General features: G+C 46.1%; 38 protein-coding genes. 9 read left to right on the top strand and 29 right to left on the bottom strand.

Annotated elements, in window-relative coordinates; translation table 11 throughout:
- From coaE to BIZ39_RS11375, 4 genes are all read left to right on the top strand, one after another.
- Positions 1 to 562 (top strand): dephospho-CoA kinase (gene coaE, locus BIZ39_RS11390; protein WP_187447011.1); only part of this gene is annotated, 562 nt, incomplete at its 5' end.
- 243 nt (positions 563 to 805) lie between these two features.
- Positions 806 to 1558, top strand: a complete 753-nt coding sequence (zapD, locus tag BIZ39_RS11385) for a cell division protein ZapD (RefSeq protein ID WP_061095702.1) — start codon at positions 806 to 808, stop codon at positions 1556 to 1558.
- A gap of 133 nt (positions 1559 to 1691) precedes the next feature.
- On the top strand, positions 1692 to 1919 hold the full coding sequence (yacG, locus tag BIZ39_RS11380) for a DNA gyrase inhibitor YacG (RefSeq protein WP_014950407.1): 228 nt from the start codon (positions 1692 to 1694) through the stop codon (positions 1917 to 1919).
- A 220-nt stretch (positions 1920 to 2139) separates the two neighbouring features.
- Entirely contained in the window at positions 2140 to 3012 is an 873-nt protein-coding gene (locus BIZ39_RS11375; RefSeq protein ID WP_187447010.1) for an aspartoacylase, read from the top strand.
- Positions 3013 to 3134: 122 nt separating this feature from the next.
- Here BIZ39_RS11375 and mutT read toward each other — a convergent pair whose 3' ends face one another.
- From mutT to BIZ39_RS11270, 21 genes are all read right to left on the bottom strand, one after another.
- Positions 3135 to 3518: an 8-oxo-dGTP diphosphatase MutT gene (gene mutT, locus BIZ39_RS11370; RefSeq protein WP_187447009.1), complete on the bottom strand. Its 384-nt coding sequence runs from the start codon at positions 3516 to 3518 to the stop codon at positions 3135 to 3137.
- Entirely contained in the window at positions 3518 to 6226 is a 2709-nt protein-coding gene (secA, locus tag BIZ39_RS11365; protein ID WP_187447008.1) for a preprotein translocase subunit SecA, read from the bottom strand. The genes mutT and secA overlap by 1 nt, the downstream gene beginning before the upstream one ends.
- A 181-nt stretch (positions 6227 to 6407) precedes the next feature.
- The gene (locus BIZ39_RS11360) at positions 6408 to 7286 is read right to left on the bottom strand and encodes a M23 family metallopeptidase (protein WP_187447007.1); all 879 of its coding nucleotides are present in this window, start codon (positions 7284 to 7286) and stop codon (positions 6408 to 6410) included.
- A gap of 207 nt (positions 7287 to 7493) precedes the next feature.
- Positions 7494 to 8405, bottom strand: coding sequence for a UDP-3-O-acyl-N-acetylglucosamine deacetylase (lpxC, locus tag BIZ39_RS11355; protein ID WP_049586065.1), 912 nt, complete (start codon positions 8403 to 8405; stop codon positions 7494 to 7496).
- A gap of 215 nt (positions 8406 to 8620) precedes the next feature.
- Entirely contained in the window at positions 8621 to 9787 is a 1167-nt protein-coding gene (ftsZ, locus tag BIZ39_RS11350) for a cell division protein FtsZ (RefSeq protein ID WP_014980042.1), read from the bottom strand.
- 108 nt (positions 9788 to 9895) lie between these two features.
- Positions 9896 to 11125, bottom strand: a complete 1230-nt coding sequence (gene ftsA / locus BIZ39_RS11345; RefSeq protein WP_014980043.1) for a cell division protein FtsA — start codon at positions 11123 to 11125, stop codon at positions 9896 to 9898.
- A gap of 7 nt (positions 11126 to 11132) precedes the next feature.
- Complete coding sequence (locus BIZ39_RS11340; RefSeq protein ID WP_061095707.1) at positions 11133 to 11903, bottom strand: cell division protein FtsQ/DivIB; 771 nt, start codon at positions 11901 to 11903, stop codon at positions 11133 to 11135.
- A 2-nt stretch (positions 11904 to 11905) separates the two neighbouring features.
- Positions 11906 to 12889 carry a D-alanine--D-alanine ligase gene (locus BIZ39_RS11335; protein ID WP_187447006.1) on the bottom strand — a complete coding sequence of 328 codons (984 nt, stop codon included), beginning with the start codon at positions 12887 to 12889 and terminating at the stop codon, positions 11906 to 11908.
- Between the two features lies 1 nt (position 12890).
- Entirely contained in the window at positions 12891 to 14336 is a 1446-nt protein-coding gene (murC, locus tag BIZ39_RS11330) for a UDP-N-acetylmuramate--L-alanine ligase (RefSeq protein ID WP_187447005.1), read from the bottom strand.
- Entirely contained in the window at positions 14336 to 15454 is a 1119-nt protein-coding gene (gene murG, locus BIZ39_RS11325; protein WP_187447004.1) for an undecaprenyldiphospho-muramoylpentapeptide beta-N-acetylglucosaminyltransferase, read from the bottom strand. The genes murC and murG overlap by 1 nt, the downstream gene beginning before the upstream one ends.
- The gene (gene ftsW, locus BIZ39_RS11320; RefSeq protein ID WP_187447003.1) at positions 15447 to 16871 is read right to left on the bottom strand and encodes a cell division protein FtsW; all 1425 of its coding nucleotides are present in this window, start codon (positions 16869 to 16871) and stop codon (positions 15447 to 15449) included. Before ftsW ends, murG begins: the two co-directional genes overlap by 8 nt.
- Positions 16868 to 18400: a UDP-N-acetylmuramoyl-L-alanine--D-glutamate ligase gene (gene murD / locus BIZ39_RS11315; RefSeq protein ID WP_187447002.1), complete on the bottom strand. Its 1533-nt coding sequence runs from the start codon at positions 18398 to 18400 to the stop codon at positions 16868 to 16870. The genes ftsW and murD overlap by 4 nt, the downstream gene beginning before the upstream one ends.
- Positions 18401 to 18421: 21 nt before the next feature.
- Positions 18422 to 19504, bottom strand: a complete 1083-nt coding sequence (gene mraY / locus BIZ39_RS11310) for a phospho-N-acetylmuramoyl-pentapeptide-transferase (RefSeq protein WP_061095711.1) — start codon at positions 19502 to 19504, stop codon at positions 18422 to 18424.
- A complete protein-coding gene (murF, locus tag BIZ39_RS11305) occupies positions 19498 to 20907 on the bottom strand; it encodes a UDP-N-acetylmuramoyl-tripeptide--D-alanyl-D-alanine ligase (protein WP_187447001.1) in 1410 nt (469 codons plus the stop codon). The genes mraY and murF overlap by 7 nt, the downstream gene beginning before the upstream one ends.
- A complete protein-coding gene (locus tag BIZ39_RS11300) occupies positions 20904 to 22469 on the bottom strand; it encodes a UDP-N-acetylmuramoyl-L-alanyl-D-glutamate--2,6-diaminopimelate ligase (protein WP_061486406.1) in 1566 nt (521 codons plus the stop codon). Before BIZ39_RS11300 ends, murF begins: the two co-directional genes overlap by 4 nt.
- Complete coding sequence (locus BIZ39_RS11295; protein WP_014977227.1) at positions 22459 to 24234, bottom strand: peptidoglycan glycosyltransferase FtsI; 1776 nt, start codon at positions 24232 to 24234, stop codon at positions 22459 to 22461. Before BIZ39_RS11295 ends, BIZ39_RS11300 begins: the two co-directional genes overlap by 11 nt.
- Positions 24231 to 24566 (bottom strand): cell division protein FtsL, encoded by a 336-nt coding sequence (gene ftsL / locus BIZ39_RS11290; RefSeq protein ID WP_187447000.1) that lies wholly within the window; start codon positions 24564 to 24566, stop codon positions 24231 to 24233. Before ftsL ends, BIZ39_RS11295 begins: the two co-directional genes overlap by 4 nt.
- Entirely contained in the window at positions 24563 to 25504 is a 942-nt protein-coding gene (rsmH, locus tag BIZ39_RS11285) for a 16S rRNA (cytosine(1402)-N(4))-methyltransferase RsmH (RefSeq protein WP_187446999.1), read from the bottom strand. The genes ftsL and rsmH overlap by 4 nt, the downstream gene beginning before the upstream one ends.
- Positions 25501 to 25959, bottom strand: coding sequence for a division/cell wall cluster transcriptional repressor MraZ (gene mraZ, locus BIZ39_RS11280; RefSeq protein ID WP_012519465.1), 459 nt, complete (start codon positions 25957 to 25959; stop codon positions 25501 to 25503). The genes rsmH and mraZ overlap by 4 nt, the downstream gene beginning before the upstream one ends.
- Positions 25960 to 26450: 491 nt before the next feature.
- Complete coding sequence (locus BIZ39_RS11275) at positions 26451 to 27275, bottom strand: putative porin (protein ID WP_187446998.1); 825 nt, start codon at positions 27273 to 27275, stop codon at positions 26451 to 26453.
- Positions 27276 to 27433: 158 nt separating this feature from the next.
- Entirely contained in the window at positions 27434 to 28204 is a 771-nt protein-coding gene (locus tag BIZ39_RS11270) for a SapC family protein (RefSeq protein ID WP_187446997.1), read from the bottom strand.
- 393 nt (positions 28205 to 28597) lie between these two features.
- On the opposite strand from BIZ39_RS11270, the gene BIZ39_RS11265 reads away from it, so the two are divergent.
- On the top strand, positions 28598 to 29872 hold the full coding sequence (locus tag BIZ39_RS11265; protein WP_187446996.1) for a dipeptidase: 1275 nt from the start codon (positions 28598 to 28600) through the stop codon (positions 29870 to 29872).
- An 85-nt stretch (positions 29873 to 29957) separates the two neighbouring features.
- Here BIZ39_RS11265 and BIZ39_RS11260 read toward each other — a convergent pair whose 3' ends face one another.
- The 6 genes from BIZ39_RS11260 to BIZ39_RS11235 all read right to left on the bottom strand — a co-directional run bounded on the left by BIZ39_RS11260 (position 29958) and on the right by BIZ39_RS11235 (position 39129).
- Positions 29958 to 33218: an efflux RND transporter permease subunit gene (locus tag BIZ39_RS11260; protein WP_187446995.1), complete on the bottom strand. Its 3261-nt coding sequence runs from the start codon at positions 33216 to 33218 to the stop codon at positions 29958 to 29960.
- Positions 33211 to 34923, bottom strand: a complete 1713-nt coding sequence (locus BIZ39_RS11255; RefSeq protein ID WP_187446994.1) for an efflux RND transporter periplasmic adaptor subunit — start codon at positions 34921 to 34923, stop codon at positions 33211 to 33213. The genes BIZ39_RS11260 and BIZ39_RS11255 overlap by 8 nt, the downstream gene beginning before the upstream one ends.
- A 12-nt stretch (positions 34924 to 34935) precedes the next feature.
- Positions 34936 to 36330: a TolC family protein gene (locus BIZ39_RS11250; protein ID WP_187446993.1), complete on the bottom strand. Its 1395-nt coding sequence runs from the start codon at positions 36328 to 36330 to the stop codon at positions 34936 to 34938.
- A gap of 188 nt (positions 36331 to 36518) precedes the next feature.
- Complete coding sequence (locus tag BIZ39_RS11245) at positions 36519 to 36989, bottom strand: hypothetical protein (protein ID WP_222936557.1); 471 nt, start codon at positions 36987 to 36989, stop codon at positions 36519 to 36521.
- A 226-nt stretch (positions 36990 to 37215) separates the two neighbouring features.
- Positions 37216 to 38304 carry an alpha/beta hydrolase gene (locus tag BIZ39_RS11240; RefSeq protein WP_187447012.1) on the bottom strand — a complete coding sequence of 363 codons (1089 nt, stop codon included), beginning with the start codon at positions 38302 to 38304 and terminating at the stop codon, positions 37216 to 37218.
- An 84-nt stretch (positions 38305 to 38388) separates the two neighbouring features.
- A complete protein-coding gene (locus BIZ39_RS11235) occupies positions 38389 to 39129 on the bottom strand; it encodes a glutathione peroxidase (RefSeq protein WP_014950446.1) in 741 nt (246 codons plus the stop codon).
- Between the two features lie 225 nt (positions 39130 to 39354).
- Between BIZ39_RS11235 and BIZ39_RS11230 the strand changes: the two genes are divergently transcribed.
- The 4 genes from BIZ39_RS11230 to BIZ39_RS11215 all read left to right on the top strand — a co-directional run bounded on the left by BIZ39_RS11230 (position 39355) and on the right by BIZ39_RS11215 (position 42930).
- Positions 39355 to 40050: an AAA family ATPase gene (locus BIZ39_RS11230; protein ID WP_014950447.1), complete on the top strand. Its 696-nt coding sequence runs from the start codon at positions 39355 to 39357 to the stop codon at positions 40048 to 40050.
- Positions 40010 to 40333: a hypothetical protein gene (locus tag BIZ39_RS11225; RefSeq protein ID WP_014950448.1), complete on the top strand. Its 324-nt coding sequence runs from the start codon at positions 40010 to 40012 to the stop codon at positions 40331 to 40333. The genes BIZ39_RS11230 and BIZ39_RS11225 overlap by 41 nt, the downstream gene beginning before the upstream one ends.
- 128 nt (positions 40334 to 40461) lie before the next feature.
- Positions 40462 to 42594, top strand: a complete 2133-nt coding sequence (locus BIZ39_RS11220) for a diguanylate cyclase (protein WP_187446991.1) — start codon at positions 40462 to 40464, stop codon at positions 42592 to 42594.
- 18 nt (positions 42595 to 42612) lie between these two features.
- The gene (locus BIZ39_RS11215; RefSeq protein WP_187446990.1) at positions 42613 to 42930 is read left to right on the top strand and encodes an ADP-ribosylglycohydrolase; all 318 of its coding nucleotides are present in this window, start codon (positions 42613 to 42615) and stop codon (positions 42928 to 42930) included.
- Between the two features lie 93 nt (positions 42931 to 43023).
- Here the strand turns inward: BIZ39_RS11215 and prsR are convergent, their stop codons facing one another.
- Together prsR and prsK are read right to left on the bottom strand one after the other, a co-directional pair.
- On the bottom strand, positions 43024 to 44385 hold the full coding sequence (gene prsR, locus BIZ39_RS11210) for a PEP-CTERM-box response regulator transcription factor (protein WP_187446989.1): 1362 nt from the start codon (positions 44383 to 44385) through the stop codon (positions 43024 to 43026).
- Between the two features lie 75 nt (positions 44386 to 44460).
- Positions 44461 to 45845 (bottom strand): XrtA/PEP-CTERM system histidine kinase PrsK (gene prsK, locus BIZ39_RS11205; RefSeq protein WP_187446988.1); only part of this gene is annotated, 1385 nt, incomplete at its 5' end.

Here is a 45845-nt window from a genome sequence, read left to right as displayed (position 1 = left end):
CGGTAAATCTGCTGCCACTGATATTTTTGCGTCGTTAGGCATAGACATCGTGGATGCCGACGAGGTCGCAAGAGATGTGGTTGCCGTGGGCTCACAAGGGTTGCTTCAAATAGCTGAGCATTTTGGCGAGCGTATTTTGCTTGAAGACGGTAGCCTTGATCGCGCCGCACTTCGAGAGAAGGTTTTTGCTAACCCAGATGAAAAAACCTGGCTGAACGGCCTTCTCCACCCGCTTATTCGTTCTCGCATGCAACAGCTAATCATGGAATCGACTTCCCCCTATTGCATCTTGTCTGTTCCACTATTGGTTGAAAATAAGCTTACTGAAATGTGTAACCACGTAGTAGTGGTTGACTGCCCTGAAGTGCTTCAGCTTGAACGCGCCTTAAAGCGAGATGGTAGCTCTGAAGCAACGATAAAAAGTATTATGGCGTCACAAGCTAGCCGTAAAGAACGGCTGAGCGCTGCAGACCATGTACTAGACAATAGCACCAGCCTAAACGCCCTCTCTTCGCAAGTTTCGGCCTTGCATGAACACTTACTTTTGCTATCTAAAGCGTGAAGTTGATAGACGAAGTTAACGCAAAAACACATCCCTAATAACTAAATTCACCACCTAAAAGCAGGGCGTTACAGCCTTACGGATTGATTTTTGAAACTTTTTTGACCAATTAACGTCAAAGTAAAGATTTGGCGAACAAGTATACTTGGCTTAAACGCTTTGATGCTTTAGGCTTGTTGCCTTTCACTGTTCAGCTAAATTTTTAGCGACATTTCTCTAAGGCTATGTGTTTTAAGGGGTTCCATGGGTCACGCTGTTTTCGAATTTCCACTAAAGGAAAAAGTACGTAACTATTTACGTGTTGAGCAGCTGCTTGGACAACTTAAAATTACGGCTAAATCAGAACATACTCATCTGCAACTGGTGTTCTTTGAACAGCTTTTCGAATTACTTGATCTCATTGAAAGACTGGATCTTCGTTCCGATCTTACCAAAGACCTCGAAGCCCATGAAAAGAACTTGGTGTATTGGTCTAAGCACCCGAAAATTGACAGCGCCGCCTTAGAGCAAGCGCTAAAAACCGTGCTTACCCTAAAACAAAAGCTAAAAACGGACCGCCGTTTTGGTAGTGCTTTGAAAGAAGATAAACTGCTAAGTGCAATCAGGCAGCGCTTTGCCATTCCAGGTGGCGCGTGTAGCTTCGATTTGCCCAATCTTCATTTTTGGTTACAACAACCCCTTGAACAACGCCTCGCTGAAATAGCGCAATGGCTTGAAACGTTAGCCTTACTCGATGATGCTATTGCTGTTAGCCTGTCGTTCATTCGCGAACGAGGTCAATTTGTCAATGTGGTTGCTGACAACGGTTTTTATCAAGGCGCTGCAGAAGATAAAAACGAGTTAATTCGCGTTAAATGTAGTGTTGATGAAGGGTATTACCCTACGCTTAGCGGTAACAAATACCGTTACGCACTCCGCTTCATGCTATTTTCTCCTCAAGAGGGCCAATCTGGCGCAGTGGAAAGCAGTATTCAGTTTCGTTTAGCTGCCTGTTAAACTTAAGACCTGTTGATGTTTGATGTACCGCAAAGATCAGCAGGCCAGAGTCTTTAATTTATTGTTTCCCGTCTGCGGTAGTATAAGCAAATCGCAAACTTCGCCGTTTAGACGTATTTCACTGGAGTAAATAATGGAAGTGAAATGTCCTATTTGTGCCAAGCAGGTTGTTTGGGCACCAACAAGCGAATATCGCCCTTTTTGCAGTAAAAAATGCCAACTTATCGATTTAGGTGAATGGGCCGCTGAAGACAGAAAAATAGCCGGCAAGCCAGCAGAAGACGCAACGCCCAAGCATATCGATGTTGAAGAGATAGAGGCGATGCTAGCACAGCAATCAGATGACTTCTTTAAGCACTAATACGCGATGTCTTTCCCAGACAATTTGGCAAACATCAGTATTTAGGTAAATTCCACTAAGACGTATTCTCGTACAAAGCGCAGTGGTGTAGTATCGGTTTACTTGATTTCCAAGTCGTGGGTAGATGCGCAGACAGCGAACGTATTAATTCATCACAATATTACTCAATAGCTCGCTGCGCAGCCTTCCTCATCCTCAACCTATACAAAAAGGAACATGAATGTTTAATTCTATCGCGCTTGTTGGTGGTACTCATGGAAATGAAACCAGTGGTATTCAGCTTATTCGAAACTGGCAACAGTTTGGGCTACCTTCGCGATTTAATGAGCTAAATGTTTCGTTAAGCATCGCCAATGAAGCGGCCATTGCGGCAAACGTTCGTTTCGTAGACGAAGACTTAAACCGTCAGTTTACCTTTGAACGTTTATCGAATAACAATTCTGCGAAAGAAGCTGAGCTTGCGAAGGCTCTTAACCAACAGTTAGGGCCTAAGGGTGATTCGAACACAGATTTTGTGATTGATATTCACAACACCACCAGCGAAATGGGTGCTACGCTTATCATTTTGGAAGCGGATGAATTTCATATTCAGCTGGCGCGATACGTAAAGCAACAAATGCCAGAAGCCAACATTTTGGTAGAAGACGAAAAGCCCTACCTTGAACATGGTTACCTGTGCACCACTGGTAAGAAAGGTGTAATGATAGAAGTGGGTGGGCAGCCACAGGGCGTGTTAAGAGAAGATGTTTACCTTCTAACACAAACCATGGCTGAAGCAATATTGGATTTTTGTGCCGCGTATAATAAAGGGCAAATTAACACTGACGCTTTGCCTGCCTGTGAAGCTTTTCGTTTAGGCGATAACGTGTCTTTTCCGTTAGATGCTAATGGAAAACGTACCGCCATGATCCATCATTCACTGCAAGATAACGATTTCAAACCTCTCATGCCTGGAGCACCTGTATTTCGGACGTTTGACGGCAAGGATATCCTGTGGGAAAACGAAACTGAAACCTACCCGCACTTTATTAATGAAGCCGCTTATTTCAAACTGGATGTGGCATTTGCCACCGCTGAACGAATAACCTTGTAGGTGTAACTCCGAAAGGGTATATCTTGTTGAGCGTTCTTAATTTTCCAATCTAAAGCAAAGAAATCGCTAAAAATAGAACTGCTCTAAAAGAAAACGGCCACTTTAAGATGTGGCCGTTTTTATTATTTTTGCAATGCGCTAATAATGGGTATATTCGCTTCAGGAAAGTCAGAGGCGTTTAGTGACGTTACCTTTACCCACCGCGACTGTTGGCCTTCTTTGCCGTGCGGCTCGCCGGTAAAATCACACACGCAATGAACATCTAGTTTAACTTGCTTGTCGCCGTAATCATGGGTGATCACAATCACAGGCTCGCTGCGGTTCACAATAATCCCAACTTCTTCAGCAAGCTCTCGCTTAAGCGCCTGTAGAACGGTTTCACCCTCTTCCACTTTACCGCCAGGAAATTCCCATTTTCCGCCCTGATGAACATTGTCAGGGCGAAGCGTAATGAATATTTCATCGCCGCGGGCGATAACGCCCACAGCAACATGTACTACTTTCATTACTTAAGCTTGCCGTGACACTGCTTATACTTTTTACCAGAGCCACAAGGACATGGGTCGTTACGGCCTACTTTCGCACCTTCGCGAACTTGCGTACGTACTTTGTCACTTGCCTCTTCTGGCGTTGCATTCGCTTCTTCGTGCTCGAAGTTCTTAGGCACATCGTCAGCTTGACGACGTTGTTCTTCTACTTTTTGCACGTCTTCTTCAGCTTGTACTTTTACACGAGCAAGAATAGTGATCACTTCAACTTTAAGCGCTTCTAACATTTGTGAGAACAAAGCAAACGACTCACGCTTGTATTCTTGCTTAGGATTTTTCTGCGCATAGCCACGTAAATGAATACCTTGGCGCAGGTGATCCATTGCCGCCAAATGCTCTTTCCAATGGCTGTCTAGGTTTTGAAGCATTACCGCTTTTTCAAACTGGCGCAGTACCTGCTCGCCCACTACCGCTTCTTTCTGCTTATAAGCGTCCACGACTTCGCCAAGAATGCGCTCGCGAAGCTTCTCTTCGTAAAGTTTGTCGTCATTTTCAAGCCAGGCCTTAATTGGCAAGTCTACGGCGAAATCGGCACGCATGCGCTCTTCAAGTCCGCTTACATCCCACATTTCTTCAAGAGACTGTGGCGGAATGTACTCATCGACAACACTTGAAATAACGTCTTCACGAATAGCCGCGATAGTCTCGCTAATATCGCCTTCATCAAGAAGCTCATTGCGCTGTTCGTAAATAACTTTACGCTGGTCGTTGGCCACATCATCGTATTCAAGCAACTGCTTACGAATGTCGAAGTTACGACCTTCTACTTTGCGCTGTGCATTCTCTATGGCGCGAGTTACCCACGGATGCTCAATGGCTTCACCGCGCTCCATACCTAAACGCTTCATCATGTTGCCCATTTTTTCAGAGGCAAAGATACGCATAAGTGCGTCGTCTAATGAAAGGTAGAAACGGCTTGAACCCGGGTCACCCTGACGGCCCGAACGACCGCGAATCTGGTTATCAATACGGCGAGACTCGTGACGCTCTGTACCAATAATGTGTAAACCACCTGAGGCAAGCACAGCGTCATGGCTTTCTTTCCATTCGGCTTTGATCTTCTCGATTTGCGCTTCAGTTGGATTTTCAATCTTCTCAACTTCTGCCTGCCAGTTACCACCTAACACGATATCGGTACCACGACCTGCCATGTTAGTCGCAATCGTAACCGCGCCTGGCTTACCAGCCTGAGCAACGATATCTGCTTCGTGTTCGTGGAACTTAGCGTTAAGCACTTTATGAGGAATTTTCGACTTCTTAAGAATGCGAGAAATGAGTTCTGAATTCTCGATAGACACGGTACCCACAAGCGTAGGTTGACCGCGTTTAACGCAGTCTTTAATGTCTTCAACAATGGCTTCGTATTTTTCTTCTGCCGTTAGGTAGATGAGGTCAGCCATATCTTTACGCTGCATAGGACGGTTTGTTGGGATAACTACCGTTTCTAAGCCGTAAATATGGTTAAATTCGAAGGCTTCTGTATCTGCTGTACCTGTCATACCCGCAAGCTTGTTATACAAGCGGAAATAATTCTGGAAGGTAATTGACGCAAGGGTTTGGTTTTCGTTTTGAATACGAACCCCTTCTTTCGCTTCTACAGCTTGGTGTAAACCTTCAGACCAGCGACGGCCTTCCATCGTACGACCCGTATGCTCGTCAACAATAACGATTTGGTCTTCTTTAACGATGTAGTCTACGTCTTTAGCAAACAACTTGTGTGCACGAAGCGCAGCGTTAATATGATGAAGCAGTGAAATATTACCTGCAGCAAACAGCGACTCGCCTTCAGGCAGCATGCCCTCTTGCTGAAGAATTTCCTCAACGTGAACTTGACCGCGCTCGGTAAGATGAATTTGTTTTGCCTTAAGGTCAATCGTGTAGTCACCATCGCCCTCTTGGCCTTCTTCATCCTCTTTTTCTTGCTGAACAAGTTTAGGAATAATGGTGTTGATGCGGCGATATAGCTCTGAGCTATCTTCGGCCTGACCAGAAATAATAAGTGGTGTACGGGCTTCGTCGATAAGAATTGAGTCAACTTCATCCACTACCGCATAGTTGAGCGGGCGCTGTACGCGGTCTTGTGGGCTAAATGCCATATTGTCACGAAGGTAGTCAAAACCAAATTCGTTGTTCGTACCATAGGTTACGTCAGCTTGATAAGCTTCACGCTTTTGCTGCGGCGACATACCAGGCACGTTACAGCCCACACGCATACCTAGGTAAGTAAATAACTGGTTACTCCACTCAGCATCACGACGAGCAAGGTAATCATTCACAGTAACAACGTGAACCCCTTTGCCAGACAAAGCATTGAGGTAAGTTGGCAAGGTAGCAGTAAGCGTCTTACCTTCACCCGTGCGCATTTCTGAAATTTTACCTTGGTGAAGTACTTGACCGCCTAGCATCTGAACGTCGAAGTGACGCATGCCGTATACGCGTTTACTTGCTTCACGCACCGTAGCGAAGGCTTCTACAAGAATATCGTCAAGGGTTTCACCCTTTTCAATACGCGCTTTAAATTCGTCTGTCTTAGCCTTTAGCGCCTCATCGGAAAGCTTTTCAAATTCTGCTTCCAGTGCATTGATGGCATCTACGTTTTTGCGTAATTTTTTTAATAATCGGTCGTTTCTACTACCGAATACTTTTCGAAGGATGCTTGAAAACATTAGCTTTTTTATTCCACTACTTGTCGAGGCGCCGCACAATGTGCACAGCTAAATTAAACGTATAAAACACAACGGTAACCACGTTGTGTTTTGCGATGTTCTAAAATTATGCTTCTTCGTTTTAGATGACTTTTATTTAATAAAGGCACCGTCTACGAGAATTACCTGGCTGCTACCTACGCTACTTTTTGTAGACGAAAGGTAGAGGATCGACTTGTTTTCCGTTTCTTATTACTTCGTAGTGAACATGAACGCCAGTAGAGCGCCCCGTATTGCCCATCTTGGCGATAGGTTCCCCTTTGGTTACCACATCACCAATCGAAACAGTAAGGGTATCGTTATGCCCATAGCGGGTAACAAAACCATCACCGTGATCAATTTCTACTAGTTGGCCATAACCGTAGCGCTCACCCGCCCAGGTAACAATACCTGCTGCAGTTGCCACCACGTTTTCCCCTGCTTTACCTGCGAAATCTAACCCTTTGTGCATGGCAGGTTCGCCAGTAAACGGGTCGGCCCGCATACCATAATAAGAAGACAACCACCCTGACTCTATCGGACGACCAGATAATTGGCTCTGCTCGTTGATATGGTGACCCCTGACCAAACTTTCAAGCATAGACAACTGTTGAGACTTCAAATCGAGTGATTGCTCTAGTTTGGCTATTTCGTAAAGGATGGGATCGTCTTGAAGGTTATCCGGTATCGATACCGGTACGAAAGCGTCCAGGTCAGCCGCTGACATACCTAATTCTGTTGCGATTTGCTTACCTTTCTCGTCCAGCAATGTAGCCTGCGCAGATAACTCTGCGACGTGAGAAAGCAAAGCTTGTAATTTAACCGTTGTTTGCTCTTTTAGCGCTTCAACGTCTTTTTGTCGTTCATTGACTTCAGTTTGCGCCAAACGAACGCGGGCAATATCTTCTGATACCGATTCAGTTGAACGGCTCGACACTAGCATAAAAATAGACGAGAGCACGGTTGCGCTCACAAGCGTACGGACACTAATGCTGTGCCTATAGCGTTTATTTTTACCTGCTAGTGTAATAGTTAGTTTCATACCACGAAGAAAAATGCTGTTTCACGCCACTCTTTTCATACCACTTCATACCACGATGAATGTGTTTTTAGCCAAAGGCGACAGCCTTTAAGCGATAGTTTTTTGTCACATGGGTGAAATTTATATTAGTTATTCGGCTACTGTATCATTTATTTCAGTAAATGCCATACGAAAAAAAGCCGCCCGTAAGGCGGCTTTTTAAAATTCTTACGCTAATGCGGGCTGAGCATAACGAATTGGTGCTGTTTCCTGCGAGTCGTAGGTCACGAACTCCCAACATTCTTTTTGCGCAAGTACTGCATTTAATAGCTTGTTATTCAGACCATGGCCTGTTTTGTACGCACGCAATTCACCAATTAGACTGTGTCCACCAAGGTATAAGTCACCAATAGCATCCAAAATCTTATGCTTTAAGAACTCATCGTCGTAGCGCAACCCTTCAGGGTTGAGTACGCGGAATTCGTCCAACGCCACTGCGTTTTCCATGCTGCCACCCAACGCTAGGTTGTTAGCATTCATGTACTCTAAGTCGCGCATAAAACCGAAAGTTCGTGCACGGCTAACTTCGCTTACATATGAGCACGAATCAAAATCCATCACCATATGCTGACGAGTTTGACTGATCACAGGATGATCAAAGTCAATTTGGAAATCAACGCGGAAACCATCATAAGGCACTAATTCGGCCCACTTATCGCCATCTTCTACACGAACTGGCTTTTTAATACGAATAAATTGCTTAGGCGCGTTTAGCTCTTCGATACCGGCAGATTGAAGCAAGAATACGAACGGGCTAGCACTTCCGTCCATAATTGGCAGCTCGTTACTGTCTACTTCAATAATAATATTGTCGATACCTAAACCTGCAAGCGCAGACGCTAAGTGTTCTACTGTTTGAATAGTCACACCGTCTTCGTTATTAAGGCACGTACACAGCATGGTATTACCTACCGCGTTCGCACGCGAAGGTATGTCAACATGTGGTTCAAGGTCAACACGCCTAAACACGATACCCGTGTTTGCTGGCGCAGGTCGGAGAGTCATTGTGACCTTTTCCCCTTTATGAAGCCCAATTCCGGTCTCTTGTACCGATTGCTTGATTGTACGTTGTCTAATCATCTGCTTAAGCTTTTACCTATTAAAAAAAAGCGGGCGCGCATTATAGTGAGTTATTACTCACATGTCAAAAAACACCCGTTCTGACGGATTTAACTCTGTCAGATTACGTATTTAATCAACCTATCCACGCGAAATTTTTCACGTTGTATAAATACACCTTACAAGGTGAGACATCGCAAACGCGAAATAATTCCCTTCCGTTTCAGGCAGCTAAATTAGTCTGCCTGCTTACGAAGAAATGCAGGAATATCTAAATATTCCAAATCATTTTCTGGCTGTGCACTGTCGTCGGCCTTCAGCGCCTGATTGCCCTCTGTACCGCCTACTGCAGAACGTGGTTCACTTGATTGCGTGTTACCGTATTCTTTTGCAGGCTGTGTTAGACGAGAGCCTTCAGAGCTTACTAGCGAAATGTCAGGCTTGCGCTCTGCGCCAATACCGGTTGCAACAACCGTTACGCGAAGCTCGTCTGTCATTTCCATATCGATCACTGTACCCACAACCACTGTGGCATTCTCTGAGGCAAACGCTTTAACGGCGTTACCAACAGTCTCAAACTCGTCGATGGCGAAATCTGGACCCGCAGTGATATTTACAAGAATACCGCGCGCGCCTGACAAGTCGATATCTTCAAGAAGCGGACTGGCAATCGCAGCTTCAGCAGCTTCTTCAGCACGGTCTGGACCGCTTGCAGCGCCACTACCCATCATCGCTTTACCCATCTCAGACATAACGGTACGTACGTCTGCGAAGTCAACGTTGATTAGACCAGGACGGGTAATCAGTTCAGCAATACCTTGAACTGCACCGCGTAATACGTCATTTGCTGCGCTAAACGCTTGAAGAAGCGGCGTGCCTGGACCCATTACTTTTAACAGCTTTTCATTAGGAATGGTAATTAGCGAGTCAACGTTGTTAGACAACTCAACAATGCCCTGTTCCGCAAACGAGGTGCGTTTTTTACCTTCAAATGGGAATGGCTTGGTAACTACCGCTACCGTAAGGATGCCCATTTCACGAGCAATCTTTGCCACTTCTGGCGCTGCGCCCGTTCCTGTACCACCGCCCATACCGGCAGTGATGAAAACCATATCTGCACCGTCTAGCGCCTGACGAATGGTTTCTCTGTCTTCTTGTGCAGCTTCACGACCAATATTCGGATCAGCACCCGCACCTAACCCTTTTGTTACACTTGAGCCAATTTGAAGTGTAACGTCTGCACTTGAGCTGCGAAGCACCTGTGCATCGGTGTTAACTGCAATAAATTCTACGCCTTCAATGCTTTGAGACACCATGTGCTCAACGGCATTGCCGCCGCCACCACCGACACCGATGACTTTGATTACGGCTTCTTCGCCGTGACTATCCATTAATTCGAACATACTTACTCTCCGGTTGTACGTCTTTCAAACACTACGCCAGGTCATTCCCTTAGGCTAATTGCTTCCTGCTAGCCTTGATGCCGTAGCTATAGCGCCCCCAAAATAAAATTAAAATTCACCTTTAAACCAGCTTTGCACTCGATGAAATAAGCTTTCACCGGTCTTCTGCGTACTGGACTTCTTATTGTCAGATTGTACTTTGCCATATTGCAGCAGTCCTACGACTGTCGCAAATCCAGCGTCATCAACATATTCGGACAAGCCTTTTACGTTGATGGGTTTGCCCACGCGCACGGGCATCTGGAAAAGTTCTTCGGCAAATTCCACAGCACCTTCCATTTTAGCGGTACCGCCTGTAAGCACAAGGCCTGCAGCGATTTGCTCTTCCAGACCGCTGGCACGAATTTCATCATGTACCAGCTCAAAAAGCTCTTGATAGCGAGGTTCAATCACCTCAGCTAACGTATGACGAGACATCACTCTAGCTGGGCGTCCGCCCACGCTAGGCACTTCAATGCTGTCTTCCATACTCACCATATCCTTCAATGCACAGGCGTAATTCACCTTAATTTCTTCTGCATTGCTAATAGGCGTTCTAAATATTTTAGCGATGTCGCTGGTAATTTGATTACCCGCAACCGGTATTACCGCCGTGTGACGAATAGCGCCATCGGTGTAGATAACCATATCCATGGTACCACCACCGATATCAACCACACATACGCCAAGCTCGCGCTCGTCGTCAGTCAGTACCGCATAACTTGATGCCAACGCTGAAAAGATCAGCTGATCGGCATTAAGTTCACAACGCTCAACACATTTCACCATGTTTTTCGCCATATCGTCGGCACAGGTAATAATATGAGCATCCGCTTCCATTCTTACTCCCGACATGCCAATAGGGTTCTTAATCCCTTCCTGCACATCAATAGTAAATTCTTGTGGTAACACGTGTAGTAGACGACGTTCCGCTGCAATTGGCACACTGCGCGCTGCATGAATAACGTTATCTACGTCTTCTTGTGTTACTTCCTGATTGTTAATCGGTACCATGCCATTTTCATTTTGGCACTTAACGTGTCGTCCCGAGATAGACATAAAAACTGAAGACACACGGCAATCTGCCATTAACTCCATCTCGTTTACTGCACGCTGAACCGATTTCACCACCAGGTTCAAATCGTTAACGCCGCCCTTATCCATGCCTTTCGATGCATGGGTGCCCACGCCAACAATACTGATTTGATCATCTTCTAGTAATTCACCCACAACAGCTTTTACTTGGCTGGTGCCGATATCTAGTCCTACAATCAAATTGCGTTCAGCAGGTTTCGACATGGTTTCCTTAACTCTCTTCATCTGTGGCGCTGTCGTCTTTCCATCCGACTGCTACGCCCGTGTCATAGCGAAGGTCGACGTATTTCACCGCCTTCTCTTGTTGCGCCAGAAGTGGATAAACATCAATAAAGCGTTGTAGCCTATCGATAAACTCCTGACGTCCTAAATTCAATTTAATGCCGTTTTTCAACTGCACTTGCCATGCAAATCGCTCGCTTAATGACAGCTCGTCTAACGTCATATCCGTCGTCGCAATCAACGCGTGCATGGCGTTGTAGCCTTCAAGGGCGGTTTTTTCGCTGCCACCTGGGCCGTAAAGGCGCGGTAAGTCTAACTTCACGCCTTCGTCGTTAAACGTATCGCCATAAGGGTTTAACAACAAATCTTCATTCCATTGCGCAACTGGCTGCTGCTCAACCAAATAAATTTTTAACGTATTTGGCCACTTCTTTCTTACTGACGCGCGATAAACCCAGGGCTGCGCTTCAACAAGCTCAAATACTTCGTTGACGTCAAGCGCGAAAAAGCTTCCAGGCTGCGCCTTGCGTATTAAACGCTCTAGCTTGGTAATATCGATGTGCTGATAATCACCAGAAAAATCGATAACCTGTACCGGCATTTGCTGTTCATCCTGCAAATACTGGTTTGCTTTAAGCCCACCAAACACTAATCCTGCAATAACAAACAGTAAGAAAGCGACGCCGCCCCACACTGCCGTTTTACTTTTGCCGCTCTTTACAGAAGCAGGCTTATTTTGATTAGTATTGGTATCTGCCACGTTTACGCCTTGTTTGCAACGTCATCGAAACTAGTAGAAAGAATACTTAGTACCAGTTCGTCAAATGTTAATCCTGCAACTTTGGCTGCTTTCGGCACCAAACTCTTTTCTGTCATGCCAGGCACTGTGTTCGCCTCTAGCAAATAAAATTGCCTTTGGTTGTCCTGCATAACATCAATTCTACCCCAGCCGCTGCCAGAAATAGCGTCAAAAGCACGAGATGCTAGTTTTGCTAGCTGTGCTTCTTGCTCTTCAGACAAGCCGCTTGGGCAATAGTATTCTGTCGTATTATCCTGATATTTCGCAGCATAATCATAGAATGTATGTGGAGTAGACATGCGAATAGACGGCAACGCCTGTCCCTGCAATACAGAAACAGTGAACTCGGGGCCATCTATGTACTGCTCTAACAGGACTTGATTATCGTATTTAAAGGCGTCCTGAATGGCAGTTTCGAGCTGTTTAGCGCTTGTCACTCTTGCCATGCCAATACTCGACCCTTCTCTGGCCGGTTTTACCATGACTTCATTCCCCAATTTATCCATTATAGCGCTGCACTTACCAGCTTCAAAGTGCCTTTTATCAGCAATTTCATATTTTGCAGTGGGTAAGCCTAAACTTTGCCACACTTGCTTAGTATGAATTTTGTCCATTGCCAGTGCAGAACCTAAAACTCGACTTCCGGTATAGGGGATTTTCAGTAGCTGAAGAGCTCCTTGCATAGAGCCATCTTCACCACCACGACCGTGCAGCATAATGAGTGCTCTATCAACTTTTAGGTCGAGAAGATCGGTAAGTGGTCGCTCTGCTGGGTCAAACGCAAACGCATCCACGCCTTGTCTTAACAGCGCGTTTAGCACCGCATTCCCAGAATTTAGTGATACCTCGCGCTCAGCAGAATCGCCGCCAAGCAGTACAGCAACTTTTCCATACTCGTCAGGAGAGTGTGTTTTTTGAGAATGCATACCTACTGAAGGTTTAGACATCTTATTCCCCTTCCTTTGCAAGCGATGTTGCTTCTAATTCATGACGGGCAAGAAGCTTAGCAATTTGTCCGATATTTCCCGCGCCTTGTGTCATGACAATGTCGCCATCTTGCATGATATTCGCCAAAATAGCTGGTAAGGCGTCTTTGTCACCTACGTATACAGGCTCGATTTGACCACGCTGACGAATGGAACGGCACAACGCTTTACTGTCAGCGCCTTCAATAGGTTGTTCACTGGCTGCGTAAACATCCAGAAGCAACAAAGCATCAACACTCGACAGTACTTCAACAAAGTCTTCGTAAAGGTCGCGGGTTCGCGTAAAGCGATGTGGTTGATAAACCATAACCAAGCGCTTATCAGGCCAGTTTGCACGAGCCGCAGCGATAGTCGCCCTTACTTCCGTTGGGTGGTGACCATAGTCATCTACTAAACACACCTCGCCTTTACTGGTAGTAAACGTACCTAGCTGCTCGAAACGACGACCTATGCCGCCAAAACTAGCTAGTGCGCGAATGATAGCGTCGTCATCTACACCTTCATCCGTTGCTACAGCGATAGCAGCAAGCGCATTTAGCACATTGTGGTTACCGGTGAGGTTCAACGTTATATCTAACGGTTCGCGTTCTGGACGAATGACCGTAAAATTCGCTTTACCGAATGACAGAGAAACATTTTCTGCGCGATAGTCATTATGTGATTCAAAACCATAGGTAAGAATGCTTCGACCTATACGAGGGCGAATTTCTTGGATATTTGCATCGTCACCGCACACGATGGCTTGACCATAAAACGGTAGGTTCGACAAGAAATCAACAAAGGTATCTTTCACCTTTGAGAAGTCGCCACCATAAGTATCCATATGGTCGGCTTCAATATTGGTCACCACAGAAACCATCGGCTGCAAATGAAGGAACGACGCATCGCTCTCGTCAGCCTCTGCGATTAGATAACGGCTTTTTCCCAAACGCGCATTCGTACCAGCACTGTTAAGCAAACCGCCGATAACAAACGTAGGATCATACTCCGCTTCTGCGAAAATCGTTGAAATTAAACTGGTTGTAGTCGTTTTGCCGTGGGTACCCGCCACCGCAATACCGTGGCGGAATCGCATCAATTCTGCCAGCATTTCTGCACGGCGAATAATTGGAATGCGCTTTTCACGAGCAACGATGATCTCTGGATTTTGCTCATTGATAGCGCTAGACACCACAATAACGTCCATGCCTTCAACATTTTCCGCGCGGTGGCCTATTTTCACATCAGCGCCTAATTCGCTTAAGCGCTGTGTCATTGGCCCTTCTTGAATGTCAGAGCCAGCAATAGCATAACCTTCGTTCAGTAATACTTCGGCAATACCACCCATACCGGCACCGCCGATACCAATAAAGAATATATTTTTAACCCTGCGCATTTGCGGGCTTTCAAATGGGGTTTTAAAAACCATTAGTCCCCTACTCCTACCACGCTTTTAACGTGGCTTACTACATTTTCCGTGGCATGAGTGCTTGCACATGTTTTCGCTACAGCACCCATTCTTAAGCAGTCTTCAGGGTGTTGTAACCACTGACGCACCGCCTGCCCCAAATTTTCTTTCAATACAGATTGAGCAATCATTAGTGCCGCATTTTGCTTTACTAACGATTGCGCATTTTTTGTTTGGTGATCGTCTACCGCAAAAGGTAGCGGCACGAAAATCGCCGCGCGTCCGGCAGCTGCAACTTCACTTACCGTAAGCGCACCGGCTCTGCAGACAATAAAATCTGCCCATTCGTACGCTGCCGCCATATCATCAATAAAATCACTAACATCGATTTTCGACATATCTGCGCCCACCGACGTGTAGGCTTTGATGACACCTTCACTGTTACCTTTACCGCACTGGTGTTTTATTGATAAACCTTCTAGCACACCGCATGTTTCTGGGACGGTTTCATTGAGAATTTGCGCGCCTAAACTGCCGCCTACAACAAGTAAATTAAGGCCATGTTTATGCTCTGTGGTGTTTTCACGAGCGTCTGCGTCAATGTCCACAGATTTGGGCTTCACCTGCCAAATTTCATCACGAACAGGATTGCCCACAGTATGCACCTTAGTAGCGCCACCTGAAAATTGTTCTTTGGCATCGTCAAAGCCCAGAAGCACGCGACTTGCGAATTTACTAAGAAGCTTATTGGTCATGCCTGCCGCTGCATTTTGTTCATGCACAATAACGGGAATACCTAAGCTTTTTGCAGCAACCCCACCAGGGCCGCTAGCGTAACCGCCAAACCCAACAACGATATCAGGTTGAAGGCGCTTTATAATTCGCCTTGCAGAAAATAAGCTTTTAACTAACGCAACAGCACCTTGAAGACGTGCCGAGACACCTTTGCCACGAAGCCCTTTTACCGGAATAAAGTGAATAGGTATGTCGTGCTTAGGCACAACTTGCGCTTCCATCCGCTCGGCGGTGCCTAGCCAATGAATGTCCCAACCTTCCTTTCGAAGCGCGTTTGCCACTGCAAGGCCTGGGAAAACATGCCCGCCTGTACCGCCAGCCATAATTAAGCAACGCTTAGCCATTATCAGCCTCCTGCGCTACCCGCGCGAGTATAGCTTTAATGCCAGCTTTTCCTTCATCTTCTGCACTTGATGTTTTGGCGCTAGGTTTAGCTTCAACCGTCGCTGTAGAAAAATCCGCTTCATCGGCCCCACTCTCTACACTTGCCTCACGTTCAGCTTGTGACGCTTTAGTTTGCGACGCGCTTGTAGGAATAGGCTTTTTACGGCGGGCCTTGCTCTTACCGGATTTGCTGTCGCCCCGGCCAATCGCCTGTACGCCATCAACCCGTAATTCAAAATCGATACGAAGTAATATGGCTACTGCTACTGACATGATGATAAGTGACGAGCCGCCGTAGCTAACTAACGGCAGTGTTAACCCTTTTGTTGGCAGAATACCTGCGCTTGCACCAATATTTACCGCCGTTTGGAAACTGAACCAGATGCCTATGCTGTAAGCCATGTAACCATCAAACGCTCGCCCTTTTTCAAGTGCCTTATTTCCAATGCTTAGTGCACGCAACACCATCCACAAAATAAGGCCGAGTACGGCAAGCACACCAACGAAGCCCAGCTCTTCCGCCAAGATGGCCATAACAAAGTCAGTGTGTGCTTCGGGTAAGAATTCCAGTTTTTGCAAGCTATTGCCTAGGCCTTGCCCAAACCAGTTACCCCGGCCATAGGCCATTAAAGACTGGGTTAGCTGATAACCAGCGCCAAACGGATCAGCCCAAGGGTCTAAAAAGGAAGTAACCCGTTTCATTCGGTATTCTTCAAACACGATAAGCGCTACAACCGCCAATATGCCTGCAAACACCAGTGCGAAGAACTGCCAAAGTCTCGCACCTGCTAAAAACAGCAAGCCAATCGTGGTTGCAAACATCACAACGACGGTACCTAAGTCTGGCTGTAGCAGTAATAGCATCGCTAACGCAAAGAACACGACAAGAGGTTTAATAAATCCTTTTAGATTTTCGGTCACTTCTTCGTAGCGGCGAACCAGATAACCCGCCAAATAGGCAAAGAAAAAGAGCTTAGCAGGCTCGGCAGCTTGAATGGTTATAGGCCCAATCGCCAACCAACGGGTACTCCCGTTTACAGTTCTTCCCACTACCAGAACTGCTAACAATAGCGCGATGGCCGCGAGCAGAAGATAGGGATTGGTCATGCGCCAAAACTGCATGGGCAAATTCAGCACTACCATTGCGGCAACGATCGCCCCAACAATGTAAATACCGTGGCGAATAGCAAAATAGAAGGGGTTGTCGTGCAGCCTATCGGCCACCGGCATCGACGCCGAGGTGACGATAATAATGCCAATACTCATTAGCGCGAGCGCAATTAAGATAAGCGTCACGTCATAGGGGTGCGTTGCCGAAGGTTGTCCGTCGTGCTTCGCGGCAAATAACGCGCTAAGTTTGGTAGAGGCAGCAATCATGATGTGGCCTCCACAGCGTCGTCGTTCTTACTGTGTAGATTAAGTAGGTCGTGTACATCTTGTTTAAACACGTCACCGCGATGCATATAGTTCTTAAACATATCTAAACTTGCACACGCAGGCGAAAGCAGCACAACATCACCAGGGGCAGCAAGTCTTGTTGCTGCTTTTACGGCGTCTTTCATCGTTGCCACACGAGTTGTATGCGCAAAACTCTTTTCAAACAGGTGTGCATCTTTGCCCAAAGCAAACACGTGCGATACATATTTATTTAGATAAGGCGAGAGGCTGGCTATATCAGCGCCTTTAGCGTCACCACCTGCAATAAGAATGAGCTTCCCTTGTATAGTCGGGGCTAACCCTTCAAGGGCAGCTACCGTGGCGCCAATGTTGGTTGCTTTCGAATCGTCGATATAGCGAACATCGTTTACACGGGCTATTTCTACACACCGATGTGGTGCAGCTTTAAAACTGTGTAGATGTTTAACCGCGAGCGCTGGCGAAACACCTAGCTGAAGGCAGATACCCAATGTAGCCATGATGTTTAGTACGTTGTGCATGCCCGCCAAATGAATATCGTTAAGGGCAATAAGCTTTTCGCCTTTAAACGTTATATATAGACTTTGTTCATCGTCACGAGCACTATCGTCACCGTCAAAAGACGCAATCGCAAACCCTGTGGTCGACTCTCCCAGTCCATATTCAACGATATTTTTTGACGCTAGCGACTCTTCATTAGACGCGGCATTAGATTCGCCATCAGATACTGCATTTGATGCAGCAATCCCCTTAGCATCGGTAATAAGCTGCTCGTAAGATGCTACAAACTCACCGTCTCGCCACACAACCGCAGATTTCGCGTTATCAAAAATGCGATGCTTGGCATCGATATAGGCTTCAAGGGTACCGTGACGGTCAAGGTGATCATCGGAAATATTAAGGACAGTTGCAGCTTCGAGCACCAAGCTAGACGTTGTTTCAAGTTGAAAACTTGATAACTCCATCACCACTACATCTGCATCACTTTGAAGCGCTTCAAGCACAGGGCGACCTACGTTACCCGCTTCAATACTTTTTACGCCGCAGCTTTTGAGCAGATGGTTCACTAATAAAGTAACCGTGGTTTTACCGTTAGAGCCGGTTATACCTACTACGCGCTTAGCTGGCGTAGCATCACTCGTGGAGGCATTTAATCGGGCAAACAATTCCACGTCGCCGATCACCTCAACACCACACTTTTGCGCTAAAGCCACTTGTTCAATATCAAGAGCAAGCCCCGGGCTTAACACCAAGGTGTCTACACCATCAAAGTAATCTTCGCTTAGAGCAGTGCAAGTGACCTTCTCTGCCATAAACGCTTGCATGTCGGTATCAAGATCAGAATCAGGGTCGGTAACTAGAGTAAAATTAGCACGGGTATCAAATGCTTTAACCGTTGCCTGCTTTTGCAACAAAAAGCGCACGCAAGCCTGACCTGTAACACCTAGGCCACCGACTACATAACTATGCTCACGTACGTTATACGACATTACGATTTATCTCTTTACCGCTTATCTAAGTTTGAGGGTAGCAAGACCCACCAACACCAAAATGATTGAAATGATCCAAAAACGCACTATTACGCGCGGCTCTGGCCAGCCCTTCAATTCATAGTGATGGTGAATAGGCGCCATACGAAAAATACGCTGGCCACGCAGTTTGTAAGAACCTACCTGAAGAATGACTGAAACGGTTTCCATTACAAACACGCCACCCATGATGATTAACACCAATTCTTGGCGCACCAATACAGCAAGCACGCCTAGTGTGCCGCCCAACGCTAGTGAGCCAACGTCGCCCATAAATACTTGTGCCGGATACGTGTTAAACCATAAAAAGCCTAAGCCTGCACCGACCATGGCAGTGCACACAATCACCAGCTCGCTGGTAAGCGGAATATGAGGAATATTCAGGTATTCGGCAAAGTTAGCATTACCTGTCACATAGGCAAAAATGGCGAATGCGCCCGCCACCAAAATAGTAGGCACAATAGCAAGACCGTCTAATCCATCGGTAAGGTTTACCGCGTTACTTGTACCAACAATGGCGAAGTAAGTAATGATAATGAAGAATGCACCTAACTGCGGAAACACTTCTTTGAAGAAAGGCACCAGTAGTGAGGTTTCAGCGCTTATTGTTGCACTGCTGTATAGATAGAATGCGACGCCTAACGCAACCACAGATTGCCAGAAATATTTCCAACGGGCGATAAGCCCCTTCGAATCTTTGCGGATCACTTTTCTGTAGTCGTCAACAAACCCAATAATACCGTAGGCCACAACCACGGTAAGGGTTACCAACACATAACGGTTAGTCAGGTCAGCCCAAAGCAGGCCGCTTACTACAATTGCTGCGAGTATAAGTAACCCGCCCATAGTGGGTGTGCCTGATTTTGACAAATGGCTTTGCGGGCCATCGTCTCGTACAGTTTGACCAATTTGCATACGCTGTAAATAACGAATCATCTTAGGGCCAATAAGAATGGCAATAAGTAATGCGGTCAGCGTGCTTAAAATTGCACGAAGGGTAAGGTATGAAAATACGTTAAACCCTGAATCGAATTGTGTCAGCCAGTCGGCTAGCCAAATTAACATGCTATTCGCTCCCGACGGCTATCGTGCTTTCCCAGCGCAGAGGCCTCTACCGCCTCTACCACACGTTCCATTCTGGAACTGCGTGAACCTTTAACTAAAATTGAAATATCGCGCTGCTGCACTAACAAATCACTCTCCATTGCGGCCAACAAACTTTCAACATCGCTGAAATGGCCACCATTTTCATTAAACACAGCACTGGCTGATTGACTCAAAACACCCATGGTATACAGGTAATTAATTCCTTTTTGTTTAGCATATTCCCCCACCTGCTCGTGGTAAAAACGCGCTTTTTCACCCAACTCTTTCATGTCGCCTAGAACAAGAACGCAGATACCTGAAAAGCTACTTAGCGTATCAATTGCCGCATTTACAGACGCCACGTTGGCGTTGTAGGTGTCATCTAACAGGCGAACCTGTTCGGTAAGCTGTTTTACATTCAAGCGGCCGCTAACTTGCTTCATGGCAAGTAAGCCGTCGCGCACGTTTTCTAGTGTGGCGCCAACTTGCAGCGTTAATGCCGCAGCAACAAGGGCATTCCCCACGTTGTGAACGCCAGGAATAGTAAGCTGAATAGACATATCTCCTTGCGGGCAAACCAAGTGGAATGCGGCGCACCCATCTAGCCCAATGGTGATATCTTCTGCTCTAAAGTCAGCATCGTTTTTCTGCTGGGGCGAAAACGTTAGCGTTTTGGTCTGTTTAAGTTTGCCTTGCCAAAATTCAGCAAACTGGCTATCAACATTGACTACCGCCACGCCGTCACTGCCTAAGCCTTTAAAAATTTCACTTTTGGCGCGCGCTACACCTAGCAAACTTCCAAAGCCTTCTAGATGAGAAGCGGCGGCGTTTACGATAGTCGCGACGTCCGGCTTAACAAGGTTCGTGGTATAGGCGATTTCACCAATGTGATTTGCGCCTAACTCCATCACTGCATATTCATGCTGAGGTTCAAGGCGTAGAAGGGTTAGCGGCACACCGATATCATTATTGAAGTTACCGTTTGTGGCTAATACATTGCCTCTTCGCTCCAAAATAGCGGCACACATTTCCTTTACGGTGGTTTTGCCACTGCTTCCGGTAATCGCAATCGTTTTGGGTGCCACATAAGCTTTTACTGCCGCACCTAATAGACCAAGTGCTTCTTTGGTATCTTCAACCATGATGACAGGTAACGAGGTTGCTACGTCTTCACTGGCAATAACCGCACTTGCTCCCGCTTTCTCCGCCGTTGAAATAAAATCATGGCCGTTAAAATTCGGGCCTTTCAAGGCCAAGTAAACTGCGCCATCTTCTAGGGTGCGGGTATCGGTACTTACTGCAGACACTTCAACGTCAGCAGCGCCTTTCAATAATTTTCCATTAACCTTTTCGGCTATCCATGACAGCGTTGTTGTTATCATTTGCTGTACTCCTGTTGCAGTCGCGCCACAACTGCACGTTCGTTATAGTTAGTCTTTTTGTCACCGATAATTTGGTAATCTTCATGGCCTTTTCCGGCCACGATGATGATGTCGCTTTCATGCGCATGCTCAAGGCAATGACGAATAGCTTGCTCGCGATCGGGAATAGACACTGCCAGCTCACGGTTTTTCAAACCCGCAATGATATCCTCGGCGATAGATTCAGGGCTTTCACTGCGACTGTTATCTGTGGTGATCACAATAGCGTCAGCACCAACCTCGGCAGCCTGCCCCATTAACGGTCGCTTGCCTTTGTCTCTGTCCCCGCCACAACCAAACACACACCACACTTTGCCCGTTGTATGGAATTTGGCGCTTAACAGCACTTTCTCCAGAGCGTCTGGCGTATGCGCGTAGTCCACCACTAGGTTCGCAGCACCCGTTACAGAGAAAACTTCCATTCGCCCGGGTACTGGCGTGATCGCATTTACCGCGTTAACCACGTCATCAAAACGCTCACCTTCAGCGAGTAACGTACCTATAGCACTCAATACATTACTGATATTGAACTTTCCGAATAGTGGCAGCGAAATAGCAGCGCTTCCCCACGAACTCACCAGTTCAAAGCTACATCCACCTGCATGATAAGAAGCATTTGTGGCGAAACAATGGCGACTTTGAGGATTGTTATGCTCTCGCAAGTATTCACTTTCACCGCTTCCATCCAGGCCACTTTCGTCTATACCTGTCCAGACGCGTGTAATCGTCTTATCTGCTGCACCATCCCACTTCTTACTTTCATCATCATTAGCGTTTAATACCACAGCCTTTAAACCTGGCTGCTGAAGCAGCAAGCGCTTGGCTTTGCCGTACTCTTCCATGGTGCCGTGGTAATCGAGATGATCTCGAGTAAGGTTGGTGAAAACAGCGATATCGGTTTTTACTGTACCAAGCCGACCTTGAACCAATGCGTGAGAACTTGCTTCGAAGGCCGTATGGCGCACTTCACTTTGCACAAAGTCTGCCAACAAATACTGCATACGTATGGCATCGGGCGTAGTGTTTGCTGCCGGCGTGTTCGACCACTGGGTTTCATCGCCTTCAAACACACTGCTCCCTAGAGTTCCGATGCTTGCACTACGTGTACCTAACGCATCCTTAAGCTGGGTAAGCAATTGAACTGTAGAGGTTTTTCCGTTTGTCCCTGTCACTGCTACCGTCGTCATTTTCTGAGCAGGGTAGTCGTAAAATGCGGCAGCTAATGCAGAGAGCATTTGTGGTAATTCATACAGCGAGATAATGACGCTGTGGTCACGCATTTCCATCTGACCATGGGCACTACTGTCTTCAGTTTGCGCCAGAATTACACGGGCCCCTAAACTTATTGCCTGGGGTATAAAATCTCGACCATCACGTTCGTGGCCCTTAATTGCTAAGAAAGCTAAGCGTGTATTCACTTCTCGGCTGTCTAGCGTTAAACCTTCAATGCGGATATCTGGGGCGTCTACACCAAATTTCGCCAATAAAGCTTTTATACTTTGAATAAAGGCACTAACTACCACTTTGACCTCCTTTCAATAAGCGGCTAGATGTAACCTGCTTGTCATCGGGCGTAACGTTTAACATATGCAGTGCGCCACCCATAATTGATGAAAAGACAGGTGCAGCGGTATCCCCCGCGTGATACAAATCACCGCCAGGTTCGTTGATCAATACAATAGTTACTAGCCTGGGGTCAGACACAGGTGCGATACCGGCGAAAATGTTGACGTACTCTTCGCCGTACCCGCCGGCCACCGCTTTTCGGCTTGTTCCTGTTTTCCCAGCAACGCGATAACCTGGTACCGACGCTTTTGTTGCTGTGCCGCCACGCTGGGTTACGCTTTCCATCATTTGAACAATAGCGTTAGCGTTTTCTTCGCTGATCACCCGCTCAGATTGAGCCTGCCATGAAGGTTGCTCTGGCGACTTGATGACATTAAGCGGTGTTTTAATACCGCCGTTCGCCAACGTTGCGTAAAGACGCCCCAACTGTGCAGTGGTAACCGAAATGCCGTATCCAAATGACAGCGTAGCTAGCTCAAATTCAGACCAGCGGCTGCGCTCATGAAAGATACCGCTACTCTCACCCGCCATATTAAGCCCGGTATCGCTCATTAAGCCCATATTGTAATAGGTATCCAGCAGGAACTGTTTAGGCACAGAAAGCGCCAGCTTCGACGTCCCCATATTTGAGGAATGCTGAATAATTTCTTCTAGCGTTAGTTCGCCGTAGTTGCGCGAATCTTTTACTAGGCTGCCGCCTAATCGCATCCATCCTGGATGAGTGTTTACTGAGTCTTCAGGCTCGACTTCACCGAACTCTAATGCAGTAAGGACGGCCAGCGGTTTTAGCGCCGAGCCTGGTTCGAACGCATCGGTAATAACCCTGTTACGCATTCTGTGCGCAGAAATATCGCTTCTATCATTCGGATTGAACGACGGTGCATTCACCATGGCTAACACATCACCGCTTTTTACATCGATGACAATGGCGGAAGCCGAGCTTGATTGGTAATAAATCATGGCTTCTTTAATTTCTTTATAAGCAAGTGCCTGAATACGCTGATCAATAGTCAGCTGCAGGTCGCCGGCTTTTTCGCCAGACTTTGTTTCCAAGATTTCTACCTGACGGCCTTTCGCATCGCGGCGTATTTTACGAGAACCCGGCGTGCCCGTTAGCCACTCGTTATACATGCGCTCTAGACCTTCAACCCCTGTATCATCAACATCGGTTACGCCGATTAACTGCGCTGAAACTTCGCCTGTAGGATAGTAGCGGCGACTTTCTCGACGAAGATAAATACCGGGAATGTCCAGTTTATCAACGTACTCTGCCATGGCAGGCGACACCTGACGCTGCAAGTAAACAAAGCGGCGTTTAGGGTTTGCCACTTTCTCTTTGAGTTCATTGACGTCTTGGCGCAGTACGTCTGCCAGTGCTTCCCAGCGGCGTTCTTCCTCGAAGCCGTTGTTTTCATGGATAACTTTAGGGTCAGCGTAGATGGCCCGAACAGGCACACTCACCGCCAGCTCAACACCATTTCTATCGGTAATGAGCCCGCGATAGGTTGGCATATCACGGGTTCTTAGTGTGCGGTTGTCACCCTGTTGAATTAGCTCGTCTGGCTCAATAACTTGAATATAGGCTGCACGGGCGGCGAGCACGCTGAAAACTAGCATAATAACAACAAGCACAACGACAAAGCGCCAGTGCACTAGGCTTGGCGTTACATTTTGTTTTGCACCGGTCTTTTTACGTTGGCGAGAAAGCGCGGTTGTACTCATTTTAACCTCACCACTACTTCATCATCTGCGGTTGGACGGTACATTTCTAATTGTTTTTCAACCAGGTTTTCTATGCGGTTGTGCTCGGTTAACGCACGTTGCTCAAGCACAAGGTTACGCCACTCTACATCCAGCTCATCTTTCTCTTGCATGAGGTCTTCAAGTGCAATGACCTGCTGTCTGTTGTGATGGCTGCTAAGCGTTACCGCCATAGCACTAGTGATAACCATTAAATACAACAAAACCCGCAACTTGTTGCGGGTCAAATCTGAAACAATTATTAGCAGTAATTTAAAATTAGTGCTGGCCTTGTCTGGCGCGGCTTTGGTCATAACTTTTCTGCCACACGTAATACCGAACTGCGAGAGCGAACGTTGTTCGCAATCTCCTGTTCTGAAGGTTTTATCGCTTTGCCCAAGGCTTTTAGCACTTTATCTGCATCTATTTCAGCCTGAGTAATCGGTAAGTTGTGTGGTACTGATTTCCCTTTACTTTGATCCTTAATGAAGCGTTTTACTAAACGGTCTTCAAGCGAGTGAAACGAAATAACAGCAAGACGACCTTCTTTCGCCAACACCTGTGTCGCTGCTTTAAGCCCGACGCGAAGTTGCTCCAGCTCCGCATTGATGTATATGCGAATGCCTTGGAACGCGCGGGTAGCCGGATGTTTAAACTTATCCTTTACAGGAACCGCTTCGTCGATGATCTTGGCTAGCTGTGCAGTGCGTGTGATAGGCGTTTCTTTGCGTGTGTTCACAATGGCATGGGCTATGCGTTTGCCGAACTTCTCTTCGCCAAACTCTTTAATAACCTGCGTAATGTCTTGTTCTTCGGCGCTAGCCAACCAGTCTGCAGCACTTTGTCCACGTGAGGTGTCCATACGCATATCCAGTGGGCCGTCACGAAGGAAGCTAAAACCACGCTCGGCATCATCTAGCTGAGGTGAAGACACCCCCAAATCCATAAGCACACCGTCAATCTTGCCAGTTAGCCCTAGCGCTTCGATTTCTTCTGCCATATCACCAAACGGTGAGTGGATAATGCTAAAACGCTTATCATCGGCGAAACGTTCTGCCGCTTTGATTGCTTGCGGATCACGGTCAAAAGCGATGAGTCGCCCGCGTTCACCCAATGCATCCAAAATATGTGCTGAGTGCCCCCCACGGCCGAAAGTGGCGTCAATATAGATACCGTTCGGTTTGATCGCTAGGGCTTCAATGCATTCATCAAGTAATACTGAAATATGTTTAAATTCGCTAGGCTGCGTCATAGAGAAAAGTCCTGTAATCGTTCGGTAAGTTCAAATTCGCCTTTGCGTTCGGTGTCTATATCAGCTTCAACTTGTTGTGCCCAAATATCGGCATCCCAAATTTCGAATTTGTTTAACTGACCAACTAACATGACTTCTTTTGAGAGTTTTGCGAAACTTCGCAGTGGAGTAGGAACAAGAATGCGCCCGCTTTTATCCATCTCACCTTCAGAAGCATAACCTAGTAGCAATCGCTGCAAGCGACGCTCGGCTGGGATCATGCTTGAAAGTTTAGAGAGTTTAAGCTCAATCTCTTCCCATTCGGGAAGTGGGTAAAGTAGCAAACAACTTTGTTGTGTATCGACTGTGCAGACCAGTTGTCCCTGACAATCATCCAGCAGCGACTGACGATACTTCGTCGGTATAGCCAGTCTGCCTTTTGTATCCAGATTGATTGCGTTAGCGCCGCGGAACATTCCCCTAGCCTTTTATTATTTGCTCTTGGTTTTCTTGTTTTTTGAGTACTAATCTGCAAAGTGATGATGATTTGATCCACAATTCGCCACATTTACCCACTGAGTTACAGTTTAGGTATCAATGATCCCCACTGTCAAGTAGAAAAAAGGCGTCAAGGCCGCATAAACACTGGGTTTAAACTGGTTGGATATACAGTGTTTTTAGGAAGTGTATGATTAGGCGTGTAAAAAAGATTAAAAAATATTCATCTGAGAAAAAATAAAGGTGTAATTAATCGATGAACTGCTGTTTTTGGATGTAAATTAGCGGCGAGGTCTCACGATTATGTTTAACGCTGGTTTCAGCGGTATTGCACGTATGCTGAGTCGTAATTCAAACAGCTGCGCCTCATCAGCACGTTAAAAAATGAGTGAGTTAACACGGCTAGTGCTAACTCACTGCATTTACATCAACGCGTGCTAATGCATAGCGATAATCAAGGTGCCCTAACTTAGAAACGATAGGATGCGGTAAGCGAAGCCACGTCGCTATCTAGATCGCTATCAATATCTGTTTCATAGCTAACAGACACTGAAAACTGCTCATTTACCCAGTAATCAAGCGCAACACCTGCGGTTTTTACATTATCGAACCCATCTGGTGCGTTGGTATAGCTGTAGCTTCCCTGAACGCTCAAACCTGGAGTGAAGAAATATCTGGCGCTGCCTGATAGAACGTCAATATCGTCTGCTACGTACTGAGCAGTAAAGTCCCAGCCTGTTCCCCCATTCCCTACCGTGGTATAACGTGTAAATACAAGTGGTGAAGTCTCATTCTCACTTTCGCTGTAACTATCTGTACCATTATTAAAGTCGTAAGTGGCACGCTGATAGATGACACCTGCACCAATTTGCCATTGACGGGATAAGTTAAATCCTACCTTCAGGTCAATATTGGTATAGTCCTCGTCACCGAATTCGTCATCAAATTTACTGTGTGCGCCTTCTATAGCAAGCATCCACGTATCGTCAAAGTAAAAAGTACTGCCTAAATTAAAAACGTCAATACCATTTAAATTGGCGTAACCACCAGATAAACTCGATACACGCTGAAGATAAGGGTTGATAAGGTAAGCACCGCTGTTTCCGCTAACTTCTTCAAGGTAACGCACATATCTTGCACCGTAGAGGTTGTCATCTAACCCTTCAAAATCGACAGCAGTTACCTGTACTTCGTTCTGTGTAGCTGCATGTACTGCTGAGACTGTAAATACTGAAGCCGTGATAAGTGATAGTGCAGTTAGCGTAGTTTTTAGCTTATTAGTGTTAGTGTTCATGTCTTTTGTCCTTAAAAAATGTGTTGGGAACGAGGTGTAAGATAAGACATTAAAACTTAACGGTTTCTGAACGAAACATGACGAAGTCTGAACGTGAATTTTAGGTACAAAAAAACCCGCAACGTTGCGGGCTTTTAAACTTCAAAATGAAGGAGCGATTACGCGTTTGGCGCCGCTTCAGGTGCTGCTTCTTCTGCTTTAACCGCAGAAAGCTGCATACTGCGAATTGGGTTTTCTGTGTCGTTAGAAAGCTCAACAAGGCGGTTAAGCTGACCAACAGACATCATAACTGCATAGATAGCGCCTAGGAAGCCTTGCTTATGTAGTTCAAGCACCTGCTCTTCAGGTAGCTCAAGAAGCTTCTTCTCGTTAATGCTCATCATTCCAGTAACATTGCGCTGTTTACCATCTTGGTAAGTAAGACGAATTTGAATTGGATCAAGAAGGTCCAGTTCAACGACTTTCGCAACAAAACGCTGTGTTAGCATCTCGCTGTTCGCAAGGTCTGCCAAAAACTTCTGACGGCTATCAAGGAATTCACTGGCTTCACCGGCTTCAGTAAACAAAGGCTGGCCTTCGTCAGAAATAAGATCAGAGTTTTCGTCAATGAAAACACCAAGCTTGTCGCCGTCTGGACGTACGTCGAACGGGTAGCGAAGAATATTCATTGGCACGTGAGGGCCTTTCCAGCTGTCGCCAGTTAGAAAAAGGTTTTGACCTTGTTCCATACCAAGCATAGTCACAACATGGTGGCGCTGGGTGTTTTTGTCTTCGATAAATACTAGCGGCATAGTGGCAGCTAGTTGAGCAAACTCACGGATTGATGCTGCTGCAAGGTGTGTACCTTTCGCAAAGCTGAAAGATGTATTTACCGCAACCTTTAGGTCTTTATGCTTTTCTTTATCTAGCGGTACAAAATTAATAGCCATATTTATTTCTCATACTTGTTAGCTGTGGCCCCGGCTTGATTATGTGAGAAGAGCGGGTGCCACTAAAAAATTACGTCGGCCGCGCTGATGCATAGTAGTCATCGATAATTGGCGGAGCGCTTGGGAGTATCCCGTATTCGCGCAATGAAGTCACGCAGTCCTCACCATAACAAGTTTTAAATTTTTATTGCAATGTAAACTTGAAGTAAACAAGCACAAGCGCTCTAAAAATAAGCAATATCGACTATTTTAGGGCTTAGCGAGAGCGATCTGAGGTAAAAGCGTAGCAAGTAAAAGCCTATTGTCGCGGTGTGCATTATCCTTTAGTCTCGTATTGCTATTAAGTTAGCGGTTGTTGACCTAAGCGATAAAAAAACAAAATGAGGATTTTCTATGAAGGGGCGCTTCCCACTCTCATCTTGCGCATTACTTATCTCTGCGCTTTTTGCTTCACACTCTGTACTTGCTGAGACCTCTACTTATTCAGCATCTGAAAAAGCTATCAAGATCGCACAAGAAACTATTATTGTTGATGGACACATTGATGTTCCTTATCGCGTAAAGGAAAAGTGGGTTGATGTCACTAAAGCCACGCAGGACGGCGACTTTGACTATCCTCGCGCAGTAGCTGGTGGTTTAAACGCCCCTTTTATGAGTATTTATGTGCCCGCTAGTTTAGACAACTCTCCAGAATCTACGCAGCTTGCCCATGAGCTCATCGATTCAGTAGAAGCCATTGTTGCCCGTGCACCTGATAAATTTGCCATTGCTAAAAGCCCTTCTGACGTAAAAGCCCAGTTTGAAAAAGGGTTAATTTCACTGCCAATGGGCATGGAAAATGGTTCTCCTATTCAAGGTGATTTGGCGAATTTAACGGCTTTTTACGAGCGCGGAATCCGCTACATTACCCTTGCTCATAGTCAAGCTAACCACATTTCTGACTCTTCGTATGACCTGCGCAGAAAATGGAAAGGCCTTAGCCCGTTTGGCAAAACCTTAGTGGGCGAAATGAACAACATCGGCATCATGTTAGATATTTCCCATGTGTCTGACGACGCCTTTTATCAGGTTATTGAGTTAACAAAGGTGCCAGTCATAGCATCACATTCTTCACTGCGTCGCTTTACCCCCGGTTTTGAGCGCAACATGGACGACGAGATGATCAAAAAGCTCGGCGAAAATGGCGGTGTGATTATGATTAACTTTGGTTCTAGTTTTGTATCTAAAGAAGCTGGTAAGTGGCGTAGTGGCCTTGCTGCTGCGCGCAAAGCCTTGGTTGAAAAAGAAGGCGAAGACAGCCCTAAGCTAGAGAACTTTGAAGAGAATTATCGCAAAGAAGTGCCATACCCTTATTCAACCCTAGACGAAGTGCTTGACCATATCGATCACGTGGTAAAACTGATTGGCGTTGATCATGTAGGTATTGGTTCAGACTATGACGGTGTAGGTGACTCATTACCCATTGGACTTAAAGACGTGGCGAGTTTTCCAAACCTAGTACAAGGGTTGCTGGATAGAGGTTATAGCCGTAGCGACATTGAAAAGATATTGAGCGGAAACCTTTTGCGCGTATGGCAACAAGTTGAGGAGTATGCGGAAGAGCATGCGGAAGAGCATGCGGAAGATTATGCGGAAGAGCATGCGGAAGATCACTCGGCAGCGCACTAATCGCGCAATGCTTTAAAAATGAAGCGTAGGGAAGCGTGTTATCGCTTCCCCATGCTTTATCTACGCTATTGTACTTTCAATTCTATTAGTTTTTGCGTGACACAATTAAGTAAAACGCGCTTGGCAATACCAACAGCGTTAATACCAGTGCACTCGCCATACCGCCTACCATAGGCGCCGCAATTCGCTGCATCACCTCACTACCTGTTCCAGTAGCATAAAGAACAGGTAATAAGCCCACAATAATAGAAAGCGATGTCATCATAACAGGTCGAAGCCTTGCCGATGCAGCATGGACAATAGCCGTTTTAACAAGCTCATCTTTTTTGGTGTTGCCACTTTCTGTTACGTGCTTAGTAAGAGCTTCTGATACATATTGGTTTAGATAGACCAGCATGATAACGCCTATTTCTACCGCTACACCTGCTAAGGCAATAAACCCAACACCTACCGCCACCGAAAGATTGAAGTTAAGAAGGTAAAGCAACCATACACTGCCCACCAGCGCCAAAGGTAAGGTAGCAAGTATGAGTGCCACATCGCGAAGACGTTTAAATGCCAGATAAAGCAAAAGGCAGATAATGGCTAACGTTAGCGGTATAACCACCGACAGTTTTGCTTTCGCGCGCTCAAGGTAAGCAAACTGCCCCGCCCACGTAATGGAGTATCCAGTGGGTAAATCGAGGTGCTCTGACAAATGACGTTTCGCGCTATCTACATAGCCCCCTAAGTCAATACCTGTGGCCGAGTCTGACGAGATATCAATGTATACCCATCCGTTTAATCGGGCATTTTCGCTTTTAATCCCAGCCGGCCCGTCGTCAATTCGCACGGTCGCGACATCGCCAAGGGTAATGTGAGCACCGCTTGGTGTGACGAAAGGCATGGATGCTAAAGATTCAGGCGTATCGCGGTAATGCTGTGAAAAACGCATGGCAATAGGAAAACGCTCACGCCCTTCCACTGACTGCGTAACCACTTTGCCGCCCACTGCCGAGCCTACAATACTGTGAACATCGTCTATCGTCATGCCATAACGCGCCGCCAACTGCCTGTCGATGTCGATATAAACATAACGGCCACCTACTACCCGCTCAGCGTATACTGATGCTGTGTTGGGCAGGTCTTTAAGCAGTGTCTCTATATCCTTTCCGATGGCTTCAATGCCTGCCAGGTCAGGCCCCGCAATCTTGATCCCAACAGGGGTTTTTATCCCGGTTGCCAACATGTCGATGCGGGTTTTAATTGGCATTACCCACGCATTGGTCAGCCCAGGAAATTGCACCAGAGCGTTAAGCTCGTCTTTGAGCTTTTCAGTGGTCATGCCCTCCCTCCACTGCGCTTTCGGTTTAAGCTGAATGAAGGTTTCAATCATCGTCAATGGTGCAGGGTCTGTGGCCGTATCTGCGCGTCCAATTTTCCCGAATACCGTTTCAACCTCGGGCAAGGTTGCAATAAGCTTGTCCGTCTGCTGTAAAAGCTCTCTGGCTTTACCCACTGAAATACCCGGGTAGGTTGTAGGCATATACATCAAATCGCCTTCGTCCAGTTCGGGCATAAATTCACTACCTAGTTGGCTTAACGGCCAGTACATGGAAAGCAACAAGCAAAATGCCCCCGCCAAAGTGAGCAGTGGGTAGTTAAGCAACCGCGTCAGCAATGGTTGATATACGCGCTCTAAAGCTCTATTTACCGGGTTCTGGTCTTCAGATCGTATTTTTCCGCGTACAAAATAACCCGCCAGCACAGGAACTAAAGTAATTGCTAGCGCCGCAGCTGCTGCCATGGCATAGGTTTTGGTAAAGGCAAGAGGCGCAAAAAGACGCCCTTCTTGCGCTTCTAATGCAAAAACAGGAATAAAGGATACGGTTATAATTAGGAGCGCAAAGAATAAAGCTGGGCCAACTTCTGTGGTCGACTTAATCACCAGTTCCCAACGTTTGGCTGCCGAAAGCTTTGCAGAGGTTGGTGCCGCAGAAGTTGATAGATATGTTCGCGACTGGGCACTACCTGCCCCCCTTTGACTTGCTGAATCCCTTTGACTCGCTGAGGCTCCCTGACTTGATGAAACAGCATGCTGATGAATGTGCTTGTGTAAATTTTCAACAACAACAATAGCGCCATCCACCATTGCACCAATAGCGATAGCAATGCCACCTAAAGACATGATGTTGGCATTAAGTCCCTGCAGCTTCATTACGATAAAGGCGGCGAGAATACCAATAGGCAAACTGATTAGCGCAACCATAGATGAACGTATGTGAAACAAGAAGATAGCGCATACCAAACCAACAACCAGCAATTCCTCCACCAACTTATTGGTGAGGGTATCGACAGACTTATCAATAAGGGTGGAGCGGTCGTAAACGGGGACGATATTCACCCCTTCCGGCAAGCTCGCTTTTAATGAATCCAGCTTAGCTTTAACCGCATCGATAGTGGCTTTTGCGTTTTCGCCATAGCGCATCACTATAATGCCACCCACGGTTTCGCCATTCCCGTTTAGTTCAGCAATAGCGCGGCGCATCAACGGGCTTTCTACCACTTGTGCTACATCGTTAATCGTTATGCTAACGCCGTCCTTAATAACACCTGTGGGCAACGCCAGTATGTCGTCAATGCCCTGAATGTAGCTTTGCGCACTAACCATGTACTCTGCCTCGGCCATTTCAATAACCGAAGCGCCTGACGCGCGGTTGCCCCGTTTAAGGGCAATTTCTATCATGGATGGCTGAATGTTGTAGGCACGTAATTTTTCAGGGTCGACAATAACTTGGTATTGTTTAACCATCCCTCCAACAGACGCAACTTCAGATACGCCTTCAACTGACTGAAGCTCAAACTTTAAGAACCAGTCTTGCAACGCCCTTAGCTCACCAGCATCTAGCGCATTTGGCTGACTAGCATCGTTTTCCAACGCATAAATGTAAACCCAACCTACCCCTGTCGCATCTGGACCTAACTGAGGTGTCACGCCTTCTGGAAGTTGCGAAGACGCTTGGCTTAAGTATTCCAGAACACGGCTTCGAGCCCAGTACATGTCTGTATCATCATCAAAGATTATATATACGTAGGCATCGCCGAAGAATGAATACCCTCGCACCGTCTGTGCGCCAGGCACTGACATTAGCGCAGAGGTGAGAGGAAACGTCACCTGATCTTCCACCACTTGCGGCGACTGACCGGGATAGTTTACTTTCACTATAACTTGGACATCAGATAAATCAGGGATAGCATCGACGGGGGTGTTTTTCACCGCCCAGACACCAGCAGTACTGAGCATAATAGCGCTCAGCAATACCAGTATTCTATTGTTTACCGACCAGCGAATTACCGATTCAATCATGGTGCATATGCTCCTTATGATTTATCGATTTTTGTTCTGCCGACTTGTGAACCATTGACTCGTGAGCATCGCTTTGCTCTCCATCGCCCTTCAGGTTGCTCGTATCATGTTTATGATTGCTGTGTTCTGTGCCATGAACCATGCCCTTGTCCATTGCATGTTCACTGCGCTTTCGCATATCGATAACCGTGAATTCTTCGCCAGTCACAAAGGTGAACATGATGTTGTCACCTTCTTTGAACTGAGATAAGTCAATATGCTTTGATACCGAAAATAACATTGTCGCAGGTCCCCGTCCCCATTTTTCAATCGGCCCGCGAGCGATCACTAACTTTGCGTCATTCGAAGCGCCATTCGTTTCGGTGTCAGCCGGCAATTCAATTGCCTCAATTGTACCTGTTGTCGTGGCCTGATGATCGGGCGCTTTCATTCGCTCAAAGTCACTGCTTTTCGACGACTCTGAATCAATCAAAAATTGTGCTGATACCACCACATCATCCTCTGGCAGCAAGCCTTCGACGACTTCAAAATGTGTACTATCGCTTTGCCCCAGCGTTACCCGTACCGACTTAAAGTTGCCATCGCCATCACTGAGTACCACTTTTGCGCCCTCAGCCGTGCGAATAACGGCACTGCGAGGAACCAGTAACGCTGCCTTGCGTTGAGTAGGCTTTATTCCAACGTGGGCAAACATATTGGGCTTTAACGTGTGGTTGTTATTGTTTAGCGGTATGCGCACTTTCAGGGTTCGCGTTGTTTCCGACAAAGACGGATAAATATACTCTACGTGACTTTCCCATTTAGCATCGGACCCATGGTCCATTTCGTCGAGGGTAATCACAGCGCCATTATGAGGCGCTATGATTTGCGCGTACTTTTCAGGCACCTCTGCAATCACCCACACCGTATCTAGCTGTGCGATGCTCATCAAGGTTGTCCCGGGCTGAACGTAAAACCCCTCCCGAATATTCAGAGCTTCTACCACACCGCTTTGCGGCGCGTTAAATGTGACGGTTTGTGCTACCCGTCTACTTTTCTGCAATTCTTCGATAACGCCCTTTGATAGCCCCAGTGTTCTTAGGCGCTCGGCTGCGCCCTGAATTAAACGTGCGTCTCCTCGCTTAAGGGCTAAAACGTATTCTTCTTGTGCGCTAACTAATTCTGGCGAATACAGGGTATAAAGTGCCTGTCCTTCTTCTACTTGCTCACCTTGAGATTTAATGAAAAGCCTGTCGACCCAACCTGATACTCTAGGGTGGATGTGCACAATGCTATCTTCATCGTAAGCAACGTTGCCCACCGCCGTTACGGTCTGTTGAAGTGTTCCAATGGCTACGGGCGCGACTTTAACACCTATATTGTGCTGTACATTTGGCGGAATCATTACGGTACCAGGCGTACGCTCATTACTTTTCGCAGATGTTGCTTCGTCATTGGCGTATACTGGCACCAAGTCCATTCCCATCGGTGACTTTCCCGGTTTGTCACGGCGATAGCTGTCATCCATAGGCGCTACCCAATATAAAGGGGCTTTATCATCAGTTTCGTCGCTAAGGGCACTTTCGCCATTTCCGTGTTTTGATGAATCAGACAACAATAGTGAAGCCAAGCCGAACGCTAATAGGCCGCCAAATAGCAGACCTACTAGCAAACCTTTTATTAGCGTGCTTTTTGTATCTGGAGCAGGGTGAGTTGAAGATGTCATATTAACTACTCTTTATTCGAAAAAATGGGCGTGAGTGGGCAGGTACAAATAAGCAAGTGACGCCAATGTTCTGGCGCGCTCGATGTCGATTTTGAGTAAATCATCCTGTACCTGTACTTGCTTGAGATTGGCATTGACAACATCACCGATATCACCGGTGTCTGTGGTATAAGCTGTCAGTTCAGCTTCAGAAAGTTGCCGTGTTTCACCAATTAACGCCGTTTCATAAAGCGCTTTGCGCTCACTTAGCGCTGACAAGCGTGATTTAAGCACCTCTGCATTCGCGGCAAGCTCGTTCACTTTCAAGCGGAAGTCCGTTTCAGACGCACTCATTTTGGAAGCCGCTGCGGCTATTGAAGCGTCTTGACGAGATTTGTTGAAAAACGGAAGGTCTACTTGAACACCCAATGACACAAAATCAGCTCGGCTTGCGCCATTTTGTGCATCTTGTCTGTATCCATAACTTGCTTCAAATGCCCACTGAGACTTAGTTTGCTCTCGCGCTATGTTCACATTTTGCGCTTCTATCTGGGTCTGAATTTGAAGCAGCATAGCCTCAGGATGATGCTGTAGTATTGAAAAAGGCTCACTGTTCTCAATAACCGTTAAGAACGAAGAAAGGCTTAGGTTGCTGTCATTTAAAATGGCATCGACTTCAATGGCGTCTCGTGTTGATTGAGTCAGGGGCGCACTTACAGATTCATCTAGCGGCGCACCAAACCATTTTGAAAGTGCAGATCTCGCTTCATTTTTTTGCTGATAAGCCTCCACGTATTTATCGTCTAAAGACAACAATGCCAAGCGCACTTGCAATATGTCTTGCTGGGCCGCTGCACCAACGCCTTGGCTGTATCTGGAGTCAGTAAAATCGAGTAGCTGTGTAAGCAATGATTTCTCTTTGTCCAATAATCCAATGCGACGTGTTGCATAGACCCAATCTAACCAGGTAAGGGTAACCTCACGTTTAAGCCACGCCTTTCTCACTTGGCTCTCTACCGACATTTGATCAGCCATAACCTGATACTTTTTCTGGCTGTAAAGGTTTTCATCGCCTCGCGGTAACTGCTGCTTCAAACCAACTTTAAATTGCGTCATAGGCTCTTGGTCAAATGCGAAGCCGTCGGTAGGCAAGTTTTGCACAGAAGCTGAAACCTGAGGATTTGCCCAATATGATGACGCTTCAGCTTCTGCATTAAAGCGATCCTTTCGATGCGCATTCCCTTTAAGCAAAGGGTCGTATTGAATAGCTAACTGCAGCGCTTGTTCCAGGCTTAGGGTCTGCGCGACAACGGGCTTATTAGCCATCAAAAAAGAAGAAAGCACAAAAATTAAGGCGAACAAAGCGCTTACTTTACAAGGTCTGTTAGCGCTTTCGTTCACTTTTTTGGGTACCGAATAGTTGCTCATGTATAACATCACTTTTCAGGTGTAAGGCGTGTTGACGTTGCCCCGCTCTTCGCTAAATTCGACAAAGGGGATTAGCAAAAAGGCTTACCACGCGTTACATAGATAAAAGATTAGAGACATCTCAAAACGACAAGACGACGTCGTGACATAAAAACGTCTCTGCTGCGAAATAAATCCGCGAGATAGATCTATGCTGTGAAAAGTGACTTAGGTGGGCGAAACTGCCCGAAGTGAGGAGATGAGCGCTGCCCCAGTATAGGTGCAGTGGCAGCCATTCTGGTTACCGATATTTCGGTTTCAACGGTAGGCTGAATAAGCGCACTCGCGCTAAGATTAAAACAGTGATCGGCTGGGCAATTACATTCATCCTTGCAGCAAGACATGTCACTCATCTTCGATGCTTTCACGCTATTCACGCCTGCATCGCTAACTTGTACGCCGTCGAACTGAGCGGGTTTGCTCTTGCTGTTTTTAACACTTAAATCCGCATGTTGTGATGACAATTCTTGGTGCTGACAATGTGTATTAGCAGACTCAGACATTCGAACCTGATGGTTAGCATGAGCAGCATCCGACTGCGGTGTCATCACCGACATTGAATGGGCATGTTCGTATGAATGTTCGATAGATACAGCGCTACCTGACGACACGAGGGCCATCATTAAGAACAGTGTAAGGATAAACGAACTTGCATTCGCCGACCTATACCGTTTGCGCGTTAAACCAATCCGAAACTTTCTCAAATACTGTACTCAAAATATTGCTGTCTATTGTGCAACGAAATAATAGCGTGATGTAACCAAGCAGTAAAGCCAGCCGTTAATGTCGCTAAGCTAGGGCCTGTTGACCTTTGTTGTACACCAAAGGTCAACAGACCCCAGTAACTTATTCAAACTGAGACAGGTAATCTCGCAACATAAGGCCCATGGTTGAAAATAGCGGGTTTGCTTTAGGTACCGCACACTCTTCTTGCTGATTAACCATGCTTGCGTTGAAATTCATTTTATTGAGCAAGCTGGTATTCACAACTAAATCTGCATGGCACAACCCGTACGATTCATCGATAACGAAAAAGGTATTCGGACCTTCACTTGCGTCCATTAACTGCTCTATGCCGCGAATTGGCGTGGTTACATCAGCTTGAGAGTGAGCGGCAAATAGTGGCACTTCAATTTGCTGTCCTTCCTCGACTTTGTCCCGAATGATGTTTATTAAATCCATCAATTCCAACCCTGCTAAACCTGCCACATTTGGATACTTGTAAGGGTTGGGGCCATGAGTTTGATAGGTTCCATCAATAATTCTGGCTAAAAGTTTAATGCCCCAAATTCGAGACATACTTTCAGCATTATCAGACAGCGCCAGCGCGCCAGAAAATAGCATAAGACCATCAATATTATTTACTTCGCTTCCTGCACTATCCAGATAATGTTCAACCGCCAGCGCACCACCTGTAGAGAAGCCACCTATAAGCAAAGTATCACCCATGCTATCAGCCAATTTAATGACTTCATCAACATGCCCCTGCCAGCGCTCAGCTAAATCCCAGTCAGACATGTCATCATCGGCATCTCGTTTACCATGCCCAGGCAAAAGCGGCACGACTACAGTAAAACCCTGTTCAAATAAGATGTTGGCGATTTCACGCATAAAGAAAGGTGAGTCGCTTAAGCCGTGGATAAGCACTGCCACCTTGCTGCTTGATTTGTTGGTCAGCATGAAAGGCGAATTGCCTTCATTGCGCAATACGTTGCTGCATACCGAAAAACGATTGAGTGCCGTTTCTCTACACGGCTGGGTTTGGCCCCACTCATTTTCGTAAAATGCTTTGAACTGATTTTGAAGGTCTGAAAAACTTCTGCTTTTCATTTCCCTCGTATCGGGCATAGATAAATTTGCGGCTATAGCCATATTTACACCTAAAAGCGCAACAATACCTATGAGCATTTTTACAAAAAACTTCGATGACACTATTATTCTCCGCTACGGATAATTAATAAAAAACGGGAGCAGTTTACCATGCTCCCGTTTCTTGTGACGATTAATACGTATATTACGTTAGCTAAAGTAAACCTCTAGATCGTCAGAACCACCGATATGTTTACCACCGATAAAGACCTGCGGCACAGTCTCACGACCGCTAATCGCCGTTAAGCTGGTTAGTGATGCATCTTTACCCAACACGATTTCTTCGTACTCGTAGCCTTTTTCATCAAGCAGTTTTTTCGCTTTAGCACAGAAAGGACAACCCGGTTTTGTGATAATAGAAACAGGCGCGTTAGTTTGCTCTTCTGGCGCAATGTAAGCCAGCATGGTATCTGCATCCGACACTTCAAACGGGTCGCCAGCTACATCAGGCTCAATAAACATTTTGTCTACCACGCCATCTTTCACTAGCATCGAGTAACGCCAACTTCTTTTGCCAAAACCCAAATCCGCTTTATCGACTAGCATACCCATGCCATCGGTAAATTCTCCGTTACCGTCGGGAATAACGGTTATGTTAGCGGCTTCTTGATCTGCGGCCCATGCATTCATAACAAAAGTATCGTTTACCGATACACAAACAATCTCATCAATGCCGTGTTTCGCAAACTTTTTCGCTAAAGCGTTATAGCGAGGCAGGTGGGTAGAAGAACAGGTTGGTGTAAAAGCACCTGGAAGTGAGAAGACCACAACATTTTTGCCAGAAAATAATTCATCTGTCGTTTTCGTTACCCACGTCTCACCTTCTCTGCACGGAAATGAAACGCTAGGTACTTTTTGGCCTTCTTTGGAAGTGAAGCGACTTTCTGACATAACAACCTCTTATCGGTAATCTCAATTATAAAGTAAGAAGACTAGAATGAGTTTTTGCACAAATCAATAGGTATTGTCTTACATTCGTTAATATCGATTTTGATGCTGAACCTAGCTGATAGCCTGCCTATGCTTTGAGTGGAGGTTAGGTACGGTCGTGACACCATTCACGACCCACCGTAACGCTCAGTATTTTAACATAAGCGATATTCGAGGGTTATCACCATGATTATTTTGGTTGGTGGAGAAAAAGGCGGTAGCGGAAAGAGCTGCCTGGCACAAAACATTGCAGTGTATCTTCGCACTGAAAAAGGTGCCAAGGTGTTAATGGTCGACTGTGACCCGCAGCGAACGACCTCAGACTGGATCCAAGAGCGTAAAGCTAACCCTCGTCTCGCTGAAATTAACTGTGTTCAGTTATACGGTAAAATACGTAACGAATTACTTAGCCTGCGTCAGTATTACGATTACGTTGTAATAGACTGTGGTGGACAAGATAACCTAGCGCTTCGCTCGTCAATGGCGGTTGCTGACCATATACTGATTCCACTTAGACCCAAACGTCGCGATCTCAAAACGGTACCTCACATGGAAGATATCTTATCTACCTGTAAAATGGTTAACCCGAAAATGAACGCCGCATTCGTTATCACACAGTGCCCTTCTCTACCTAGCCTGGCAAACCGTATTCTAGAGGCCAAAGAAGTGTGTCGCTCATTTGGTATTCCCGTCCTAAACTCTGTTACCTTCAGTAGAAACATGTATGACGATTCAGAAGAGTCGGGGCAGTCAGTTATTGAGAGTGAACCAGAAGGTAAAGCGGCCACAGAAATAAGAACCTTGTTTGAAGAGCTATTAGCTGGGAAAGTGGAGGATGCTTATGAGTTTACTCAACCTCAAAAAGTCGAAGCCGTTAGCTAAGCCCAATCTACGAACTGTAGAAGATTTTATCGACGATGCGCTGCTTTATGCCCAAGGTAAAGTGGATAAAAAGCAACCATCGGCGGCAAAAAACGATCTAAAAGACGTTCGTACAGACCGCGTTGTGCCGATAAGAAAGCCTGCAAAATCAGAAGGTATGCGACATGCTACCTTTACGTTAACACCGCAATGTATTGAAAAACTTGCAAACATTGCCCAAAAGACAGGTAAAGCCAAGTCTGCACTGATTCGAGAGTGGATTGAAAATAACAGCATAAATTAGACTAAAGTATAAATCCAAATACGTATTTCATTCGTTTTATCCTTCACAATAATGATGTTGCCTTGGCGTTAGCCTACTGAGATACTCACCGACAGCATGTTCTGACAGTGTATAGGAGATACAATCGAATGGGCCGTGAAGGATTTAGCACCGTGCGCGTGCTGGTGTGTGCCCTGCTAATTGCTGTGCATGGCGCACAGGTAAAAACGGTAGAAGCGTTCGAGCTTTTCAAGACCGAGATTGCTGATGTCGAGAATCTTTTAAATGCCAAGCAATATGCTGACGCCGATAGCAAGGCACTGTTGCTTTTAGAGCAAGCGCTACAACAGCAGCAAATGTCTGCTGATACATTTTCTGCCCTCGGGCTCTTACTTCAAAACGCATCGCGTTTTGAGGTGTCAAAAGCCATTTTTAATGCCGCCTTAGAGCGCTACACCACAGATGGTGAATTAAACAAAATGGCGTCAACGCTATTACAACTAGCCACCTCAGAAAGACACCTCTCAAATTATGCCATTGCACTGACTTATGTGCGTCGCGCTATGTCTATTGCTCAAATTGAGCGTAATGAATTACTTAAGGCTCAATTGAACCTTGAGCTAGGCATAATTCAACAAGAACAAGGCGAAATTGAAACCGCTTTGGAACCGTTAAAGCAAGCGCTACGTTATTTTCGTGAAAATAACATGGCCAGTGAAATGAGTGTTACGTTGCTGCGCATCGGTGAGATATACAGTTTGCTCAACCAAGCTACGTTGGCTCATACCTACTACCAAGACGCTTTCAATAGTATCGAGGAAACACAGGAAACCCGATTACTTGGTGTGATCAAAACTCGTATTGGTGCCCTGTCTCTCAAAACAGGCTCTGTAGACCAAGCGATAAAAGCAATTAACGAAGGTCTTGAACTCCTGCTATCCACCTCTGATGTAGGGGCCATAGCCGAGGCAGAAATGCTATTGGGAAGAGCATTGGTTGAAAACGGCGATACGGCTAAAGGGCGAGAGTTATTGCAAGAAGCCATGCAATTTGCTGATTCATCGGGCCAGGCAAAATTGGTCAAAGAAGGCAGACTCGCTTTAGCGCAAGCCTATATGAAAGAGCAGAGTTTCGAATTAGCCTTAGAAGAGGCCCGCACGGGTACCATTGACGCGAGAAAAAATAGAGACCTTAGAGGACAACTTAGTTTTCTTTCGTTACAGCTAAGCGCCTTTGTATCACTAGGCGAATTCAAAAAAGCCTTAGATATTCAATCTGTTATGCAGCAGCTGCGTGAGGTACTACTTGATTCAGAAAACAAGTCTGCCGTTGAAGGTCTGCAGGCTGAGATTGAGCTTGTGAGGCAATCTAGGACGTTGGAGAAACTGGAAGAGTCCAAGCAGCTGGCGTTAGCGCAAGCTGAGCGAGAAAACCTGCAGACGACGCTTTTTTGGAGCATATCATTAGCAGCGTTACTATTGACGTTTTTAGTGTGGAGCCGCTACAAACAACGTCAGCAAACGATTATTTTGCGCAGAGAAGTACGCCAGCAAACATTAAATCTTCAAGAAAAAAATCAAGAACTGGAAAGAGCCTATAAAACGCTAGAAGAGGTAAGCCTGCGCGATCCGTTAACGGGTTTGTACAATAGGCACTACCTCGAATCGCAGCTTCCCGGTGAAATAAGGCGCAGCCAGTTCTCGGCAAAACAAAGCCCCAGTACAGGAAAGACGAAACAAGACTTACTTTGCTTACTTATTGATATCGACCACTTTAAGCGCGTCAATGACGACTATGGGCATATTGCCGGCGATAAAGTGCTATCAGCGTTTGCCAATGTCCTCAAAGAGGTGTTCAGACAAACGGATTTAATTATTCGATGGGGAGGCGAGGAGTTTTTGGTGGTTTGTCGCCAATCTACTCGTGAAGAGCTCCCTGAGGTTGCCGAGCGCTGCCGAGAAATGGTCGCAAACACTCCTTTTGATATCGGCTTAGAAAAACCAATCAATATTACTTGTAGCATTGGCTTTTCGCTGCTTCCTCCAGATAAAGAGGAAGACTTTGATACCGCGTGGAAACGCACATTCGCCGTTATCGATTACGCGCTGTATGCCACCAAATTATCAGGGAGAAATGGATGGGTTGGCGTAATCGAAACGCTTAAAACTCCAAGGGAATACCCCACTCCACTAGATACGAAGTTTAATTTTCCTGGTTCGAGAATTGCCACATCGTTCAACAACGTGGCAAGTATCAAATGGCCGGAGACCCTCGAGAAATAGCAGTAGAGGAATAGAGATATGTACAGAGGAAGCTGCAGCTGCCAAGCAATTCAATATGAAATTGATCATATCGGAGAGCTTGACGCCGATGACGAAACGCTAACCCATTCAGACACCAGTGAATTGCGCGTTACAATTGAAAAAGAACAGCTGGTAATTGACTGTGCACCGTCAGCGCTAGGGGAACTACACGAAGCTAATGACGAAACCCACCACGTGTGTAACATTTGTGGGAACGTTATCTTTGTTGAGCGTGGCTCTAATCAAGTGTCGGTTGAGGTGACCTTCAGCGGTCATGACGTCTTAGCAGAGTCTCACTGCCAGTTTGTATTTTAGGTGAGTACACAAGGATAAAGGCGAACGACGAGTTCGCCCAGATATCAACAGGTGAGAAGTACATTTCTCACCTGTTTGGTAGTCATGTCTACCTTAATCGCTATTTTTGATGTCTTCCATATGATACTTATCAATGAGCGAATACAACGTGGGACGAGTGACGCCAAGTAATTCTGCCGTTTTAGACATATTCTTATCTGCTTTTTGATAGGCCCTGCGAATAGCTCGACTTTCAGCTATTTCTCGCACTTCACGCAGGTTCAACGTTTCAGGCTCATCATGTGCATCTACGGGCATCAAGCCTAAATCGTCAGGTTGAATTACCGTACCTTCAGCCATAATAACCGCTGACTTTAGCTTATTTTGCATTTCTCGAATGTTGCCCGGCCATTTATGGGCTAGCATGGCGTTAACTGCAGTTTCTGAAAAGCTCTTCGCTTTAACTTTGAATTCTTCGCGATAAATATTTAAGAACGTACGTGCAAGTAAAATAATGTCTTGGTCTCGTTCACGTAATGGAGGGATCATGATCGGCATTTCCCCCACACGGTAATATAAATCTTCCCTGAATGTTTCTTGCGCCACCATAGCCTGTAAATCGCGGTGCGTTGCACAAATTACGCGTATATCAACGGGAATTTCATTGCGTCCACCAACGCGCTCGATCACGCGCTCCTGCAAAAACCGAAGCATCTTAGCTTGCAGACCAATGGGCATATCACCAATTTCATCTAAAAATAGTGTTCCGCCTTGTGCTGTTTCTATCTTGCCGACGGTGGTTTTGTTCGCGCCAGTAAACGCCCCTTTTTCGTAACCGAACAACTCACTTTCTAGTAAGTTCTCTGGGATAGACGCACAGTTAATAGCAACAAAAGGTTTGTCTTTTCTAGGGCTGTGTTCGTGAATACTGCGCGCGAAAACTTCTTTCCCTGTGCCACTTTCACCAAGTAACAGAGTGCTTATGTCGGTATTGGCAATTTTCTCAGCGCGACGTACCACTTTTTGAATAGCTTCGCTGTTACCCACTATTCTGGACATGCCAGAACGGGTGCGGGCAAGAATGCTATTCTCATGCTCTAACTTAGACAGGTTAAGCGCACGGTGCACCAATAATTTGATGGTATCTGAATCGATAGGCTTCTGATAAAAATCGTATGCCCCAAAATCGATTGCTTTTAATGCGTGTTGTTTATCGTTATTACCTGTAACAACAATAACTTTGGTTCTAGGCGCTAGCGAAATGATGTCGTGAAGAATACGCAAACCTTCCGAGGCATTCGCTGGATCTGGCGGAAGCCCTAAATCTAGGGTAACAACCTTAGGTTCAAAACGACGGAGCTGGGCTATGGCAGATGTGTGATCGTCCGCAAAAACAACGTTGTAATCGGTAAGACTCCATTTGAGTTGCTTTTGGATACCTAAATCATCATCTACTACCAAAATGGTATCGGTCATTTCATCATCCTATTATTCTACTTCATCCATCGAAAGGGAGTGGATTTGATAATATCCACTTTTTAGTTATACACCCTATCCTATCGGAAAATACAGCGTAAAACAGCTACCGCGTCCAGGTTCACTTTGAACAGTTAGTTTGCCACCGATAGACTCGATATATGTTTTTGCATCATATGCACCAATACCCATACCAGCATTGCCTTTTGTAGTATCAAATGGCTTGAATAGTCGCTCTTCAATAAACGCTTTATCCATACCTGACCCTGTATCTTCTATCAAAACTAGCTGCGATTTGTTGTCAGAATTTCCAGTAATCACCACGTCGACTTCTCCGTCATCTGCGGTTGCCTGCTGAGCGTTGCTGATTAGGTGATAAAGCACGTTTGCCACCTTATCCTTATCAACCGTCACGGCCGTTTCTTTTAGCACATGAACTGTTGGTAGCGGACGTAAACCTGAACAGCGGTTGTTGACCACATCTTTGGCCAGCTCCGAAATCAAAAATTCTGAGTTTACACCTTCTTCAACGGCCTTCTTATCAGTCAGCTGTTTGAGCATTTTTTCCATTCTTGCCTTAGTATGCTCCAAGGTTTCGAAGGTGTCTTCGATAAATTCAGGGTTGTGTTTATGCTGTTGAGCATTGGCAAGAATAAGGTCGACTTGAGCAAGTACATTTTTTAAGTCATGTAAAACGAACGCAGACATTCGATTGAACGCCGCAAACTGGGCGTTTTCTGCTACCACTTGAGCGGCCTCGTGGTGCTGCATGTACGTGCCTACTTGCTCAGATACGGCGGTTAGATAGTCTTTCACTTCCCAATTTAAAGTGATTTTTTCATTGTCTCCTGACGCGAGAACAGCAAATCCCCACAGTTTACCCTCTTTTAAGAAAGGCACGAAGAGTTGGTAGCCCCACGCTTTTAGTGCATCTCTATCTAGCTTTAACCCCTCGTAATCGAATGGTTTGACGAGATAGGCGTCCGTATCAATGATCCAGCCATTTTTGTCGCTGTAACTTGCGAGCGTTTCCAACGTTGTACAGGTAGCGTTGTTTTCTTTCGAATCAGTTGACGATTCATTGTTATCTGTTAACGCAGTGTTTGTAATAGGTGATGCCTTAGCCACGCATTCATAGCCATTCTGAGTTACTTTAAACAGCAGACCTGACTCATATTGAATGGCGTTAAGCATTCCTGTTAGGCCAGCGTGGTAAACATCTGATGAGGTATCCCCTGCACGTGTTAACCACTGCGTTAATTTCACCCATTCAACCCGGTAGTCGAACTGATTCGCAAAGAAATGTTTAGTGATAAATACTTTTATCTTAGTGCGAAAGCCGTTGGACAAGAATACCGTGGCGAGCAATGCGAATGACATCACAACCAATATGATTTGAACCGTCGCTCCCCAGTTGCCCCCCAAATAATTTATGGCGTAGCCGACAACAGCCATCACAA

Origin of the sequence: Alteromonas sp. BZK5 (assembly GCF_014349115.1) — a bacterium.
Taxonomy (GTDB): Bacteria; Pseudomonadota; Gammaproteobacteria; order Enterobacterales; family Alteromonadaceae; genus Alteromonas; species Alteromonas macleodii.
The sequence above is the reverse complement of the archived record's forward strand: the minus strand, read 5'-3'. Positions and strand labels throughout refer to the sequence as shown.

Bases quoted from the DNA above. Each gene is read 5' to 3' on its own strand.
- zapD (WP_061095702.1), top strand. From the start codon at position 806: ATGGGTCACGCTGTTTTCGAATTTCCACTAAAGGAAAAAGTACGTAAC.
- yacG (WP_014950407.1), top strand. From the start codon at position 1,692: ATGGAAGTGAAATGTCCTATTTGTGCCAAGCAGGTTGTTTGGGCACCA.
- BIZ39_RS11375 (WP_187447010.1), top strand. From the start codon at position 2,140: ATGTTTAATTCTATCGCGCTTGTTGGTGGTACTCATGGAAATGAAACC.
- mutT (WP_187447009.1), bottom strand. From the start codon at position 3,518: ATGAAAGTAGTACATGTTGCTGTGGGCGTTATCGCCCGCGGCGATGAA.
- secA (WP_187447008.1), bottom strand. From the start codon at position 6,226: ATGTTTTCAAGCATCCTTCGAAAAGTATTCGGTAGTAGAAACGACCGA.
- BIZ39_RS11360 (WP_187447007.1), bottom strand. From the start codon at position 7,286: ATGAAACTAACTATTACACTAGCAGGTAAAAATAAACGCTATAGGCAC.
- lpxC (WP_049586065.1), bottom strand. From the start codon at position 8,405: ATGATTAGACAACGTACAATCAAGCAATCGGTACAAGAGACCGGAATT.
- ftsZ (WP_014980042.1), bottom strand. From the start codon at position 9,787: ATGTTCGAATTAATGGATAGTCACGGCGAAGAAGCCGTAATCAAAGTC.
- ftsA (WP_014980043.1), bottom strand. From the start codon at position 11,125: ATGTCGAAACCTGCTGAACGCAATTTGATTGTAGGACTAGATATCGGC.
- BIZ39_RS11335 (WP_187447006.1), bottom strand. From the start codon at position 12,889: ATGTCTAAACCTTCAGTAGGTATGCATTCTCAAAAAACACACTCTCCT.
- murC (WP_187447005.1), bottom strand. From the start codon at position 14,336: ATGGTTTTTAAAACCCCATTTGAAAGCCCGCAAATGCGCAGGGTTAAA.
- murG (WP_187447004.1), bottom strand. From the start codon at position 15,454: ATGGCTAAGCGTTGCTTAATTATGGCTGGCGGTACAGGCGGGCATGTT.
- ftsW (WP_187447003.1), bottom strand. From the start codon at position 16,871: ATGATTGCTGCCTCTACCAAACTTAGCGCGTTATTTGCCGCGAAGCAC.
- murD (WP_187447002.1), bottom strand. From the start codon at position 18,400: ATGTCGTATAACGTACGTGAGCATAGTTATGTAGTCGGTGGCCTAGGT.
- mraY (WP_061095711.1), bottom strand. From the start codon at position 19,504: ATGTTAATTTGGCTAGCCGACTGGCTGACACAATTCGATTCAGGGTTT.
- murF (WP_187447001.1), bottom strand. From the start codon at position 20,907: ATGATAACAACAACGCTGTCATGGATAGCCGAAAAGGTTAATGGAAAA.
- BIZ39_RS11295 (WP_014977227.1), bottom strand. From the start codon at position 24,234: ATGAGTACAACCGCGCTTTCTCGCCAACGTAAAAAGACCGGTGCAAAA.
- ftsL (WP_187447000.1), bottom strand. From the start codon at position 24,566: ATGACCAAAGCCGCGCCAGACAAGGCCAGCACTAATTTTAAATTACTG.
- rsmH (WP_187446999.1), bottom strand. From the start codon at position 25,504: ATGACGCAGCCTAGCGAATTTAAACATATTTCAGTATTACTTGATGAA.
- mraZ (WP_012519465.1), bottom strand. From the start codon at position 25,959: ATGTTCCGCGGCGCTAACGCAATCAATCTGGATACAAAAGGCAGACTG.
- BIZ39_RS11275 (WP_187446998.1), bottom strand. From the start codon at position 27,275: ATGAACACTAACACTAATAAGCTAAAAACTACGCTAACTGCACTATCA.
- BIZ39_RS11270 (WP_187446997.1), bottom strand. From the start codon at position 28,204: ATGGCTATTAATTTTGTACCGCTAGATAAAGAAAAGCATAAAGACCTA.
- BIZ39_RS11265 (WP_187446996.1), top strand. From the start codon at position 28,598: ATGAAGGGGCGCTTCCCACTCTCATCTTGCGCATTACTTATCTCTGCG.
- BIZ39_RS11260 (WP_187446995.1), bottom strand. From the start codon at position 33,218: ATGATTGAATCGGTAATTCGCTGGTCGGTAAACAATAGAATACTGGTA.
- BIZ39_RS11255 (WP_187446994.1), bottom strand. From the start codon at position 34,923: ATGACATCTTCAACTCACCCTGCTCCAGATACAAAAAGCACGCTAATA.
- BIZ39_RS11250 (WP_187446993.1), bottom strand. From the start codon at position 36,330: ATGAGCAACTATTCGGTACCCAAAAAAGTGAACGAAAGCGCTAACAGA.
- BIZ39_RS11245 (WP_222936557.1), bottom strand. From the start codon at position 36,989: ATGGCCCTCGTGTCGTCAGGTAGCGCTGTATCTATCGAACATTCATAC.
- BIZ39_RS11235 (WP_014950446.1), bottom strand. From the start codon at position 39,129: ATGTCAGAAAGTCGCTTCACTTCCAAAGAAGGCCAAAAAGTACCTAGC.
- BIZ39_RS11230 (WP_014950447.1), top strand. From the start codon at position 39,355: ATGATTATTTTGGTTGGTGGAGAAAAAGGCGGTAGCGGAAAGAGCTGC.
- BIZ39_RS11225 (WP_014950448.1), top strand. From the start codon at position 40,010: ATGAGTTTACTCAACCTCAAAAAGTCGAAGCCGTTAGCTAAGCCCAAT.
- BIZ39_RS11220 (WP_187446991.1), top strand. From the start codon at position 40,462: ATGGGCCGTGAAGGATTTAGCACCGTGCGCGTGCTGGTGTGTGCCCTG.
- BIZ39_RS11215 (WP_187446990.1), top strand. From the start codon at position 42,613: ATGTACAGAGGAAGCTGCAGCTGCCAAGCAATTCAATATGAAATTGAT.
- prsR (WP_187446989.1), bottom strand. From the start codon at position 44,385: ATGACCGATACCATTTTGGTAGTAGATGATGATTTAGGTATCCAAAAG.